Origin of the sequence: Bythopirellula sp., assembly GCF_041737835.1 — a bacterium.
In the GTDB taxonomy this organism is placed as follows: Bacteria; Planctomycetota; Planctomycetia; order Pirellulales; family Lacipirellulaceae; genus Bythopirellula.
In genome coordinates, this window is sequence record NZ_JBGSQY010000002.1 from 1 (window position 1) to 49,800 (window position 49,800).

Consider the following 49,800-nt stretch of genomic DNA (forward strand, 5'->3'; position numbering starts at 1 on the left):
ATCGAAATCTTTTACAATCGTCAGCGGCTCCACCAGTCGCTCGACTACAAAACCCCAGAACAATTCGAAGCCGAAAACGCCCCGGCATTAGCGGCGTAGAAAAACTGGCCCGCCGCTGTCCGAAAGTCCTGGGCTATCGCATGGAGCGGGCAGAGTTTAAAATGTTCTGGAAGTCCCAGGGGACATCTTTCCACACGTTTGATGGGATCGACGGCGTTTAGAACTCTCAGAATTGTTAGGTCGTCAGGGTCAGCTTTCAGAATGATTCCGCCTCCCGCTCCACGCTGGGTTGCTACGATCCCTGCGTCTCTAAGCCGGTTGAGAACTTTACGAAGATAAGGTGCTGGGACCTGAGTGGCCTCCGACATTTCGGGAATGGTGCTGGAAAATTCTGGTCGGGACGCCAAATGCGCCATGGATCGTAGTGCGTATTCAGCTGTCTGTGAAAACAAAAAAACCTCCTAAGGCAGTCAAAGCGCACCTTGACATCCTGTTTGAAACCATTAAAGTCACCTGCGAATTCTTCAATTTAGTCGCTACCACCAAGTGGGCCAAGGAATGTTGTGGGCACTATTTCACCGTGATTTTGCCTCTAAAATAGCCCAAATCCGTTCGGCACCTCCAAGGGATTTGACTGTAGGCGCGAGTCGGCCAGCCTTTTACTTAACTCTAAGTGTTCTGATTCTAGCCAGCCAAGGCTGCCGTAGAGAGTCACCCCCCAGCTTTAAACCTAGCAAGGAAGTGGTCGACCTGACGGCAGACATCGAAGATCCGGAGGAATTGAAGTTATACAAGGACCTGCAAACTCAGGTCCTTCAAAAACTACAGGCGCTTACTGGTACCCCCGATAAGCCGATTCTGGTTGGCTCGCAATTGGACGATGCCCATCTCAAACGCGGTTATGCACTTTACTCGCGTTACTGCAGCCAATGTCACGGTGTCAACGGCGATGGGAACGGTCCCGCCGCCGTGTACTTGAATCCGAAACCTCGTAACTACACGCAAGGCATCTTCAAGTTTACATCAACACCTTACGGCATGAAACCACGCCGAGCTGATCTGGTCCGCACGGTACGCCGGGGTATCACCGGCACATCCATGCCATCGTTCGACCGCTTCAGCGACGAAGACGTAGATGCAGTTGTTGACTATGTCATGGTGCTCACACTACGAGGTCAACTGGAGAAACAGCTTGCCCAAATGGCTTATGACGATGGTGAACTCCCCGATGACGAGCTCACGCAAGAGATCATCGACGAGTTGTTGCTTCCCTGGAAGGAATCTTCAGAGCGCATCGTCATGCCAACTACCCCAATGCCTCCCATGACAGATGAGACTGTAGCCTTAGGTCACAAGCTTTTTCTGCAGCAAGCCTGCAACAAGTGCCACGGTCAGTTCGGGCGAGGTGGATCAATAGAAAAAGTTGAAGTTGGAATGGACTCTTGGGGTCACCAAGCGGCAGCCGCGGATTTGTCATCGGGTATGTTCCGCGGAGGAGGTCGGCCCATAGACATTTATCGACGGATCTCATCAGGCATCAATGGCACTCCGATGCCTGCGTTCGAAAAGGTTTTCCAAGAAAATCCCGAAGCAATTTGGCATCTTGTCCATTTCATTAAAGCAACTGGTGAGCGGCGTCGTGAAGGAAAAGAACCTTTGAGCGCTGCCGATCTACCAACTCAGGCACCTGTTGAGCAAACTCCGAACACCATCGAGCCCACTGACCAACAGGATACGCCTGCGGTAGACGATCAGCCCGCCGCACAGGCTGCTTAACCTACCTCTAAGTTTTAGAGAGTTAAATGGATACAGTCGCTAAAGAATCAGAACTGATCGAACTAAAACGCCGCGTCAACGAACTTGAGTCGCAAATTGCGGCCGAAGTCGATTATGCGCCGTTTCGGCCCTCGGGGTACTACACGGCGTACTACGCGACAACCGGCTTCATGCTAGGCATCTTCGGTGCGATGGCTAGTCTCTTGTTCAATATCGTTGGTTCAGTCCTGACGGGTAGGCATCCACTCGAAATTATTCGTAGCTATCTTACGTTTCCACTTGGTGATCAAGCCTTCAATCTCCCGCCTGAGCAGAATGGTTTAATGCTGGCCATTGGTTGCTGTCTGTACCTCGCCACCGGAATGGTTATGGGCATCCCAGTGTATTTGGCACTCACAAGATGGGGAGCCGGCAAATCGATTGGCGTGAAGTTCTTGATTGCAACCATCGTGTCGCTGTTGATTTGGATTATCAACTTTTATGGGATCTTGTCCTGGCTACAGCCCGAAGTCATCGACATGTCTGAAGAAAACTTGATTGTCAATCGCGTGCCGTGGTGGGTTGCTGCCGCCACTCATCTTGTTTTTGGTTGGACAATGGTACTGGTATATCCCTTGGGTGATTTCGTGCCCTATCGCCGAGTCACGGAGAAAAAATGAGTTCCCCGAGTTCTACTTTTGACGACACCGCAGCAGATCGCCTGGGAGTGCCGCTCGTCGAAGAGCGTCTCGTCTTGTGGTATTTTCTGGCTGCGCTCGGCTATCTCTTTGTGTCTTTGGCAGGCGGCTTGCTGATGGCTCTCCAATTAGTAAATTGGAATCCTCTTGCAGGAAGCGAATACCTCTCGCCAGGCCGCTGGAGAATGGTTCACACAAACGCCATTGCGTATGGATTCATTGCCAATTGCTTTTTAGGGGCACTCCACTGGGCGATTCCGCGGTTGACCCTCAAACCGGTGCTTAGTCGGCCTCTATCATACTTCATTTTTGTTGCCTGGCAGGTTGTTGTCCTTTCGACTGCCATAGGCATTTTGATGGGGCAGGCACAAGGCGTGGAATGGGGCGAAACTCCCGTCTGGATCGACCCTCTCGCATTGGCCGGATTGGCGTTGGTTGCCGTCAATTTCATGGCCCCTATCGTACGTACGACCGGACCACTCTATGTAACGCTATGGTACTTTATGGCGGCGTTTGTTTGGACATTTCTGACCTACGCTATGGGCAATTTCGTGCCCGAATATTTTGTCTCGGGCACGAGTGCGGGTGCCGTTGCCGGCCTTTTCATTCATGACCTGGTAGGATTGTTCGTCACGCCACTGGCGTGGGGGCTCATGTATTATTTTGTTCCCATTTTGCTTAAAAAACCAATCTGGAGTCACGGCCTATCATTGGTCGGGTTCTGGGGCCTCGCTTTTTTCTATCCACTCAACGGAATTCATCACTTTCTATACACCCCGATTCCAGACTTTCTTGAATATGGAGCCATCATCTCAACCATCGCGGTTGAATTTGTGGTCACGACAGTGATCATCAACTTTTTTGGCACCATTTGGGGTTCTGGGCGAGCCATCGTTACCAACCTGCCAATTCGATGGTTTTATACGGGAATGGTTTTGTACTTCGTCACTTGCGCACAGTGTGCGCTGCAGGTGACGCACACGTTTCAAAAGCTGATTCACTTTTCAGATTGGGTAGTTGGCCATGCTCATCTGGTCATGTTTGGTGTATTCAGCATGTGGTTCTTTGGAATGATGACGTACCTCTTCCCTAGGCTCTTAAAGCATTCGTGGTACAGCCGTAATTTGTGTGAATGGCACTATTGGCTTTCCACGGTTGGTATCGTGGTGATGTTTATCGACTTGACGCTCGCAGGAGTGTTCCAAGGATTTTACTGGGGTTCGCTGCAACCTTGGGAAGTATCCGTCGACGCATCATTTCCCTTCTGGGTCACTCGATTGTTCGCGGGACTTGCGATCATCGGTGGGCAAGTCGTATTTATTTACAACCTATGGCAGACTTGGCGGCTAGCCAATCCGTCCGTCGTCACACGCACTGCAACTATGACGGCCTAACAAGGCATGAAATGTTATGTTCGAAAGTAAATCAGGCATCCTCTTGGTCGGTGGCATCGGATTTTTTCTGTTCGCATTTTTGTCGAACGCGCTTGTTCCGATCCTGCTGTACAGGGATCTTCCCGAACAGTCAGTGGCTGAACTGGTCGAGAATCAAAACCTCATCTATCAATTTGAAGATTTGAGCTTGCGCTATCCCGAGCAATTCAGCAAATACTATGGCAAGGCCAATCAAGAGAATCTCGCCAAAGCGTTGCAGTTAGGCCACGATGTCTACGTCGCGGAAGGTTGCTGGCATTGTCACAGCCAGTTTGTCCGTCCCGTTTCCAATGAGAGTATTCGCTGGGGCAAAGTTGCTTCATCACCAGAATACCAGAATCGCTTGCAACGCCCCGTTCTTTGGGGCACTCGTCGCGTTGGTCCCGACCTAAGCCGCGAAGGCGGACGACGCAGCAACGATTGGCACGCTGTTCATTTCTTTGACCCGGCAACGTTGTCTCAGCGATCACCGATGCCTGCTTATACCTGGTTTTTTGATGAGAACGATCCCGACAAGCCCAATGAACGTGGTATCGCGATTATCACTTATGTCCAATGGTTGGGGTCTTGGTTGGAAGAGTACCCGCTCTACGAAAAATATGTACCGTTGGTCGATCAAATGCAAAATCCATTGGAGTAGGTGGCATGTCTCAGGAAACTCAAAACGCTGATAAGCTGCGAAACAGAATCGTTCTGGCGATGGCGGTGGTGATTCTTGGATTTTGTTTCTTCGGGTTCGGTAGCAAATTCATTGAACTGGTGAAGCTGGTCAAAGACTCTGATTCAGCCGCTTCCGAAGGTGTATTTGCGGTTGCACCGCTCATGAACTATTTACTGGCCAGCGCGGGGTTTCTATGCATGTTGGGTTGGGCCGCAGCTCAGGGCATGTTTAACGATATCGAAGGTCCTAAAGTGACAATGTTGGAACACGAAGAACAGTTGGACAGATTTGACAGCGACGCACATTTCAGCGATTCAATCCTCTAGGGCATGGAAGACATCGATCATGAGTGACTATTTAGAAACGCAAGCTGAGGGCATGCCTATAAAGACCACGACTCCGGAAGAAGAAGGGCGATGGCACACATACGTTGGGAACCGCATACCTTGGTATGTTCGACTCATATGGCTGGGGTTTTGGGTATTTGCTGTTTACTACACAATCTCATACCTGTTCCCAGCATTACAGACTGAAATTGCGTCGCCACCGTGAGTACAACTACAACTGACCGCTACTGCGCATTCTGTGGCCTGCCTTTGCCTTCGCAATTGGCATGGGGCAATTCTGCATCTCCAGATTCAATCGAATTCTGCTGTTCTGGCTGCCGATCCGTGGCCAATGTCATGGCAGCCAAGGAAGAACAAGGCGTTTCTGCACAAGCGATGCTTCGACTGGGCTTGGGTGTCTTCTTCACCATGAATGTCATGGTTTTTACAATGGCTTTGTGGAGCGAAGATCTCTATCCCGTCAATTCCTTCACTAATCCTTTGGCCGTAACTCTACGGGGAGTTTTTCGATGGGCAACATTCTTATTCGCACTCCCTGTTCTCTATTTATTGGGTGGCCCTATCGCCCAGGGAGTCGGACAGTCTCTTAAACGCCGCGTCTTGACAACCGATCTGCTCATTCTAGCAGGCATTATCGCCGCATATTGCTATTCGATCGTTTCAGTTCTTCGCGGGACAGGACATGTTTATTTCGAAGTCGGCGCGATGGTCATGGTTTTCGTTTCCATCGGTCGCTGGCTTGAGGCGAAGGGTAAGCATCGCGCAGGTACTTCGCTCGACAAACTCATCCAGTTGCTTCCCGAGAAAGTTCGCAAGAAAGTGCCGTATGGCGAGTTTCAGCAAATCAATCGTAATGAGATACGCACTGGCGATATAGTTCGCGTTCTACCCGGTGAACGGTTCCCGGTTGATGGAATTGTGACCTGCGGCCGTGCCTTGGTAGATGAGCAAATCGTCACAGGTGAAAGCGTACAGGCTGTCAAATCGCCAGGAAGCCCTGTCTATGCAGGTACTTTAAACTTCGATGGCGATATCACCATCGAAGTCACTGCCTCCGATGGCAAAGAGACCCTGTCTCGTATTATCGATATGGTGCGTTTGGCACGCGCTGCCAAGGGTCGGCACGAACGACTTGCGGATCGTGTCGCCTTCTTTTTCATTCCACTTGTCTGCTTTATCGCAGTGACTGCTGGTTGGTGGCATGCCACAGAAAGCGGTATTAATCAAGGAATTCTTACCGCCCTTTCTGTCGTACTTATTGCTTGCCCTTGTGCTTTGGGAATGGCAACGCCCATGGCCGTATGGGCGGCTTTGGGTCGAGCGGCGCAGGCTGGACTCCTTTTTCGCAGCGGAGTCGTGCTCGAAAAAATGGCCGAACTGCAGTTTGCCTGTTTCGATAAGACAGGCACGCTCACCACTGGTGTCCCCAGCAACTGCCACCTCATAATTGCCAGCGGAATCGATCAATCGCAAATTTTGGCAGTTGCCCTAACCTTGACGAGTGGATCAAATCATATCCTATCGCGTGAAATCGCTGGTTTTGTATCCAAACATTCACCAGGACTAACTCAGCTTAGTTCCTCGCCCATTGAAAGCTGGCCCGGGCAAGGCCTCTCGTGTCAAACGGCAGAACTAGGCACAGCGTTCCTAGGTAGCCAAAGTTTTTTTGAAGAGCGTAATTTTGTAACGCATCCAGAACTCGCTTGTCGCTTACAGCATTATCCGTTACATCAGCAAATTTATGTCGGTTGGGACGGGAGCACAAAGGGAGTATTTTTGATGGCCGAACAGTTTAGGCCAGAAGTAGTTCAAGCACTTGAGGAGTGTCGTCGTCTAGGACTCGAAATTCACCTGCTCTCCGGCGATCTTCAACAACGCGTCATACCCATTGGCAATCTCTTGGGCATTCATTCCAGAGGCAGCTTATTACCGGCCGATAAGGCGATTACTCTGGAAAATCTCAAAAAAAGCGGCCGTGTTGCGATGATTGGTGACGGGCTGAATGATGCCCCAGCTTTGGCAACTGCCGATGTTGGTGTTGCTCTCGGATGCGGTGCCGACGTTTCACGCGACGCGGCCGGTGTGTGCCTGCTTTCAGATGACCTGCGTCGCTTTCCTTGGGCCGTTGGACTAGCACGAGATACCTTGAAGGTGGTAAGGCAAAACTTGTTTTGGGCATTCATCTATAACGCTTGCGGTATCGGTCTGGCAGTTTGCGGTCGATTGAACCCGATCTGGGCAGCCCTCGCGATGGCACTCAGCAGTATACTCGTGATCGGCAACTCCTTGCGTTTGGGTCGCTATCCAGATTTACCTGAATTACCTGATGCACCATCAGTCGAAAAAGTTGCTCAAAGCACGACGACAATTGCTAATACTTCGACAAGACCGCGGGCGGAGTTTGCTGGAGTATCACTTTGATTGAGCTTCCTTACATTTTGGTGAGCGGGATCCTAGGCTCGGCTCACTGCCTGGGAATGTGCGGCCCCCTAGCAATATCGCTTTCAGCAGGTGTGACACCTGGCGTTAGTCTATGGCGCAGGCAAATGGCCTTTAGTTTTGGACGAGTCTTTACTTACTGTTTCTGCGGTGGAGTCGCAGGCTTCGCCGGTGCGTGGGTCACCTCCCAAGGAAGCAGCGTCGTACTGTCACAGGCAACACTTGCGATCACTGCCGGCGTGGCTCTTGTGCTTATGGGCTTGATAACCGCCGGTGTTTTATCGCTTCCCGCATTTCGAGTGTTAGGAAGTATACCCTGTGGGGCAGGATCGTGGCTCAAAACCTTCCTACTTGCGCCCGGCATCACCGGCCCACTTGTTGCGGGCGTGTTTACAGGGTTTATTCCTTGCGGTCTAGTTTACGCATTTCTGTTGAAAGCCAGCAGTAGCGGTTCCATGGGAATTGCCATTCTCACCATGTTAGCATTTGGTTTAGGTACAATTCCGATGATGGTCGCTGCGGGATATAGTGGTCAGTTTATTTCGGGAATGAATCGTGCGCGACTTTTCAAGCTTGCCGCGTGGTGCATCGTAGTGACAGGCGTTATCTCAATCGCTCGTGGGGCCGTACAATTTCAATCACAAGAAACCGATAGCGCTCCTCCCTGTCCATTTTGCGAACCCACTACGGCAAGGGTTCACGGATCATAAGAACCGCCGAAGCAACGCCGACACCGATCAGATTACAGATTGCAATCAAGAGCGCTACTCCCCAAAGCGTTCGAGTGCCATTGTCTTGCTTTGGTCCTGAATCTGGACGGCGTTTGCGAGCCCAGCCATTGATGACGCCGCACACCCACGACCAATGCAACATCACATGTAGTAGGATACACGCTGAGAACAAGGCAAGGATCGCAAACTGGATATCAGTCCAAGCCAAATAGTCGAGGCCCCATAATTTCCATCCTTCAGATTTCGTAGCTGGTGGAAAGACGAAACGCAAGATAATCGTTACCCATGCATATACGATAAACAAGAACAGCAAGAAGGTATCAAGCCAAAAATTGATGTCTGTCTTAGAAAACTTGGGCATACCAGGTTCCACAGTTTATTAATGAATGGTGCTGAAGAGCACGATAGTTTTTTGCCAGTATGAGAGTCACTGTGGACACTGGCTCGACCCGTATTTTACCAATAAGATGTGAGACACAAAAGCTCAGGAGTTACGCTCTGTCTGAACGGTTTCTCCGGCATGAACAATTGTCAGCGAGGTCAGGTAGGTCAACATTTGCTGCGATGCTCAAAGGTGGGCAAACAGTAACGTCGAAAATATCGCGGGCGAAATTTCAGCGTGAATTTAGCGGTTGGACGAAGTTGCAACGAGGGCATTTGATGCCATGTGCATAGAAGTTCGCAGCGCTGCATATCATCTCGCATCTGCGTGAACTGGAAGAGGAATTAGCAGCGTAAAAGAGATACCCGAAGCAATCTGATGCGGCATTATTTCGGACTCTCGATCAATTGTTCTTGTAAGAACTTTTTCACTAGCTGTTTATACTTCGGCACCTTAAATGCCTCGCCGCCGTGGGCTCCACCTTTCACGACGTGATAATTTGAGGCAACTCCTGTTGCACGCAGTGCTTTATGTAGTTCGTCGCTCTGATTGACGGGAACTAATGGATCAGCATCTCCGTGAAGAATAAGAAATGGAGGATCCTCGGCAGTGACATAAGTGATAGGATTGGCCTTGATGGCAAGTTCCCGCTTTGTTGAAATAGGTCCTCCTAAGAATTGAGTGACCGCCGAAGCGCCTCTTTCATAGCCAGGAGTCTTTGTAGCTAATAGCAGATCGGTGGGGCCGTATTGGTCGACGACGGCACGAACGTTGCTCGATTGATCGAGGTGTTCACCAATGTCAAACATTTTTGTATCACCGGAAGTTCCTAACAAAGCTGCCAAGTGCCCGCCCGCCGAACCGCCCATCACGGCGATTCGTTCAGGATCGATGCCATACTCGTCTGCGTGAGCTTTCAGCCAGCGAATTGCGGCTTTGCAATCCTCAATCTGTGCTGGGAACGGCGCATGTTGGCTAAACCGATAGTTGATGGCTACGCCGATATAGCCTTGCTTGACGTAATTAGCTGCAGATTGCTGCCCACTTTTATCACCATGCCGCCAGGCTCCGCCATGGATACGAACCACCACTGGTCGTTTTGAGTTGTCGGGTTTCTCGGGCAAATAGAGATCGAGTTTTTGCCTTTCATGCCCATTAGTCACATAGGGAACATCAAGAAATGCGCGCACGCCTGGTGGCAAAGGAGGGCGTACAACTTCTTGCGAGTTGACTTCCATTGATAAGAAAGTTGTCAGCAGTGCGAAAAGTAAGCTCAGTTCTTTGATTGCCATTTGGGTCCAACCAAACTTCGTTCGATGGGAGGGAGGGGAATTGGCTTGGCTTTAATCGTTGCTATACCTTCCACTGGATCAATACCGAGACTCTTGCCGACAAAGTGATTGTCTTGCCAGGTGATGCCAGACAAATCACAGCGTGCCTCTACGAGCTGGCGTTTCGGCGAACTGATGTTGTTTCCTCGGATTGTGCAGTCGATGGGCGCAAGCGTCGCTTTTTTATCATCGCCGAGTCCTATAAGTACCGAGTGTTTACAATCGACCAGGGAGTTGTTTTCTATCCGTGCTCGTTTGACTTGCGTGTAGCGATGAGCGGGAGAGTTGGGAATTCCCATCATCATCGATAGGGCCGATCGACCATCGTCGCCGGTGAGATTTTCCATATAATTCCCGCGTACGACATGGTCTTCACCGATAATGCGAACGCCACCCGTTCTACGGGCCCCCTTGCCAAGAAAGACATTGCTTTCAACAAGACAGCCGTTTCCATGACGCAGTGTAAGTGCGCCGCTCACTTCTAAAAAAGTATTGCTGCGGTAAATGTTGCCGCATGATTTGTTGGAAATACACTCGGCCTCACCGTTGCATTTTTCAAAAAGATTGTTTTCAACAACACACTTGGCATCAAGCATAGACGTCTTGCTATCGCCGACACGGATGGTTTCGCCACCATTTTGGCCGAGATTCTCGCGATGCCCGAAATAGTTGTGATCGATCTGGTGCTTTCCATGACTGTCGTCACCCAGCCAGACAACGCAGGTCGTGCCCTTATTCGATTTTCCTGCGAAGCTGCAGTGATCTACGCGATTCTCGGAACCATATAAGCCTAGCCAACGGCTTTCGCTTGCAGAATTATTGAGCTGAGTCGACGACATGGCACTATTCGTCAGCCGGCAATGATGGGCGAGCTCATCCGAGTCGACGCGAAATTGCACGACGTCACTAACGGTTTGATCTGGCTCACTGAATACAAGGCCATCAACAACAAGGTATTCACCTCCGATCCGGAGAATGCTTTTGCCCGTGACGATGACCTTTCCCGGCGTGGCTGCCCTGACGGTAATCGGTGCTTCTTCCGTTCCTTGGCCGCTTAAAACGATTTTCTGATCACGGTACTCCCCATCAGCAAGCACAACGACATCACCAGGTTGTGCGGCTTCCAGAGCAGCAGGCAAGGCATCGGCATTTCCTACCTCTATCTCTCTTGCTTGGACTAAATCTAGCAAAGCGTAGAATGCCACCGTGCTAAGTACGGCTCTTATGAACATTGAGGCAGAAATTCGCACGCTCAAATTCCTTACTCGGTGACTGGCTTGTGTGTTTTCAGCCACTCTTCGCCTTCTTTGGTGAGAAAGAAATCCATCCACATGTAGTACATTTTTGTACTGGGCTCGGCTTTGACGCCATGCAGCGATCCCAAAGGAATGTGCAGCAAGGAATATTGCTTGAAACGCGCATGAGTTTCGTCCGCAGTGACAACGACATCATTTTCTGCCAACCCCAAAAACATTTGGTCGAGCATCGGATGACGATGGGCACCGACTTCATCTGGACCGGTCGTCTGCACAGTTCCCATGGCCACGCGTGGTATGTATTGATTCGGTAAAACCGTGCGGCTGATCGTCTTGGGACTTTTTATCGCTTCGTGATAGGGCTCACACGCCTCGAACGTGGTGAAATAAATGTCGCGATCCGCACGAGCAGTGAGATTCTTGATGTCGGCAAAATCTTCCTGCGATAGGTCTTTCAAAATACGGACATAATGCAGGACTTCACCCGCGGGAACATCGATCTTTACTTCGCCCTTCGAAATCGGCAGGGCAATTGTTTCAGTCTTGATCTGGTAATCGTTACCATTGAAACGTAGGGTTCCATTGCCTTCGATAAAAAGAAGTATTGTTGCGTGATCATCAGCAGTCTGTTCGGAATGGCTGATAGGTCCCGCGAGGGCCACGTGATCGGAGGTAACCTCGGGGATCTCATTTTCTAGAAGAGCTTCTTCACGGAATTCACCCGCCTTGGGCGCACGCGTATCAAATTCTTGCTGGCGGATTTCCGTGCCGCGCAGCGTTGTCTGTGACAAGAGGACAGCTGCTACTAAGCAATAAGACGGTATTCGTCGCAAAAAGTAACTAATCACAATGCTCACCTTCCTACACGTGTTAGTGGAGTTGCCATCAATGCCGCGACGAATATTAAAAATGAACTAGGTTCGGGAATGGTCTGTGCACCCAGACTCAAAGGGACGGAGTTCCCAAATTGGCGTTGCCAGATCAAGAAATCACGGCCGTCGGTATCGCCGTCCCCGTCCGCGTCACCTAAGGAGCTGGCTCCGTAGGCTTCCTGCCACACGGACAGGTCAAGCGAATTGACCGTGCCGTTATGATCGAAATCGGCTGCGTAGAGAACGACTAAATCGACGCTGGTTGCTCCATAATCAAGATGCCAAGCAAGACCCGCTTCAATTTCTGGAAGTTCAACATCATCGAACGTGTCCACTATGTCCGCAGCGGAAATCAATTCAAATGCATCCCCCACATCAGGTATATAGTCTATGTCTAAGGAAATCTGTAGTGTGCCCGCAAGGCTTGCTGTACCGCCGACGGAAAGACTGCCAGATATGAGATCATCGAGTTCAACGGCTAGAGTGCCCCCCACCGACTGACTGAAGTTTTCGGCAATGTCGAGTGTTGCCGTAGACGCGAGCTGCAAGTTACCTGAGCCTGTGCCACCAAGCGTGAGTTGGCCAATCGATGGCGCAGAAGAGTCGAGGGTGACTGTACCGCCTTGATCGAGGAACACGGCCGTTGAAGAACTATCGTTCCGGGGAGTAGCAACTGTGGCGGCATACAGGGCCCAGTCTAATGCCGTATCGTCGTTGATCTGCACATTGATGCTTCCTGCTTGGAGATTCTCGAGACTACCACCCAGATCAAGCACTCCTACAAACTTTTCCGTACCGGCGAGTTCTGTATCCCAACCCAGTGCCGTAAAGTCGAAGCGATTCTCGGGGTTCATATTGAATAACCGGATAAAGTCACTGCTGGCCGAGTCTCCCGAGCGTTTCATCGCGAGGGCCAATGAACCATGAATAACCTGTTCGCCTGGGTCTAAGGTGTGCTGTATTGTGAAAGCCACATTCTCGTTACCGGAAGTGTCATCGAGCTTGGTGATCGGCAGCGCCGAGGAACCGGCAATTGCTGATTGCCAACTGGTGTCGATGGGAACATTGTCAACGCTCGAGGCCCCATCGTATGTGAAATCGTCGATGTCGCCGACCAAATAGTCGCGCACCGATACCGAGTACGAATCCATGGGCGCAACTTGCTGTTGCCAAAATGCCGGGTCAGACCAGTGACCCGTCGCTCCTTGATCTCGAAATTCTTGAATGACACGCGCGTCGTTCAGTTGGGCTTCGTAAAGGCTGGTCGTTCCCCCAACGGTGACTGGCGTTGCACTGGGACCAGACTGATCGTAGTAGCCAGGCGGTTGTGGCCCGAATTGGGTGTCTTCGACAATTGTGCCTTGAGAACCAATCAACCAGTTTTGAGACGTCGGCGGATTTTGCACGCGGAAACTGTCGGCCGTGGAATTCCAAATCACCATGTTGGAACCGGTCCAACCATGGGAGGTTCCTAAGCTGCCGCGATTGCGGACATTGATGGCATCCCCCTCGACAGTGATATTGTCGAACAGGGTACCCGAGGCCCAGCGTTGATGGGGACCACTATCGTTGTTCGCATTTGTCGCTGTCGAATTATGAAAGACGTTCGGTCCCGAGGGACGCGTGCTGTTATTGACAAAGTCATGGCGACCTTCGTCGGCGTGGCTGTTTGTCACAAACCCGAGATCGCCACTTAAATCAAACGTGTAGCGTCTCTCGCCCGTGATCAAACTGACTGGTTCGCTACTGGTCACATTGTCGACTGTGACCCATTTCGAGCCGGGATTGGCCACCACCGCGGAGTCGCCAAAATGCTGAACCTCGACGTCGCGGACCCAGACATTTTGTGCGCGATTGGAATTTTGGCTGTCGCCGATCGAGATAAATTCCCAAGCATGATCTTCATCCGTGGCTGAGTCGTAGTCGCTATCGCCCCGCAAGTTTTCGATTCCCACATTTTGAATGGCCCCCGCCCAGCTATACTCGCGGATCGTTCCGCCGCCAAATTCCAACTCAAACGAATTGGCCAGGGGTTCATCCAAAAAGATGCGGTTGCCTTCAATACGAGTAATAACGCGGTCATATCGCAAGTTTATTGAACCAGCAGTCCAGGGGGGATCGCCATCCGGCGGATTATCCATGCCGATGGCTTCGATCCATTCAGTCGTGCTCGGGCGCTCCACGCGAACGCTGTCGCCGACGGCAAAACCGGACGTTGAATTGACGCGGAAGCTTGTCGCGCCGGCGGGCACCACCTTATCGATCATATTGCGTGTCGAACCAACGTCGGAGCGACTGCCGTTGCCGTAGACTTGAATCAACGGACGTTGATTAGGATCGGTGCCTCCCGTGAGCGGATTCCGCCCGTGTAGCACTGTTCCACTCGTGCCCGACCCACTGCCACGCAAGACCACGCCACTTGCGCGTATCTCCAATTGATCGGCGATATCATACGTGCCGGGTTGCAGCAGCACAGCCCCGCGAAAGCCATCGGGTCCCAGTGGTAACGACGAAACCTGATTGATTGCCGCTTGAATATGGGCCGTGTCATCGCCACCGGTGGGGCCAATTGTTACAGCGTTCGTGACCGACGTTGGAATGAGTTGGCTGCCCTGCCCTCGATAGCCAACCCCCGAAAAGTCCAGAATTCGATCACCCTGGGCATCGGGAACATAGATCAGGCGCCCAGTCGTTCCCGTTTTGACCCAAGCACTCTCAGCCGCGTGGGAAATTGCTCCGCTCAGGCTCAGCCATGCAAGTGCCTGGCCGGTGAGCCGAAGCCATGTGTTGAGAGTAGATCCAGCCATAAGCAAGCGAAAAACCGGATGAGTGACACACGTCTCCCGAGACGAGTGACGCACGGATTGAGGAAAAGTCAGACAAGATTCTTGTTCACTATGACTCCAAGAACACTTCATAATGTGCCGGAAATGAAGTCGTGGCAACCAGAATGAATGGATCGTGATACCACTTTTTCGACACTCAGCATCTGGTAGGCCTGCAATTTAACCACAAAGACTTTTTTCAAATATCTGGAACAACGTGCGGATTTTTTGGATTACTTGTCAGCTGTCCCCTGCTTAAAATGACCACCACTATTCCGAAAATTTGAACTCGCGTCTTTTCTTTGAGTTCATGTGCTAGTAGGCGAAACATGTTGCACGTTGCGCTATTGGTGGAAACTTCTCGCGAGTATGCGCGAGGCTTGTTGCGAGGTATCGCTCGCTATCATCAAGAGCATGGCCCGTGGTCCATCTTCTTTGAACCCCACGGGCAGAACGATCCTCCGCCGTTTTGGCTGAAAACTTGGCGTGGTGATGGAATTTTGGCGCGCGTCGACGACAAACGGATGGCCAACGCGATTCTGCAAACGGGGATTCCCTCGGTCGATCTGCGGGGCGCGTTTCAAGACCTCGGGTTGCCATTTATTGGTGTCGACAATCGGCCTGTTTCGCAATTGGCATTCAATCATCTCCAGGATTGCGGTTTGCGAAACTTCGCTTTCTGCGGCACGCCGCGTGGTGAGAATCCGAATCAGGATCGCCGCTGCGATTACTTTGTCGAGGCCGTTTGCTCGGCTGGTTATGAATGCGAAATCTATTTAGGTGAATCGCGTAAGGGACGTGCCGTCGATTGGGACAAGCAGCAGCGACAAATCGTGAAATGGCTCAAACAGCTACCTCGTCCGGTTGGAATTATGACATGTCACGATGGCCGCGGGCACGAAGTCCTCGATGCTTGCCGGCGAGCCGATTTGCATGTTCCGGATGACGTGGCGGTAATTGGGGTCGATAATGATCCTCATTTATGCAATCTCTGCACGCCGCCGCTGACGAGCATCGACGTCAATCCCGGCCGGATTGGCTTTGAAGCGGCGCGGGTGCTCCATGAATATATGACGGGCAAAAAAGCTAGTTCCGAGCCTGTTTTGCTGGGCCCGCCACGTGGCGTGGCTGCTCGACAATCGACCGACGTGCTTGCCGTTGCAGATGATGAAGTGACTTCGGCGATACGATTTATCCGGGAAAAAGCCGTCGAAGGCATCCGAGTCAAAGATGTGCTCGATCTCGCGACTCGGTCACCGACGACTCTCGAAAGACGAATCAAGCGCATTTTGGGCCGAACTATTAAGGCGGAAATCACCCGCGTGCGGTTGGCCCGAGCCAAATTGCTGCTGTGCGAAACCGATTTACCTGTGTGGAAAGTCTCGTCGCGCACCGGTTTTAGCGAGTCCAAATACTTTTGCGACGTGTTCCGAGCGAACGAAAAGATGACCCCCTCGGACTATCGAAACAAGTTTCGTGACCAAATGTAACTTACTGTCTAAATTTCAAATATATCAGGGAATCGAGTGTACATCCGGCAACCTCGATTCTCTGAGAAAGTCGAAAAATCGGAGTGTGTGTCTGAGTAATCGGATTGTTCCCCAATTCAATTAGGGGCATCCTACAACTTAGTCAGGTCTCTTCTGTAGCTTTTCTGTTAGTTCCTTCTCGGCGAGTTTGAGGCAAAACTCCCGTTTAGCTTGTCCGTACTCTTTTGCATCCGCAGTGATATTTCTTTGGAAAGGTACATGTCATGGCAGCGGCCCAGGTCAAATCAATTCTTTCTTTGGTGGGGATAGTTGTCCTTAATTCCTGCTTTGTTCCCTCCACCTACGCCGTCGTGAAATTTTTCGATGGCTTTGGTGACGCTGATCGCAATAACGATGGTGTCGTTAACTTTTATGACACCGACATCAATCTCAGTGGCAGTTGGAACGATGCGACTTTGGATGCCGGACTGTCAAGTCGTGGAATCGTGGAAGTCACAGCCGCCACGGACCCCAGCGACACCGGCCTCATCTGGCTGGGGACTCGCAGTTTCGATACCGCCGCAAATCTTACCAAGGCCAATCTCAAGATCATCAATGACGACGTTGCCACTGGCGTTGAAACGGAGTCCGATATTCACAATTCTGGATTGGCATTGAGCGTCGAGCCGCGAGGTGGCGGTGGCTCGTTTATCGGCCGTTTTCCCTCATCCGTTGATTTGGGGCCCGTGGCTGGGGACAAAGTTGTCGTCTCGTTTGACTTTCGTTACTGGCGGGAATCGACGAATCGCATCGAATTTCCTGCTGCTTTTGACACGCTCCGTTGGGGTATTTACGAAGATACTGATAACGAATTAGGCATGACCGCACCCTATGGTAGTGGGACTGTGAGTGCTCCCCCTGGTGCCACCGTTGAGTGGGGCAAGGATGATGGCAATTGGTTTTCGAGTCAGCCAGGGGCAGAAGGCGACAAGGGGATCTATACCCAACTCGAAATGGGTGTCGATGCATTTGCAAGCAATGCCCGTATCAATTGGGAATATAACGTCGCAGGTATCAACGGGACCACTAATAACGGTCGAATTCTGGAAGGGACCGGTGTTTCCAGTGCGCCGGGCACGGGTGGCGACGTTGGCACAGTGGCGACGCCCACCACGGACGGCACTGGTGGAATTATCCACAGTTCAGATCTGTCCCCTAGCACGCTTTCACTGGAAATCATCCGGTTAGAGGATGGTTTGATCCAGGTCGCTACACTCGTCAACGAAGTCGAATTCTTACGCGATGAGATCAAGACGACTGACACCGGTTTCGACGTGCTTGGTCCCCCTGCGTTCTCTTATGACTACATTGCCTTCCGGAATACGGCTGATTTCGATTTTGTGATCGACAATGTGATGGTCGAGATCTTCGGCAGTAATGCTGAAGAAAACACGGCCGACTTCGACGGTGACGGCGACGTCGACGGTCGCGATTTTTTGGCCTGGCAGCGGGGCAGTTCGCCAAACCCATTTAGTCCTGGCGATTTGGCATTATGGCAGGCGGCTTACAACGGTGGCGCTCTCAGCGCAGTCTCGGCTGTGCCCGAGCCAAGTGCGCTATGTCTCGCTCTGTTAGGACTTTCGTTGTTCGTCAAAAGAGGCGCAGGGGCTCGTAACTAAGAGGATACATCCAACCGCAATCTTTTCTTTGGGAGGTGAGTCTAATGAGAATACAAACCCTGGTAAAAGTTCCCAGCGTGCTGGGCCTGATGGGATTGAGTTTGTGCTTGATCCTGGGAGCCAATACCAACGCAGCAATTATCGTGAACGACAGTTGGGCCGATGGCGGACGTAATGACGGTGCCGATCCGCTCGATGCGAATTGGTGGACTTCAGCCGCAGCGGCCGGCATTGAAGTTTCTCCCGGTTCCATGGGATTGGTGACTGGCACGTCAGGCCGAGGTATCCATGCCATCTTTCCTACACAGACACTAGCGAACGTCGGAGACAAATTGATCGCGACATACACGTTCACAACACCAGCAACCATTGGCAGTAATGCGACAGGAGCTTTTCGCGTGGGGCTTTTCGATACGCTGGGACGTGCCGGATTGAATGCGGATATTACAGCATCTTCTGGTACACCTAATGCGGTTTACGGCTGGGGCACAGGGGCTTCTCCAGCCGGACCAGGAACCGCGGGTCTGCCGGGCTACATGATGGATATGGACATGCGCACCGGAGCGGACGACTTGTCATTTCGCACGCACGACACGGGAACGGTTACTCCCACGGGACGGTTGATGGGCACAACAACTGGTTTTGCTCAAGTCTCTCCCACTGGTCCTGACGGCGCTTACACTTTTGCTGCGAACACGACCTATACGGGTTCGTTATCGCTGACGCGAATCAGTGCTACTGAAGTCGAAGTTGCAGGAGCTTTGGGACTCGCCACACACAGTGTGATTGATGTCTTCGATTCGGCCAGTTATGGGATGCTCGCATTCTGGGCGAATTCCAACATCTTCGGATCATCCTCGACGCCGGGGGTTGCGAACAACGGCATCGATTTTTCCAACGTCACGATTGAATTTATTGCCATCCCCGAGCCAAGTTGTCTGGCTCTTTTGGGGCTAGCAGGCTTGGCACTAGCTCGTCGCCAACGAAATTGCAATTAGAGACTTGGGAAATTGTTTGAATGAGTGCCTCGGCATTCTCACGAGGGAATGTCGAGGCGAGTTGAATGATTATTGGCTATTAGGAGTGGACTATGAACGCCCATCCAGCATTCACGACAAATCAACGGAGTTGTGCTCGCGTCGGCTTTACGCTGGTCGAGCTCTTGGTAGTGATCGCGATTATCGGCGTTTTGGTCGCCTTGCTGCTACCAGCGGTCCAGGCCGCGCGGGAGTCGGCACGGCGCATGTCGTGTTCCAATAATCTCAAACAAATCGGTTTAGCGGATTTGAATTTTGAAAGCACGAACGGGCATCTCGTAACGGCTCGGCTCGGACCGGATTCAACTAATGCAAATACTTTTCGGAATTTGAGAACTGCCGAAGAGCGGTCGGGGGCGAGTGGATTCGTGCTATTGCTTCCACACATTGAACTGCAAGCACTATTTGAGCAACTCGACATCTATAAAAATCAAAGTATATGGCCTGCGGCCCAATTCTCTACGCCTGATTGGCGGACCCCAGAAAGATCGCGGGCAATGGCGACAAGCATTGCTGCGTATATTTGCCCATCTGAGGGAAGTGAGCTCTATGTTGAGTTTTCGGGCTTTGGCAATCCAGCACCCGCTACTGCCTCCTATGCATTTGTTGCAGGTCATCGTGGAGTGAGTAGTGGAGTGACCTACAATCTTGTTGATGCTTGCATGGTCAAGCATCGCAATACTGGTCCTCATTTATACCACACGAGAATAAAACTCAAGCAGATCGAAGACGGAACTAGCAGTACGATTTCTGTTGGTGAAGTTATTGAAACATCCGTAGGACGCATGAATGAAGGCCTGCCAACAGTCGCCGACTCGCACAACATTTGGGCAGTCGTTCTCCGCTACCTCGATGGGTTTAGGACGACTTCGGTTGCCCTTAATACTCCTCCATGGATGGAAACAGTTAATGTCGAAGGAGATATCGTGAACGGAGCCTTCGCAAGTCGCCATCCCGGGGGCGCTCAATTCGTCTATGTTGATGGCCATGTGGAGTTTGTTCAAGATTCAATAGATTTAGATACCTATCAAAACATGTCAACTATAGCCGGAGAGCCCTTAACTATGGACCGAATAGACGACAAGACCTCTCCTACTGGAACTTGCTATCGATTTTGATCGGCTTAACAGATTTTTTGTGTTCAAACATGTTTGCTCTTCGCTTGTGGATGTCAGCTTGTTGTTTTTGTTTAGTTTTTGCTATTTGCGGATGCAGCGATCGCTCACCGAGGTATCCAGTATCCGGTAAGGTATTGATCGATGGTGAACCGTTAAGTGTGGGTACAGTTCGATTTGTTCCTACGAATGGTCGAGTTGTGAGCAGCCGAATTATGAAGGATGGCTCTTTTACACTTTCTGAAGTTTCTTTGAATTCATCTCGAATGACTGATGGTGTCTTGCCAGGAAAGTACCGAGTGTGTGTAACCGCCTCTCGAGTGATCGACGAAAATTCGGGAGAAGTGGAGTGGTTGGTTCCTAGTCAATATGCGGACTTTAGGTCGTCAGGTATCGAACATGAAATTTTCGAGTCGCGTGATGACTTGGTCGTCAATCTGACATGGAAAGGCAGTGAGTATCGTGACGAAGACCAAAACTTTTCCGATGTGAAAACTCATGGCTCGCCAGAAGTGAAGGAATCTAAGGTTCGATGACATCCCTACAACGATGGTTCAGTATCTGGCGATTGATTACGTGTTATATCACTGTAATGGTTTTTGCTGGTTGCAGCGATGGTAGGCCTGTTCGAGTGACCGTATCAGGGCAAGTGTTGATCGATGGCCAGCCGCTGACCGTGGGCAACATTAAGTTCGTACCAGAGGGTGCGCGACCTTCGTCGAGCAAAATTGATTCCGAGGGACGATTTACTCTGACTTGCTACGATGGGGACGATGGAGTCGTTCCCGGCAAACATCGTGCTCAAGTCTCCGCGGTTGAGGTGTTAGGTCCTAGTAAAGTCAGGTGGCATGCTCCTCAGAAGTACGCCGACTTTCGCACGTCCGAGTTGGAATATGAAATCACAGAACCTACGGACGATTTGAAGATCGAATTGACTTGGGATGGCGGGGCACCGTTCGTTCAATGAATCGTGTCAAGGATTTAATTAGGAACAGTATGGTAACGAGATTACTAAGCTTTATGCCAGTGATCGCGTTACTCGTGGCAATTAGTGAGAGCCACGCCAGAGCGGCTGAATATATGGTTTCTAATGCATCACAAATTGCTGCTCTACGTACCACAGTGCAACCCGGTGATACGCTCGTCATGGCCGATGGTACTTGGACCAACCAACGGATTAGTTTTGCCGGGTTCGGAAGCTCAGCCAATCCGATCACGCTTCGCCCGCAAACGCCAGGAGGGGTCGTGCTCAATGGCAATTCCAAAATTCAGATTTCTGGCGATTGGCTGGTGGTCGACGGCTTGAAGTTTGAAGGGGGCGCATTGGCCGCAGATGATCATATCGTTGAATTTCGCGGGGTGAACGGCGAAGCCACCAACTCACGTTTCACGAATTCGGCGATCATCGACTATAACCCGGTCAGCGTCGACACACGTTATTTCTGGGTGTCGCTCTATGGCCAAAACAACCGCGTCGATCACAACCGCTTCGAGGGGCAAACGCATTCGGGGGTAACACTCACAGTTTGGCGCGATGAGGGAGTTTCCGATCATCACTTGGTTGACGCCAATCACTTTTTAGACCGCCCGATCCCCGTGAATCCCAGCGACCCGAATGGCTTCGAGACGATTCGTATCGGCACGAGTACCGACTCGTTATCCGACTCCTTTACGGTCGTCGAAAACAACCTGTTTGAACGGCTGGACGGGGAAATCGAGATTATTTCCAACAAGTCGGGACACAACACCTATCGATACAACACGTTCCGCGATTCCCAGGGAACTTTGACGTTGCGGCATGGTAACGACACGCTAGTCGAAGGCAATTTTTTTCTCGGCGAAGACAGGAACAACAGTGGAGCCATTCGCGTCATCGGCGAGCGGCAGACGATCGTCAACAACTACATTGCTAATGTTGACGATCGCGCCGGTGGCGCGATTTCACTATCGGCCGGCGTGGCCAACTCTCCGTTGAGCGGCTATTACCAAGTGAAAGATGCCGTCATAGCTCACAATACTTTGGTCAACACGACCGGTGTGATGCTCACTTTCGACGACGGCTTGGGCAGTAGTGGCCGTACTCTGCTGCCTGAGAATGTCACCGTGGCCAACAACATATTCCGGAGTGGCGGACCAACAATCTTCGAGGGGAACGAGGGAGCCAACTGGACTTGGCAAGGAAACATCGCCTTCGGCGGCAGCTTAGGACCTAAAGCTGGTGATGTCGGTATTGCCAGTATTAATCCTCAATTGGAACTTGATGCGAACAATGTTTGGCGGTTGAGTTCGACAAGCCCCGCGCGAAATGCTGCGGTTGGTGACTACTCTGACCTTGTGGCCGTGGATATGGACGGCCAAGCCCGCATTAGTGTGTTCGATATTGGTGCGGATGAATTTTCCACGGCGACCATCTCGCGTAAACCTTTGCAAAGCGGCGACGTCGGTCCTACTTGGTTGGAAAATCCTCCTGGCGGAGGAGGCAGCGCAGGCTGCGTGATTGCTGGTTGTGCAATTCAGGCTGAAGACTATTCGGCGCTGCTTGATCCCAACGGGAATGGATCGAGTTGGACCGTGGTGACGGATGCTCAAGCGTTAGGGGCTGAATCATTGCGAGCGCCCTCGGGAAATCGTACCGACGTGCCAGGGAATCCCCATGATGCCCTCGCTGTTTATGACGTCACTTTCGAGCAAGCTGGAACCTATCGAGCCTACTATCGTGCCAAGGGTTTGAATGGCAGCTCCGACAGCATGTATGTCCCCGATAGTTTTAATGTCGATCCCGACAATTCGGAAACTCTGACCCAAGACGGCACATATCGCTGGGAGGTTGGCGGCCTGTTCACGGTTACGCAATCGAACGTCGGCGTGCCCCTTGAGTTTCGTATCGGCAAGCGGGAAGAGTCAGCCTACTTTGATGCGTTTGTTTTGAATCTTGATCAGTCGTTAACCGAGGCCGAGTTGGACGCCCTGTTTGCAATTCAATATTCGGCGGCAGATTTCAACCAAGATGGCTTTGTCGATGGTAACGACCTACTGATTTGGCAGACCAATTACGGCGGTAGCCAATCGCTTTTGTCTTCACAAGGCGATGCCGATGGCGACGGCGACGTCGACGGTCGGGATTTCATGATTTGGCAGCGTGAGTACTCACCGCCTGCCGCACTGACGGCAGAGGTTAGCAGTGTGCCGGAACCGTCCGCGATTGCTTTGCTATTTTTCGGCAGCGTCTGGGGCTATCGCTTCCGCTTGCCTACTCGTTCGCATGAGAAAACGGAAAGGGTGTAACAATGGATAATCCGAAGAATAACAAATCTGTCACACGACGAGATGTTTTGAAAAGCTCTTTGGCAGGTGCCGCCCTCGCTGTACCGTACTTTGTGCCATCTCGTGTATTTGGCGCCAATTCGCCGAGCAATCGCGTCACGCTGGCATGCATCGGCGTCGGCAATCAAGGCCTGCCGGTGATGCAACGTTTCTTGAAGTTTCCGGAATGTCAGGTTCTGGCCGTCTGCGACGTGAATAAAGGGAGCGCGGGCTACAAAGAGCCCGGAAAAATTTATGGCCGTGATCCGGCCCGCCAGGAAGTCGAAGCCCACTATGCCAAGCAGAATGGCTCGGACACATACAAAGGCTGTGAAGCTTATAACGACTTTCGTGAGATTCTCAGCCGACCAGATATTGATGCGGTCGTGATTTCGGCGCCTGATCATTGGCACAGCATCATGACAGTGATGGCTGCGGAAGCCGGTAAGGACATCTACTGCGAAAAACCGCTAGGGCTGACCATCGGTGACCAACAGGCCATGGTCGCGGCCGTGCGTAAGCACAAACGAATTCTCCAAACTGGCAGCCACGAACGCTCGAATCCCAATGTCAAGAAGCTCGTTGAGTTGGTGCAAAGCGGCGGCATTGGCCAGGTCAAGCGTGTTATCGCGAATGTGGGGCGGCACAACATGATCGGACCGGGCCCAGGCTGGCAAGAGATGCCCGTACCGGAAGGTTTTGATTACAAACTCTGGTTAGGTCCCGCACCCGACGCCCCATATCACGCGGATCGTTGCTTGTATCGTTTCCGCTTCAACTACGATTATGCCGGCGGCCAAGTCACCAATTTTGGCGCACATTCCTTGGATATGGCGCAATGGGGCTTGGGAATGGACAACTCCGGTCCTGTGAAAGTCGAGCATGTTTATGCTGACTATCTTCCGGAAGGGAGTTTGTTTAATGCCGCGACTTATACGCACTTCCGCTGCACCTATGACAACGGTGTTGTGCTTGATTGCATGACTGGTTCGCCCGACGTGCGGTGTGAATTTGAAGGAACCGATGGCTCGGTTCGCATAGATAATCAGGGGCGTAATTTCGTCACGATTCCCGAAAAGCTGCGTGCCGAGAAGTTCGGCACGGAGATTCCAGACGTCTATCCCAGCAACGACGATCATCAACGTAACTTCATCGAGTGTGTGAAATCTCGCCAGGAACCGGCCGCACCGGTGGAGGTTGGCCATCGTAGCGCTACCATCTGCCACTTGGGCAACATCGCCATGAAGCTCAAAGCGAGCTTGAAATGGGATCCCAACAAAGAAGAGTTTGTGGATAACAACGAAGCGAACGCGCTCCTCAATCGCGACACACGCACAACCTGGAATGTTTAACATTGTCTCTTAGTCTTTGCCTTTATGTCACAACCACTTACACAACAGACGCTTGCTAAGACTCTCGCAGTTGGCAAGTCAACCGACGTCACGATTTCGGGCGTGGAGTTGTACTTTCTTCCTGTGACGACGCGTGTGCCATTGAAGTTTGGGGCCGAAACGCTTAGTTCGGTCACTTGTGCCCGCGCGCGAGTGATGGTGGAAGATCGTTCTGGGCGTAAAGCCGAAGGATGGGGTGAAACTCCGCTCAGTGTCCCCTGGGTATGGCCGAGCACACTACCGCATCGGACACGAGATTTGGCGCTGCGTGATTTTTGCGAACAGCTGGCGGGAGCTTGGAGTGCGATTTCTTCTTATGGCCATCCGTTGGAAATTGGCTATGAGTTTCAAGTCAATAACTTGCCCGCGCTCTTGGCGGGGTTTAATCGCGACTGTGCCCCTGAGGAACGTATTCCTTATTTGGCTGGGCTCGTTGGTTCGTCACCGATTGATATCGCCTTACACGATGCCTATGGCAATCTGCATGGCAAACCTGTGTACGAATGTTACACGGCCGAGTATATGAACCACGACTTGGCTTATTATCTTGAGCCAGCGGAAGGTTCGCAGATTGATTTTCAAGGGCGCTATCCCTGTGATTATTTCGGCACAGACAGTTTGACGCAAATCCCCGTTTGGCATTTGGTGGGAGGGGTGGATCCGCTCAATACCTCGGAATTGAATGGCACACATTCGACGGATGATGTGCCGGTGCTGCTTGAGGATTGGATTCAGCAAGATGGGATTCGTTGCTTCAAAGTCAAGTTACGAGGCAACGATGCCGTTTGGGATTTCAACCGCTTGGTTGAAGTCGGAAATATTGCCAGCCAACATGGCAGTTATACTCTCAGCGCAGATTTTAACTGCACCGTGCGCGAGCCAGAATACGTCAACATGATCTTAGATCGCTTGGCTTTGGAGTACCCGGAAATATTCGACGCAATTCTTTACGTTGAACAACCGTTTCCTTATGACCTGGAAGCCAACAAGATTGATGTTTCAAGTGTCTCGCGGCGCAAGCCGTTGCTGATGGACGAAAGTGCCCATAATTGGCAACTCGTACGGCTAGGGCGAGAGCTTGGTTGGACGGGCGTCGCACTTAAGACATGTAAGACACAAACCGGCGCGATTCTCACGCTCTGCTGGGCCAAGGCCCACGGCATGAGCGTTATGGTTCAAGATCTCACAAATCCCATGCTGGCGCAGATTCCACACGTGGCGTTGGCTGCCCATGCTGACACGATCATGGGGGTGGAATCAAATTCCATGCAGTTTTATCCGCAGGCATCGATTCCGGAAGCGCGCGTTCATCCTGGGCTTTATCAACGCCGTCAGGGTCAACTGGACTTGCGATCCATCAAAGGGGCGGGATTTGGTTATCGAATCGATGAAATTCATCGCCAGCTCGATCCGCCGGTGGCCCAGTTCGGCAGTTTTGTTAAGAACTAGTCTTAGCGGAGATGTGTTTTACCCTCATGTATCGCTTCATACCGTCATTCACTTTGATCGTTGTTTTGCTTTTGGGGCGAGTCGTACTTGCGGAGAATTCCGAGCCTCAGCTTCTGGTCTGGGAGTTGAAACAACTGCAAGCTTCGAAGGCTGCGTTAACAAATCCAACACCCGATTTGTCTCGAGCCGCGGATCAGTTGAAGAGACATGCCGAAAAATCACTGAAGCATCAGTCTTATTCAGTCACTTACAACGACTTTGTTCCGCCCAGCGGTGACAAGCATGATTACGTCAGCTTCGGGGCCTATTGGTGGCCGGATCCCACGAAGCCGGATGGTTTGCCGTATATTCGTCGCGACGGCGAAACAAACCGCGAGCAGCGCAGTCTTGGTGACAAGGATAATCTCAGCGTATTTCTCAAGGACGTTGAAACGCTTTCACTGGCTTATTATCTGTTTGATGACGAGCGGTATGCCCAACATGCGATCCAGCTGCTCAACGACTGGTTTCTTAATCCCGACACCCGCATGAATCCCCACCTCGATTATGCGCAGGCGGTGCTGGGACGTAATCATGGCAAGAGCACGGGGATCATCGACACGCGCGATTTTATCTACGTGCTGGAGTCTTTAGAGTTACTCAAGTCTTCCCCTGCCTATACCCCCGAGTTTGCCGAGGGTATGAGGAACTGGTTTGCCGATTTCTTTCAATGGCTGCAAACGAGCGAACATGGCAAGAAAGAAAGCTCGGCTTTAAATAATCATGGCGCCTGGTATCAGGCCCAAGCCATGAGAATCGCCCTGTATTTGCAGGAGGAAGACTTTGTCCGGCAGATAATGAAACATGTTCAGGACAATCTCATTCCAGCCCAAATTCAAGCGGATGGTACGCAACCCCACGAGCTCGCGCGTACGAATTCGTTTCACTACAGCATATTCAACTTACACGCACTGGGGACGACCGCACGCATGGCCGAATCACTCAATGAAGATCTGTGGCATGAAAAAGGACAGAAAAATCACGGCATGCAAGCTGCCTCGCTCTTTTTGCTACCTTACGTGACTGGCGACGAACCGTGGCCACACAAGCAAATCAGCAAGTACGAAATCTCACCGCGGGTTAACGAGTTTTTGCGTATGCTATCGGTTCGCTATCAAGAACCCCGCTGGCTTGACGTTTCAACCAACTATCGAAAGAAAGCTACTTCGTTTGATTACTCTCCGTTTGTCGCAGCAGGCTATTCCAAGCAGCGCTCTGCGAATGAGTGAACCACAGTTCTTGAATTAACGGAATCAATCCATGTCTAATCATGAATTTTCGATACTACTGACAAGACGGCAATTTGGACGCGGGATAGCGCTTGCTGCCGCGGCCACTACGCTCACAAGCGATTTGTTTGCCGCAGGCGAGCCGACTTCACACCAAAAATTTTGTGCGTTTATCAAATTCCTACGGGGGCTTGATTACGAACAACTGGCAGATGGTATCGCCGCCGCAGGTTTTGACGGTGTTGAAGTGACGGCTCGCGAAGTCGAAGGCTACGTTCATCCCGCTGCTGCTTCGGATGAACTCCCGAAATTGCAGGAAGCCCTTGCCAAGCGTGGATTGCAAATCACGATCCTGACAACGGACATTCTGAGTGCCGACCAGCCACACGCTAAAGAAATGTTGCAGTCCGCAGCGGCGCTCAAGATACCATTTTATCGCTTAGGCTTTTATCGGTACGATCTCAAGAAGCCTATCGTGGCTCAACTTGCCGAGTTGAAGCCAAAGTTTCGAGACATTGCCGAGATGAACCGTGAGATTGGAATTTCCGCGGTCTATCAAAACCACTGCGGCGCGGATTTCTTCAGTGCCACATTGTGGGATTTGCATGAAATGCTCAAGGATATTCCACCAGCGGAAATTGGGTGCGTTTTTGATATTCGCCATGCCGCGGTGGAAGCCGGCGAGGCTTGGCCGCAGTTGTTCAACTTGATGCAACCCAATATCACGGCTGTATCTATCAAAGATTATGTCTGGAACGGCAACAAGTCGCAGCACACTCCCTTGGGACAGGGAAGGCTCGACCAAAAGTTCTTTAAGCTGCTCGCGGACTCCAATTTTTCAGGACCGATCTCGGTGCATGTCGAGTATCTTCCCAAAGCGGATGCCCAAGAAAACCTGCAAGCTCTTAAGACGGATTTGCAGACTCTCAAGGGAATGTTATCCGCATAGATCTTCACGACAGGCTTTGTCATGACGAATGCTACAGAAACTGCTGCCACGGATCGCGGCAAATGGATGGCCCTAACGGCAGCTTTTCTTGGCTGGATGTTTGACGGTTTTGAAATTGGCATGTTCCCCTTGGTCGGGCCGAGCGCGCTCGACGATTTGCTGGGAGGCCAGTTGCTTGACAACCCCACTCTCAAGGCCGAGTGGTTTGGCGTCATCATGTCGGTGTTTCTTGTCGGCGCGGCCACAGGTGGCGTCGTCTTTGGTTGGCTCGGCGATCGTATCGGACGAGTCCGAGCAATGTCATTCAGCATTTTTACTTACGCTTTATTTACCGGTTTGTGTGGCTTCGCGGAGGAAGCTTGGCACATTGCAGTGTTGCGATTTATCGCCTCGCTAGGCATGGGGGGAGAATGGGCCCTTGGCGTTGCGCTTGTGACGGAAATTTGGCCGGATAAATCGCGAGCGATGCTGGCAGGCTTAATCGGTGCGGCCGCGAACGTCGGCATGCTGTTGGTGGGGCTGCTAAGTCTTGTGCTTGTTAATTTCATACAAGGTTTTGGAAATTTCCTCAGTTCGTTGGGTACGCCTCCGAGCACCGTGGAGTATCTGCTGCACAACGACGGTTGGCGATTGATGATGATTGCGGGCGCTTTGCCGGCACTACTTGTCTTCTTTATACGTTTGTTCGTTCCCGAATCGCACAAATGGGAAACTGTGCAGAAGCAAGGGGCCACCTCGCACTGGGCTACAAAAGATCTTCTGGGGGTCGTCGTGGGCGCACTAGGGGCGATTGCCGTGGTCACCGTCTGGTCACCCTTTTTTCATAGCGCTTTTAATGCTGATGCAGAACAAACCACTGCCACAGTGCTACGTATCGGGGTGACTCTTATTGGATTGGTAGTAGCCTTGGTTGGCTATATTTATCCCGTGATGCGCTATTTGCATCGCGCTGAATACGCTGGAACATTATCTTCTGGCGATGCCTCGCGAAATCTGCGTATGATGCTGTTCGCAGCGTGTCTTGCTGGTATCCCACTTTTGGGAACTTGGGGTTCTTTGCAATGGGCGCCAAAATGGGCGATTGCTTTGGCTGCGGAGCTTCCCGCTGACCAAGGGCCTTATCACGCCAAGGAATACACACAGATCGCGTCAGCATCTGGTGCTGTGTTAGGCACAATGGTTGCCGCACTTATGGGAGGATGGCTTGGCAGGAGAATTACTTACGCCTTGCTTTGCATCGGATCGTGTGTGTCGCTCATCTATATGTATCAAGCGAACGATGCCTTCGGCGCAAAGTTGCTGGTGTCGGTCTTTGTAGCAGGTGGGATCACGGCAGCATTTTATGGCTGGTTCCCGCTCTATCTGCCCGAGCTATTTCCAACCCGTATACGAGCGACTTCACAAGGGTTTGCATACAACTTTGGTCGGGTGCTCTCGGCGCTTGGCTCATTGCAGACGGCGACTCTCACGGCCTTTTTTGCGACGGGCATTTCAGCGGATCGAATTGAGATCGAGGCTTTCCCCAAAGCCGGGGCTGCCTTGTCGGCCATCTATCTGATTGGACTGGTCATCATTTGGTTCGGGCCTGAGACCAAAGGCAAGCCCCTGCCTGATTAACGCTGGTTCAGCGTGGAGAGTTTCATAGATGCTCGCTGAACAGACAGTTGGTCTTGCCGACCGGCCAAGGGCGAAAGGAATTCAGCCTCTGCGGATTCGCTGGGTTATGGTTGGCCTCGCCTTCGCGGCGACGGTGATCAATTATCTGGACCGCCAGACCCTCTCGGTCGTTGCTCCGGCCTTGCGCGAAGAGTTCGGCATGAGCAACGAGGATTATGGCTATGTTCTCTCGGCGTTCATGTTGGCCTACACAATTTCCAACGGCCTGTCGGGGGCGATGCTCGACAGGCTTGGTACCCGCTTAGGATATGCACTCTGCATGGCTTGGTGGTCGACCGCGGGAATTTTGCATGCGTTTGCTGTTGGCCCCTGGTCGCTGGGTGGATTTCGCTTTTTATTGGGTATTGGTGAAGCCGGCAACTGGCCAGCAGGAGCAAAGCTGGTTTCAGAATGGTTTCCTGCTCAGGAGCGTGCATTCGCAGCAGGGATTTTCAACAGCGGTGCGGCGATCGGGGCCATCATGGCTCCCCCTTTAGTGACTTGGCTGGTACTCACCTGGGACTGGCAAACGGCATTCATTATCGTGGGACTCGCCGGCTATGCTTGGCTCGTGGCGTGGTGGCTTGTTTACTACACGCCGTCGGCGGTTGAAGCAGCACCTAAACATAAGTCCGTAAGTTCTTGGCAACTGATGCAAACGCGATTTCTAGCCACGCTCACACTCTCGAAAGTCTTTCTCGATCCCGTCTGGTATTTCTATATTTTTTGGTTTCCTCAATATCTTAAAAGCGTCCGTGGCTTCGATCTGGCAGAGATCGGCATGACAGCGTGGATTCCCTTCGTGACGGCCGACCTCGGAAACTTGGTTGGCGGTTGGCTCACGGGACGATTGATTCAACGCGGAGTTCGAGTCTCAACCGCTCGCAAGGCCGTGTTTGGTTTGTTTGCGCTTTTGATGACATCAGCCATTCCCGCCGTGCTTGCTGAGAATTCTTGGGTATCAATTGCCTTGATATCTGTCGCAACGTTTGGCTATACGGGCTGCAATAGCAATGCCATAGCTTTCCCACCCGACGTGGTCCCCCAATCCATGGTGGCTACCGTCTGGGGCTTGGCAAGCATGGGATCCGGATTCGGCGGAATGATCTTTAGTTGGCTCAGCGGTCGGCTTATCGACCAATACGGTTATGTCCCCGTGTTCATGGCCTATGGCATTATGCCGTTGATAGCAGCAGGATTGATAATCTTTGTGATGGGCCCTCTAAGACCGCTGCCACAATTTCGTGAATCGATGGCTCAAGGTGATTAAACCATGCAGCGACTCCAAGGTAAAAAAGCTTTAGTGACTGGAAGTGGACAAGGCCTTGGCCGAGCTATCGCCGAGGAGTTACTGCGGGCGGGATGCGACGTTGCGATTCACTATTGCAAAAGTGCAGACGGCGCAAAAGAGGTAAAGAGCTTAGCCTCCGGAGAATCGCGTGCCGAATGCTTTGCCGCGGATCTTACGATTCCATTGCAAGCTTCGACCATGGTGAATGATGCCATCAAATTCTTGGGCGGTCTCGATATCCTCGTCAATAATTCAGGAGATATTCTAGGCCGAAGGTGGCTTGGTGATATTGACGACGATTTTTGGGACCAAACCCTCGATGTCAATCTTAGTAGTATGATGTATGTGACACGCGCGGCACTCCCCTTCTTGCAGGCTCAGTCCTGTTCGAGCATCGTCAATGTCGCGTCACTAGCAGGTCGGATTGGAGGTCATCCTGGCTCGCTCGCTTATTCGACCGCGAAGGGAGCCGTGCTCGCCTGGACACGCTCTCTTGCCAAAGAACTCGGTCCATCAGGGATTCGCGTGAATGCAGTCGCACCAGGTTTGATTCTGGGAACTTCCTTTCACGCGACGCACACCACGCCTGAATCAGCCGCGGCCACAATCTCTGGCATCCCACTGGGACGTGCCGGTAGCCCCGAAGACGTTGCCAGGGCGGTAGTTTTTTTGGTGAGTGAATACGATGGCTTCATTACCGGCGCAACCCTAGACATCAACGGCGGGGTATACGGCTGTTAAGCGCGTAGTGAAAGTAAGTGCATAGCGGCTACCTTCATGTGATGAACCATGCTCCGTCCCCCACGTTGCTATTCCGCCTTAGTGGATCATGGATTCATCCAATCGGCTCATGGAGACGACCTGATTGGCCATTCATCCTCTCGCGGTTCTCATCTTTCGATAGGATTTGCGTAGTTAGACAGGCCATGCGAAAAGTCAGATCACTCGTTCGCATCTGGCATCTCATAGAGATGCTTGATATCCGTATCAGAGAGAGCGTGATTGAAAATCGCCAGTTCGTCGAGCCGGCCGTCCCACATGTTGAAATCGAGTTCCTCGGGCTTATCACCAAGCAGATTCAATTTCGTGCCGATGCCGAGAGCCTTAATTCGCTTGTCTGCATGGATACCTTGGTATGGCTGCGAGTCAACTTCCTGCCCGTTACGATAAAGGCGCAGTTGATTGCCATCGGCGACGAAGGCGACGTGATGCCAAGTGTTGAGTGGCAGAGGAACTTTGTCGCGAATGACGACTTCTTTGCCATTCGCGTCGATGATGTGAGCCTCAAGCTCGCCACTATCCTGGTATAACCCAAAGTGAAATTGGCCATGATGTTCGTCACCGCCAGCCCAGTTCTTTGCGATACTGGCCCAGCGAGGTCGTGACTTGGCATAAACCCAGGCAGCGACGCTCAGCGTGTCACCCTGGGTTTGAGGATATTGCGTTGCCGATGCAAACGACTGCTGCGCGGGCCCGCCGAGCGTGAGTGCCGCCCCTACTTTGCCGGCAGTCCACACAGGCATATTTCCACGCCCTAGGTGAATGTTGGCATCCGCTCCGTTGATCGAAGAATCAATCAGCCGCGTTCCGTCGCCCATTGGTTCCATGCGATAGTAGACCGCAGGCTCCAGATCCAGAATGGCTTGCGAATACGAACCGGCATCTTCGCGTAAGCTTCGCAAGAATTGTTGGTTATTCAAATCAATGCCCGACGGCATACCGGTGAAAAAATCGACGCGAGCGGCTTCGCCAGTGACAAGCCGCAACATCTCGGCCGTCTTACCTTTGTCACCATGCAAGTCGACGAGGACCTCGCCTTGAAAAACATGGACTTCCGATTCTTTGTCACGCACGGCTTGGACGGCAAAATCCGTCCCCATGTCGATGACCGTCGCGCCCGGTGATTCAATTTTGAAGCCAATGGCTGTCTCGGGGATGTGTGCGGCGATTTGACCGTCTTCGAGGCGAACGCAGCTTTCATCGACGAGATCAAAAGTCGCGGGTGCGCGTAGCACGAGGACGGCCCCCGAACTGTATTCAATTTCAACCAAGCCGGTGAGCAGCGTGTAAACTCCGCGGCGAAGCTTGGCTCCTTCCACCGGTACTGTTTCGCCAGCAATGCCGTATTCGAATTGTGCGCCGACAACCTTACTGAGCACAGCGGTTTCCGCACCGCGCACAGGCGGCGATTGACGATTCAGTGCCACCGCCCCCACGCCAATGGCGACGAACAGCAAACTAACTGCCAGGACCCAACTGAGGAGCGTGCGAACTTGAGCTCGTCGCGACTGGGCCGCCTTCTCTTCTGGTCGATCGGCGGGTGTTGCCAAGGCGGTGAGCAAACCGTGCTCCGACCTTAGCAAGGCATGCATCTGACAGTATTCCAGATAGCGGCGGCGTAAATCGCGATCCGATTCCAGCAGCTGGCTTAAGTATTTACGGTCCAACTCACTGAGGCTGCCATCGGAAAGTTGTCCGAGCAGTCGTTCAAATTCAAAATTTTGGGAGCGGTCGTCCATTACGCGATTTCCGTTTGAGCATCTCTTTGGACGCATTCAATTAACCATTTGCGAGCGCGGAACAAGATCTGATAGACCGCGTTCTCATTTCGATGCATTTTTTCAGCCATTTCAGAGACTCTTGCATCATCCGCATAGCGGAGTTGGATTGCTTCCCGGGATCGGGGCGACATCCGTGCGAGGCATTTCTCCAGTGCGGCGGCCCGTTGTTCGTAGCGTTCGTCCACTTCCTTGGCTTCACAGGCTAGCATCGACAGGAGATCGTCACTGAAGAGGACCTTGTCGCGGATCTTTTTTTGCCGGTAAGCCATGAACTGAAAATGAGCAATACGAAAGGCCCAGGCCTTAAAGTTAGACCCTGGCTCGAACTGGTTCCATTGCTTCCATAACACCATATTTGCTTCCTGCAAAACGTCGTTGGCGGCATCGGGATCACCCGCTAGCGTCAAAATGTACCCATACAAACGCCCCTGATACTGAGTCATGAGCTCGACAAAGTCGCCGGTGACGCCTGGATCAAAAGCTGCCATGTCAATGAATCCTCAATAAGAAAAGAACATTCGACGCGAGAATCTTACGGCGAATCGCAAAGATAAGTATTAAGTGCAAAGATTATCTTCTGACTGCGGTATTCCGCCAAAAACCCACAGAAAGAAAAATCTAGCCACCAACCGTAAGATTCGTGTCGCGACTGCTATACACTAAGGTCAGCAGGTAACGGTCGTCAAGAATTGCGTCCGTACTCCGCAAGCATCTGCTTGCTGAACGAGCAGGCGTCTTCTCTCAGAGGTGGGTTGAGGGCCTTTACTCGTAGCTGCTTGCTTTTTCTATGTCATCTTGTCCAGGGTGCCGCTGGCGGCGGCAATTGTCAGTGACTTTAGGCGGCACTCTATCCGGTGCCTCGTCATGCCGTCTCGGCAAAATTGTTCTGTGATCTGCAACTCTTAGGGGGAGAACGTGTAATGAAGAAATGTTTTAGTACGGCTATTGCCGCGATCTTGGCACTTTCGGTGTCCAATGCTTTTGCCTTGATCTATCAGTTTGATGGGGATTCCGACAACACATTCCTCACTGCGGCCAACTGGAATGAGTTTGTCACCAATGCCGATGGCGTCCCCGGCGCTAGCGACCGTGCCATCATCAATGATGGCTTTGTTGTGAGCTACGGCACTCCCGTCACGACAACCTTGGGCAGCCTGATAGTCGGTGCTGACTGGCCAGTGACCGGTGAAACTGGAACCGACGGCACTCTGAATATGACCGCCGGAAAAATTATTGTGGCCGGCGGCGGCGACAACTTTCAAATCGGCCGTGCCCGTGGACCGATTGTCGGTGATTCCGACGGCGATGGTCTTATTACGCTCACCAACGCTGAATTGGAAATTAGCAGCTCTGACCCAATCGTCGGTGCCCGTGACAATGGTACTCTCGACGTCGGTCTCAACGGCAAGGTTTACAACACACCAGGACGCGACAACTACTGGCGCTTTGGAAATTACGGCCCGAGCATTGACGCCGGTCTCGAAGGAAATGGTCTTTTGAATGTTCACAGCAACGGCACATTCAATGCGCATGTGATCTTTCTCGGCGACAACGACTCGAAGGGCGAAATTCGGGTTTCCGACAGCGGTTCCGTTGTGTTGACCGGTAATTTGGTGCCAAGACCTAGCGGCTTCCAAGCAGGCGGCTCGGCCAAGATTCAGATGAACGGCGCCAATGCCACGCTGAGCGCTTTCAATCTCGAGTCAGAAAGCCAACTTGGCGAGATTCCAACCCTTTACGAATTCAATGCGGATTCCGTTTTGGGTGTCTCGGCTATTACGATGACCGACGCGATCAACATCGGCAACAACCAATTGGTTGTGAACCTCAACGGCCTGCCTTTGGCCAATTTCGATTCGATCCTGTTGTTCGACGGGGATCAATCACTCGTCGGCAATCGAATCTTTGGTGCCTTTGCTTCAAGCACCGTGACTGGCACCGCGTTGGCCCATCGCGTTGTTTACGATCAAGTGAACGGCGATATCCTTGTGCAGCTCATTCCTGAACCTTCGGGAATTTGCCTGCTCGGTTTGGGATTGGTGCTGGCTGGCATGAAGCGCCGGACAGCGTGAATGTAAGTTAGAGAAATGGGCAGACCGGCCAGTCCGATCTTCGGGTTGGCCGGTGGCTCTTTCTCGAATCGGCTGGAACGATTGAAGTCAACAACGCACGCAAGACTTTCGTCGCGGGCATGACGGTCCAGGAGGAAGGCACAGAGATGAATATCTCAACGACTCGGCGAGGTGAAGACAGAAGTCCTCTGTCTCCGAATGCGAAATGCAGACGCTGGGGTTTCACATTGGTCGAATTGCTGGTCGTGATCGCCATTATTGGCGTTCTGGTGGCGTTATTGCTACCGGCCATACAAGCGGCACGCGAAGCAGCACGACGGACGGATTGTAAAAATCGCCTCAAGCAGATGGGGCTGGCTCTGCAAAACCATGCTTCAGCTCTCAGGGTTTTTCCCACGGGTGGATCGGGCACGTATCCTCGCATCGAAGATTATGTCTCGGGCGGCAGGCCCTTTGGCCCCGGCAAGCAGGGACTCAATTGGTGTTATCAATTGCTTCCTTACCTTGAGCAGGGCTCAATTCAAGGCATGATCACACAAGAAGAACTGCAGGCGCAATCGATTGGTTTGTATGTCTGTCCTTCGCGACGGTCACCTTCAGAAGCGAGCGTCATCAATGCCAATCTTGGTGATCAACGCGTGTTTCTGGTGGACTATGCCGCCGCGCACCCCTGCACTGATGACTGCGCCGGCGGGCCAGCTTGTGGCACGGTTGTGAAATATAATCCCGCGGAATCCGTCCCCTTGACTCGAGAAGCCTATCAAAAGAATCAGCTTTCGTTTTGGGGCGGCAAATTAGGTGAAGTTTCCGGCGTGGCCGCGAAAGATGATCAGGTGTACGACGGCGTGATCGTTCGTAGCTCCTGGGACAACTTTAATAAGGTCTTCCGGAACACGCCGCGACCAATAACTTTCGCACAAATCAGCGACGGAACGAGTCATACGTTTGTGCTGGGAGAGAAATACCTGCGGTCGGATCTCGTCGGAGGCGGCAGCAAATCCGACGACAAAGGTTGGATCGACGGTTGGGATCCTGATGCAATCCGCTCGACCTGTTTTCAACCTTATAACGACAGCGATTCCGCGGGGTATTCGTTCACGCCCTTGAACGCCCCTGGCGATCTGTTCGGCATGGATCGCGATGTTTACTATTTTGGTTCTGCACATCCTGGCGCATTCAATGGAATTTTTGCTGACGCCTCAATTCGCAGTATTAATTATGACGTTGATGTCGTGGTCTTAAATTCTTTAAGTACACGTGACCGAGGCGAAATTGTGGACGATTCCGTCGCCAATTAGCTCGCCGCTTACCACAGAGACACGCTCTTCTGGAGTTCAAATGAAGTTCCCATCCTTGATAAACACATTTGTTACGAGTGTTGCCCTACTGCTGGCTCTGTTGATTGCCAATCAGAAAGCTTTGGCAGTTTTTGTTTATTTTGATGGCAGTACCAGCACCGATTTCAACGTCGCCAGCAATTGGACTCCGGCCAACGCACCCGGTACGAATCTCGTGGATATCTACGGTATCGACGATGGCCTCTCCGCAACATTCGACGGCGGCAATGTCCGCATCAACGGCCTGAGGGTCGGCTCAGCGGCCAAAGAGCATCAAGTCAGCCCTTCGCATTTCGGTCGCCTTACGATGACAACGGGCACGCTTGAAATCACCGGCTCGGGAGCGGCAGGCCTGTTTGGTATCGGCCGCGAACGAGAACCGATCATAATGGACGACAACAACAAGGGTGGCGAGCTGATCATGACGGGCGACTCGATCATTCGAGCCAATGGCTTAATTGTCGGTGAACGGACCCACGGACTGCTTTCGATTGGTCCCGAAGCGATTGTCGAGCTGAGAACTTGGGTGACAACGCCAACTCCGGGCTTTGGTGGGACCGAAGATATTCGGATCGGCAACTACGGAAAGCCTTATGACGACTTCGGTGCCGAGCCAAACCTGGACGGCCGAGGACGCGTCGATGTCGAAGGTACGCTCCTTGTGAAAGACATGTATTTCTCCGAACATGGTGCAAAAGGCGAGGTTCGTCTGTTGGGTGGCGACGTCACTTTAAATGGTTCGTTGATTATGGATGTCTGCGAGAACTGTGTCTCCACACCTTCAATCATTGCTCAACGCATGGCCAAGGTCTCAATCGTCGGTTCGACGGGAAGTTTCATCGTCGGTGCCGACCCCGATCCGCTGGTGCTCGATCCCACGCCACCTCCCCGCGATATTTTGGGCGCTTCGTCACAGGCGATCTTTTCGTTCACGACGGATGCTGCGGGTGTGGTGCCAATTACGATGGCTCAGAATCTTAATGAACCCACGGGTAGTGTCGAGATCGAAGGCGCTCAACTTGAGCTTGACCTTGATGCGTTTGCATTCACGCCCACTTCCAAGCTGACGCTCATCGATGGCAACCCTTCCTTGCTATTGGGTCAGTTTGGTTCTGTGACATTCCTCGGGAACACCACGGCCGATTTGAATTACGATCTCGCCAACGGCGATATCTTTCTGGATAACTTCCAAGGCGTTAGCCCGGGCGTGCCTGGGGATTACGATGGCGATGGCGATGTCGACGGCCGTGATTTTCTGGCATGGCAACGCGGCAGTTCTCCTGTGCCATTCAGTTCTACCGATCTGGCAACATGGCAATCCAGCTATAACAATGGAGCCTTGGCCGCGGTCACTTCTGTCCCCGAGCCCGGTTCTGCAGTTCCTGCACTTGTCATGGGCATCCTTGGCTTGAATTTGCAGAGGCGCAAGCGGTAGACCATGTCTTGTCAGAAATTTTTCCCTAGCTACCGCATCAACAATTGTATTGCATTTGACGTGCGGCAGATCGCTTCTGCAATTCTTGGATCAGCGCTCTTGTTGCTGGCAGCGTCGGCGCATGGCCAATCGCAGTTGACGATCCGTGCAATCAACACCCTTCCCGATGCGCCTAGCACATACCAAATGCGCGACTGGCATGAGGTTGCCACGAATTTTGATAATCTCGCTTTCGATACAACCGCGACGGGTCAATTCCTGCCGCTCGTGAAGATCGACAACTCGCCTCAATCACCCCAGTTGCAAACATCGTTTGGTCTCGCAGCCTATGTTGGTGATCCGCGTACTTTCGGCGAGACGGGCGAACCAGTGCATGAAGCCGTGACCTCGCTGGCAGCTGTGCTAGGTGGCACGCTCGTCGGGATCGACAAAACCGCCGGGACACATAACTGGGTGTCGATGACCCGCGAATATTATGTGAATCGCAATAGCCAGTTCGTCGTCCTTAACACGCCATTCTCCGCCTCGGGCGGTTCAGCCTGGTATGACATTTATCCGAACATGCTGTTCTACAGTATTGCCGATCGTTATCAGGATGAAGCCTACTTGGCCCCAATCCAGAATCAAATCGATCAGCGTTTTTATGATGCCGTCAGCGTTATGACAGCGAATGGCGCTAACCCCAACTTTAATTACACGGCCTACAATTTCCGCACGCGCCAACCTGTCTACAACGGCACATGGCGTGAACCCGACATGGGAATGGGCATGGCCTGGATGCAGCATGCCGCGTATTGGCGGAATAAAGATACCAATCCAACTTTAGCGGCTCAGTATCTCACGGCCGTTGATTGGGCTATGAGTTACTACCAGCAATCAACTACTAATCCCGACTACGAGATTATGGCGCCCTTCGGTGCCTACACGGCTGCGCGCATGAATGCGGAACACGGCAGTAACTACGACATTCAAAAGATGGTGAATTGGGTCTTTGACCGCAGCAATGCCCGGCCGACCAAGATCATGATCAGTGGCGAACAATGGGGCGGCCAAGACGTGGGCGGATTGATGGGCTTCACAGTACCCAATGTGAGCGACACTCGCGGGTATGCGTTCTCGATGAATACTTTTGCGACCGCTATGCCGATGGTTCCCCTCGCACGATATGAAGATCGCTACAGTCGTGACATCGGCAAGTGGATGCTTAACGCCGCCAATGCGGCTCGGTTGTTTTATGCGAATGCCCATTCCAACGCGAATCAATCCTCGGAATTCTGGACTGGCGATCCCCAAAGTGCGATTGCCTACGAAGGGCTGCGGCATCACTGGCTGAATGGCCCCTTTGACGACGAAGAACTTTACGCCGCCGGCGATCCCCTCACGTATGGCTGGGGACCTCAAACCGATTTCGCCCTGTATGGTTCGGCCATGGCTGGCGTGTTCGGATCGATCATCAAGCCGACGAACGTCGATAAGGTGTTGCAGCTGGATATGCTCGCCACGGATTTTTACCGGGGCCCGGCAAACGACACTTACCTCTATTACAATCCGCATACGACGACCGCGTCGGTAGCCATCGAACTTGGCAATGACCAGCTGTATGACCTGTACGATGCCGCGGCGAATCGTTTCATCAGTCGTGGTGTGTCCGGGAACACTTACTTTGACGTCGCCGCTGACAATGCGGTGATGCTCGTTAAAATCCCAGCCGGTGGCAAGCAGACCTTTAACGGCCGGCAAATGTTGGTGGATGGTGTTGTTGTCGACTACAACGCGGCCCAGTTGCCGGGCAACCTCGTGCGAAACGCGGACGTTGATACCGCCTCGACGGGCAATTCCAACCGCCCCGGCTTTTGGCATGGCAGTTCCAATGCCAAATGGTCGACGGCCGAAGCCGTCAGTCCCACGCATTCCTTGGAAGTGACGGACACAAGCACTTCCAGTGCCGAAGAATGGCGTTCGTTTGCCAATGAGATCCCCGAGGGAACTAACCGCACGCTGAATCTACGCTGGTTTTGGAAAGCGGATACCGACGACGAATTCGTCGCGCGTTTGCGTCTCTCTGAGGATGAGGTGCTAGGTGTCGATTTAACGAATGCTGTTGAAAGCCACCTCTTCACAATCACCGGTACATTCCAAGATTTCGAAGTCTTTGAAGCGGCGATTCCCATCCCCGATGGGATCAATTCGTTTGATCTCACTTTTATGTCGGGCACTTCAGCAAGTGCTTTGGGCAGCCTGTTTATCGACGACATCTCGGCGTCGATTATGCCGATGAGCGCATTCCTGATGATGGAAAGTGATTTCAACGGTGATGGTTTTGTTGATGGCGCGGATTTCGCCATTTGGCAACAGGGATACGGCACGAACTTCGATGGCAGAGACTTTCTCGCTTGGCAACGCAATTATCGGCCCGCGAGCGAAAGCGTCTCCGCACTGCGGGCTGCTGTTCCCGAACCGTGCACGATTTTCCTCGCTTTTATTACCATGGCGTCATGGATTTGTCTGAGATCACACTACGGTTACCGAGTAAGTGATACTCACTTAGGATAGAAGCGTTTGCACATGGGCGTGAGACTGTCTCATGTTCCAAGTTGAAAGAGACCTGTAAGTTGCTCGAATCAGAAATACGTATTGGCGCGATCGGCTGTGGAGGCTTTGGCCTGTTTGCCCTTCAGCAATATGTCCAGGTTCCGGGCGTGCGGCTGGTGGCAATGGTCGATCCGCGCAGCGAATCGGCGCTTACCATGGCAAAACGGTTCGAAGTAGAAGACGTTCACGGTGTTGACGCACTCTTAACCCGCGACGACATCGACTTGGTGTACATCGCCACGCCTCCGTTTCTACACTACGAGCAGGGTTTACAGGCTGTGCAGGCTGGCAAGCACGTGATCTGTGAAAAGCCGCTGGCCATGAGCATTGTCCAAGCTGAAGAGCTTGTGGGCACGGCTCGCCAGAATGACTGCTTGCTCGTTGCCAACTTGATGCAACGGTACAACCCGTTGTTCGATGCCGTGAAATCACTGATTCACGAAGGGTTACTTGGCGAATTCTTGCACGGCTATTTCGAAAACTATGCAACCGACGAAGGTCTCGGTGCGGACCACTGGTTCTGGGATCGAAAGAAGAGCGGCGGCATCTTTATAGAACACGGCGTCCACTTCTTTGATTTGTTCGCGGGGTGGCTGGGATCAGGCGAAGTTGTCGCGGCGCAGGCGGAAACGCGTGCTGGTTCAAATGTTGAAGATCAAGTCCAAGCCACGGTGCGTTATCCAAGCGGAGCACTTGTCAATTTCTATCACGGATTTCATCAGCCAGGTCGGCTCGATCGGCAGGAATTGCGGTTAGTGTTCGAGCGCGGCGACGTGACGCTGCACGAATGGATCCCTACGCGTTTTCGCATTAACGCCGCAGTGGACGAGCAGCAGACCAAGCGATTGAGCGAGCTCTTCCCCGGGCGACTTCGAGCAACTTCGACATATGGCGGCCGCGAGCGTCAATGTAAAGGGCGATTTAAGGAGTTGGATATCTATCAACTCGTGGAACTCACCGGCGGCGAGGAGCAACTCAAACTTCATCGTTATGGTGATCTCGTGCGGGCCTTGTTCGAGGACCAAGTGGCTTGGATCCGCGATCGCAGCCATGTTCGTCGGCTTACAGAACAGAACGGCCTAGAAACCGTGGTGCTTGCTGAACATGCTGACCGAATGGCCCATGGCCTGGAAAAGTAAACTTTCATGAAAAAATTGTCGGTCAATCTCCGAATTCTCCTCTTGTTCGCCAGCTTGTTGGCCTCTCAGGGCATGAAGCCTGCTTGGGGTATCGAAGCATCATCGCAACCTGCGATTTCGCGCGCTCAGTCGATGCCCAATCTGCCGCAGCCTTTTGTGATGCGGGATTGGTCGCAGGTGACTCGCGACTACATCGATCTCGTCTTTTCCTTTGACCTGCAAGGCCAACACCTTCCTCTCGTGAATTGGCTTTCCGACGAACGCAAAATGGTTTCGTTTCCGTCGTATGTGGGGGGACCTCGCGACGCCGAGGCGATTAATTTTTTAGGAGCCGTGGTGAGCGGTTCGCTCGTCGGGCTCGATATGCAGAATCACCACGGCCAAGATTGGGTGGCGCTGGGTAACAACTTTTACAACACGGATGAAGGTGTCTACATCAACCGCTTGGGTCACGATTCGGGCTCGTCGTTTTGGTATGACCTTTTGCCCAATGTGCTTGCTTACCAAATCAACGACCTCTATCCAGGCGATTCCGCACGCGACCAACAAGCCCATTCCATCGCCAAAGGGTGGCGGAAAGTCTCCGAGGCATTGGGAGGCAAGACCGAACCCCTGTCACTGCCCAACTTCGACCACACGGGATTCAACATCCGGACGATGCAACCGATGGAGAAAGGTTGGATCGAACCGGAAGCAGCCGCGGGAATTGCTTGGCTGGAGTACATGGCGTGGATCAAATTCCAAGATCCAGAATTCTTGGCCACGGCTGATTTGTGTATTCGCGCCTTGGAAGAACGGCCTGCTGAACAAAGCGCGCTCTACGAAGTGCTGTTGCCCTACGGAGCTTTGATTGCGGGGCGGATGAATGCCGAAACAGGCTCTGATTACGACGTCGCCAAATTGGTGAACGACTGTTTCGAAGCGCGAGGCTATCCGCAAGCTCGTCCCGGCTGGGGCGTGATCTCCGACCGTTGGCAAGGGAAGGACGTGCATGGCCTGATAGGCAGCACAACCGACGGCGAGGGTTATGCATTCGCCATGAATTCCTATCAATGGGCCGGCGCGCTCGTGCCACTGGCACGTTACGACACACGCTATGCACACGACATCGGAAAATGGATGCTCAACTTGGCCAATGCATCTCGTTTGTTCTACCCCGATTCCCACGACGCAGCGCATCAGTCGAGTGCTGATTGGACAAACGCCTATGATCCCCATGCGGTGATCGCCTACGAAGGGATTCGCAAATGGAAGCGTGGCTCCGCAACGGCCCGCTCCGACTATAAAACAACGGGTGGCAAGATCGCTCAAGGGAATTTTGAATCAACTCATTACCGACGTGAGTTGCCGGCCGATCTTCAAGTGTTCGAAGAGTCCGCGGGCGACGAAACACCTTTCGAGCACATCTGGGAGTTTGCACTTCCAGAGGAGCAGGATCGATGGCTGGTCGTAGCCGCTGAGCGGGTCGATCGGGGGAATTCGGGGAACGAGTTCCGCTTTTCTTTTTCACAGCATCCTGAAGGTCCTTATACAACGGCGTTTTCTGTGAGCGGCGAGGACCATGCTCAGGTGATGGCGATTCCTGCCTCGTTCAAAGACAAGCTCTATGTGAAGGCAGAAAGCATCAAAAGAGCGAGTAATCCGAGCTGTCAGGATCGACTTGAAGTCGACGCGATGGCGATCACCTACCAAACGAGCATCGGGCCGTTTGCTCAGGGCGACACGGTCGTAAGCTTTGTCAATTTGCTCAACGACGCCACCGTGCCCATTGTGCTCTACCGTCCTGCTTCGTCGACCACCGATTTGGGATTGTACGGCAGTTCGCACGTGGGGATTCTGGGGGGCATCATCGGCCGGACGAATATCCCGGCGATACTACAACTGGATCTGCTCAAGACGGACTTCTTCCACGCGCAAGCCTATCCGACGTATCTCTACTACAATCCTTGTCCGACTTCCAAATCAGTAACCATCGACGTCGGTCCAGAGCCCGTCGATCTGTATGACGCCACAAGCGATCGGTATGTCAAAACGAACGTTAAAGGCAAAACTGAATTCACGCTTGCTTCAGATGTTGCGAGAATTCTCGTTCTCGCTCCAACGGGAGGAAGTATGACTCGTGAAAAAGGGCAAACACTGATCGACGGTGTTATCGTACGTTACGCAAACTAGTTGAGCTTATGCATGGCCGATCTTGCTACTCGTTTTGATGCTAATCCTCTCTTAATTCCTGGCGACATTCTCCCAAGTCTCGCAGGCATGAAAGTCGAGTGCCTGCTCAATCCGGGCGTGTTTCGCTTTGCGGGTAAGACTTGGCTGCTGTTACGTGTGGCCGAGCGGCCCGAGCAGAAACCGGGCAAGACTTCGTTCCCAATTCTGGATGACAACGGCGCGATACAGATACTCGAGTTTGAAAACTCCGACCCCAAGTTGAATCTCGCCGATCCGCGGGTCATCAACTATGACGGCAACGATTATCTCACAACGATGTCGCATCTTCGGTTGGTGAGCAGCACCGATGGAATCCACTTCCAAGAAGATTCGGCCTACCCAGCCATGTTTGGGCATGGAGATCTGGAAAGTTATGGCATCGAGGATTGCCGTGTTTCTCAAATCGGCGAGACTTACTACCTGACCTACACCCAGGTTTCGCCACACGGCGTGGGAGTCGGTTTGCGCAGCACTTCTGACTGGCGTGCGATTCGCGAACATGGCATGATCATCCCGCCACACAATAAAGACTGTGCGATTTTCGATGAGCAGATCGACGGCAAGTATTACGCCCTTCATCGTCCGAGTAGCCAATTTCTTGGGGGCAATTACATTTGGTTGGCTGAATCGCCTGATCTCGTGCATTGGGGGCAGCATCGATGCCTGGCCCACAGTCGGCCCGGCATGTGGGACAGCGCTCGCGTTGGCGCCGGAGCCGCACCGATTCGCACGAATGAAGGTTGGTTAGAAATCTACCACGGCGCCGATGCCAACCATCGCTACTGCTTGGGTGCGTTGCTGCTCGACCTCGACCAACCATGGAAGGTGCTCGCACGTTCCGAAGAACCGATCATGGAGCCTTCGGCTGAATACGAGCGAACCGGCTTCTTTGGCAACGTGATCTTTACCAACGGACATTTGGTCGATGGCGATACACTCACGATTTACTATGGTGCTTCCGATAGCGTGATCTGTGGAGCGAAGTTCTCCATCAATGAAATCCTCCAATCTCTTCACAAAGCCTCGGCATGAACAAACTTCGACACGAGTATCAGCATTTTCTCACTTATCCGCATAACATGCGGATTCTGCTACTCACGAATCTGATCTATGCCTTTGTGCTACCTGTTATCGACATTTTTGTGGGGGCCTACGTCATGCGCAACACGCAAGACGTAACCATGGTCGTCATCTACCAACTTGCCGTTTACACGGGCATTCCCTTCACGTTTTTCATCAATGGTTTTCTGCTGCAGCACATCAATATCAAACGACTCTATTCCGCGGGCATGTTATTAAGCGGCATTTCCATGGCGGTGATGATGTCGCTGGGTAAGCTAGACATGATGGGCGTAGGCTTCGCGGGATTGATGATGGGCATGTCGTTCGGCCTGTTCTGGGCCAATCGCGATTTTCTGGCACTTTCCACGACCAACGACGGGAATCGTAATTACTACTATGGTTTGGAAACCTTTTTTTATACGAACACCTACGTCATCGTCCCCGTGGCGATTGGCTGGTTCATCGAAGGGACCGGTCTGCGAGGTTGGTTTGGCGGTGATCGTAACACCGCTTATCAAATTGTCACGGCCCTCGTATTCCTGCTCACGATTTTTTCCTCAATTCTGATCCATCGCGGAAACTACGAGAATCCGCCGAAATCCGACTTCATTTTCTTTCGATTCCACTGGCTTTGGAATCGCATGCAAATCCTAGCGATCCTAAAAGGTCTGGCACAGGGTTACATTGTCACCGCGCCAGCCATGCTTGTTATGCGGTTAGTTGGTGAAGAAGGTGCGTTGGGAACAATTCAGGCCTTTGGCGGTATTCTGTCAGCGTTCTTACTCTATTTCATTGGCCGCACGGCCAAGCCACAGCATCGAATTGCGATCTTTAGTGTTGGACTGCTGCTGTTTGCCGTTGGCGGATTGGCTAACGCGGTGCTTTTCAATGCCACGGGGGTGCTACTGTTTATGGTTTGCCTTTTGCTGGGCAGGCCGCTGCATGATATCGCCTATTTCCCAATCCAGATGCAGGTGATCGATGCCGTGTCTGCAATCGAGCAGCGCAATAAGTTTGCTTATATCTTCAACCAAGAATTTGGATTTTTCATCGGGCGTTTCACGGGCTGTGGTTTGTTTATCCTGTTAGCCAATAACATCTCCGACACATTCGCTTTACGCTACGCACTGTTGATCATCGGTGTTGTGCAATTGCTCTCAATCTGGATTGCGGCCCGTATCGTTCGAGGTTGTCGCACGCTGGAGTGCTCTGAGACAAGTCCTGCGGTCGAACCGCTCTTCCCCGTTTTGGCGGGTGACTAAACTTTGCTATTGGCCGAGCGAAGCAATCAGTCCTGGCCGCGGAGTGCGATCTGGAAATTCGACTCCAGGCAATCCTGCCGCACGACGCCAGATGCTGAGTTGGCCGATGTGAACGTTTTCGTGGAGCAGCAACAAGTCCGGCAGCATGAATTCGACCGTGGGGTACATTTCTGCCCAGCGAGGCAAACTCGGAGGACGATTTAATTCTGACTCCCGCGCAGAGAGGATCGCCTGTGCGACTTGCTCGTGCCCGTCGCGTAGCCGCTCAAGTTGCGACTCCTTACTGCCATAGACGGTGAGGTCAGATAGCGGACCGCGTCCGCGAAAGCCGAACAATTCATTGTCCGCGGGATCGGCAAAATTTTCCCCGCGCAGGAGTGCCGGGATGATCGGATAGTAGAGGGCCATGTGGCCTAATATCCACGCGGGGTGATTCATGTTTCCCCCAGGCCGCAGCACCATCTGCTCGTCGGTCACATCGCTCAAGAGCGCCAACATATAGCGAAGTCCATTGTCCCAGGCATAGACGATCGATTGTTTAGAAAACATAGCGATTCCTGTTAGCGAGGCCGTCTGATCATGCTCTTGATGCACTCGCCGGACACGGCACCCTAGTGGAAAGTTCGCTTATTGGACTTTGCTCGATTCGGTTGGGTAGGCTGATAGTTGACCGGCCAAAAAGAACTGTGTACATGCGTCCACTCATCGCTATAATCAGCGATTACGAAACGGCATTCACACAACTCAAGCACAGCAATTTTAAAAGGAGCCATCCCCCGACGAGCATTAACAATTCCATCAATGAGCAGCTCAAGGGTCGACATGCGGACTTGGCATTCGTGTGTCGCTCAATGGGTGAGATGCAGAGTTCTCAAAAGGTCGAGAGCAACAGTTCGGGTTGCGCGCGAAAGCGATTTGAAATTTCAACAAGGAACAAACGTGATGAAAAAAGTCTGCCAAGTTGACCAAGTTGGAAGAGTTGACGTTTTTCTCGAGAAAAACGCAGATCAACGTGAGAATCGAACTTGGCAAGGTTGACCAAGTTGGAAAACCTAGAGCCTTTCACTCGGGGAGAGGAGAAAGCCTCACAACCGTCAGCGCATAAAAAAACGCGATTTGAGGTCGCCAGAGGGAGGCAGAAGGGCGTACCTCAAATCGCGGAGGCGGACGGTTGTGCTTCCTGTCAAGGAAGCATTATTTTCATTCAGTGACTCGCTAGGAATTACTCACCCAGAGGCGGTGTGATAACTGTGCCGGGTATAGTCGGAAATATGTTTCCCAGTGAGCCTAGTACGGGTGACTGGGGTTTGGTCGGTGGTTGTGTTTTTTCGTCGCTAAACAGGTTTTGCAAATCGCTATGCAACTCAACGCATTGCAAATAACGCTTGCGGACTTCGTCGTTGGCCATCAATCTGTTGAGTCGCTCGGAATCGACCGCGTCGATGTTTTCGTCGAGCAAACCCCAAATCAAGGCTTCGGCTTCATCCAAGAGCTGCTGGGTGGATTGCTCCAGCGAGCGGTTGTCGGTTGCCATGTTTTGCATCTCACTGTTCGAGGAGAAGGAATCGCAAATGACGTGCCGATGTACAAAAACCGTGTTTTTCCCGCTATAGCAGTTCCGATCGGAAAATCCGTACCCCCGGGCTGCTTAATCTGTTAGCACACAGGCCGCAGGAATTAGGCAGTCAGGCCAGAAAAGGAGGCAACCTAAATAGCCGTGGATTCCAGACACGGAAATAATGGGATTCCAGATACGGAGAATCAGCGCACAGATAGCGTCGGATTTCACACGCCGAGATGGCAGTGGCATAACGCCACCGCTACGGAGAAAGTTGCCACAATGGGGAGAGGCTATTCGTCGTGATCGCAGCCGCAGTCGTCGTCGTCGCAGGAGTGCGAGCCGCTTTGCTCGATCTCTACGTCGGTCGCAGGGCGGACGTCGTGAATCTTCACATCGAAGTGAAGTGTCACACCGGCCAGCGGGTGATTGCCGTCGACCGTAACGACTTCGTCATCGAAATCGACAACCGACACGAGGATTTCCTCTTCGTCTTCGTCGGTGAGACTGAATTGCATGCCGAGTTCGAGATCGTCGGGGCTCTCAAACTCGTCGCGAGGGATTTCCAGGCAGAGCTCTTCGTAGCGCTCGCCGTAGGCGTCGGTGGGATCGACCGTGAGTTGAAAGTGATCTCCCGCGGAGCGACCTTCCAAAGCGCGTTCCAAGCCGGGGATGATTTCCTGCATGCCGTGAACGTAGGTCAACGGACCATCCTCGCCCGAGCTGTCGAGTTCTTCGCCATCGGCGTCCGTGAGGAGGTACTCGATCGCCACAAAACTATGTTTGCCAATTCGCATCGCGAAAATCCTTCAGGACATAAAAAATCCCCTCGCCGACCGAAGCCGACGAGGGGTGATGAAATCTAACTAAGCAGCGGAGACTGTTTTCATCGCCTCATAGCCAGTGGCCGTGAGACTGTAAGCCCCTTTGAAACTTTCCTGAAAAAGAAGATCTCTTTCAGTCATTTGTCGCAAGGAAAGCTTATGTTTTTCCCACAGTGGACCCTGGAAACAAAGCATCTCGCCTTGTCGCATAAGGAACTGACGAAACACTTTGAGAACCGATTGCTCTGCGGTAGACAGCATGATTTCTCCGCGGTTAAGGGACTTTTGAACGCAGCCGAAGCTATGAACCCGACGCTATGAACATAGCCGAGCCAATTGGCTTAGCCGAGGCACACGGCTTAGTAGCGACGACCGCCACCACCACCGCCGCCACCGCGTCCACCGCCGTA

40 protein-coding genes are annotated in these 49,800 nt (G+C 52.4%); 29 read left to right on the forward strand and 11 right to left on the reverse strand.

Translation table 11 applies throughout. The features are described from left to right. Positions 1-44: 44 nt before the first annotated feature. On the reverse strand, positions 45-452 hold the full coding sequence (locus AC6T8Q_RS01230; RefSeq protein WP_500677360.1) for an RrF2 family transcriptional regulator: 408 nt from the start codon (positions 450-452) through the stop codon (positions 45-47). 106 nt (positions 453-558) lie between these two features. Here AC6T8Q_RS01230 and AC6T8Q_RS01235 point away from each other — a divergent pair, with 106 nt between their 5' ends. The 7 genes from AC6T8Q_RS01235 to AC6T8Q_RS01265 all read left to right on the forward strand — a co-directional run bounded on the left by AC6T8Q_RS01235 (position 559) and on the right by AC6T8Q_RS01265 (position 8,043). Next, positions 559-1,776 carry a c-type cytochrome gene (locus AC6T8Q_RS01235; protein WP_500677361.1) on the forward strand — a complete coding sequence of 406 codons (1,218 nt, stop codon included), beginning with the start codon at positions 559-561 and terminating at the stop codon, positions 1,774-1,776. A 26-nt stretch (positions 1,777-1,802) separates the two neighbouring features. Continuing rightward, complete coding sequence (locus AC6T8Q_RS01240; RefSeq protein ID WP_496921282.1) at positions 1,803-2,435, forward strand: hypothetical protein; 633 nt, start codon at positions 1,803-1,805, stop codon at positions 2,433-2,435. Positions 2,436-2,509: 74 nt separating this feature from the next. After that, on the forward strand, positions 2,510-3,847 hold the full coding sequence (locus tag AC6T8Q_RS01245; protein WP_500677362.1) for a cbb3-type cytochrome c oxidase subunit I: 1,338 nt from the start codon (positions 2,510-2,512) through the stop codon (positions 3,845-3,847). 16 nt (positions 3,848-3,863) lie between these two features. Further along, the gene (locus AC6T8Q_RS01250) at positions 3,864-4,526 is read left to right on the forward strand and encodes a cbb3-type cytochrome c oxidase subunit II (RefSeq protein ID WP_500677363.1); all 663 of its coding nucleotides are present in this window, start codon (positions 3,864-3,866) and stop codon (positions 4,524-4,526) included. Between the two features lie 5 nt (positions 4,527-4,531). Beyond that, positions 4,532-4,873, forward strand: coding sequence for a hypothetical protein (locus AC6T8Q_RS01255; RefSeq protein WP_496921279.1), 342 nt, complete (start codon positions 4,532-4,534; stop codon positions 4,871-4,873). A 345-nt stretch (positions 4,874-5,218) separates the two neighbouring features. Then, positions 5,219-7,315: a heavy metal translocating P-type ATPase gene (locus AC6T8Q_RS01260; protein WP_500677364.1), complete on the forward strand. Its 2,097-nt coding sequence runs from the start codon at positions 5,219-5,221 to the stop codon at positions 7,313-7,315. 20 nt (positions 7,316-7,335) lie between these two features. Next, entirely contained in the window at positions 7,336-8,043 is a 708-nt protein-coding gene (locus AC6T8Q_RS01265) for a sulfite exporter TauE/SafE family protein (protein ID WP_500677394.1), read from the forward strand. Here the strand turns inward: AC6T8Q_RS01265 and AC6T8Q_RS01270 are convergent. From AC6T8Q_RS01270 to AC6T8Q_RS01290, 5 genes are all read right to left on the reverse strand, one after another. Next, entirely contained in the window at positions 8,018-8,425 is a 408-nt protein-coding gene (locus AC6T8Q_RS01270; protein ID WP_500677365.1) for a DUF4405 domain-containing protein, read from the reverse strand. The genes AC6T8Q_RS01265 and AC6T8Q_RS01270 overlap by 26 nt on opposite strands. A gap of 407 nt (positions 8,426-8,832) precedes the next feature. Then, on the reverse strand, positions 8,833-9,738 hold the full coding sequence (locus AC6T8Q_RS01275; protein ID WP_500677366.1) for an alpha/beta hydrolase fold domain-containing protein: 906 nt from the start codon (positions 9,736-9,738) through the stop codon (positions 8,833-8,835). Continuing rightward, positions 9,720-11,027 carry a polysaccharide lyase 6 family protein gene (locus AC6T8Q_RS01280; RefSeq protein WP_500677367.1) on the reverse strand — a complete coding sequence of 436 codons (1,308 nt, stop codon included), beginning with the start codon at positions 11,025-11,027 and terminating at the stop codon, positions 9,720-9,722. The genes AC6T8Q_RS01275 and AC6T8Q_RS01280 overlap by 19 nt, the downstream gene beginning before the upstream one ends. 11 nt (positions 11,028-11,038) lie before the next feature. Then, complete coding sequence (locus tag AC6T8Q_RS01285; RefSeq protein WP_500677368.1) at positions 11,039-11,824, reverse strand: cupin domain-containing protein; 786 nt, start codon at positions 11,822-11,824, stop codon at positions 11,039-11,041. A 62-nt stretch (positions 11,825-11,886) separates the two neighbouring features. After that, a complete protein-coding gene (locus tag AC6T8Q_RS01290; RefSeq protein WP_500677369.1) occupies positions 11,887-14,712 on the reverse strand; it encodes a hypothetical protein in 2,826 nt (941 codons plus the stop codon). Positions 14,713-15,059: 347 nt separating this feature from the next. On the opposite strand from AC6T8Q_RS01290, the gene AC6T8Q_RS01295 reads away from it, so the two are divergent. The 14 genes from AC6T8Q_RS01295 (at position 15,060) to AC6T8Q_RS01360 (ending at position 32,078) form a co-directional block, all read left to right on the forward strand. Beyond that, positions 15,060-16,220 (forward strand): XylR family transcriptional regulator, encoded by a 1,161-nt coding sequence (locus tag AC6T8Q_RS01295; RefSeq protein WP_500677370.1) that lies wholly within the window; start codon positions 15,060-15,062, stop codon positions 16,218-16,220. A gap of 263 nt (positions 16,221-16,483) precedes the next feature. After that, positions 16,484-17,878 (forward strand): hypothetical protein, encoded by a 1,395-nt coding sequence (locus AC6T8Q_RS01300; RefSeq protein ID WP_496918775.1) that lies wholly within the window; start codon positions 16,484-16,486, stop codon positions 17,876-17,878. A 44-nt stretch (positions 17,879-17,922) separates the two neighbouring features. Beyond that, a complete protein-coding gene (locus AC6T8Q_RS01305; protein WP_500677371.1) occupies positions 17,923-18,876 on the forward strand; it encodes a PEP-CTERM sorting domain-containing protein in 954 nt (317 codons plus the stop codon). A gap of 92 nt (positions 18,877-18,968) precedes the next feature. After that, positions 18,969-20,033: a DUF1559 family PulG-like putative transporter gene (locus tag AC6T8Q_RS01310; RefSeq protein WP_496918773.1), complete on the forward strand. Its 1,065-nt coding sequence runs from the start codon at positions 18,969-18,971 to the stop codon at positions 20,031-20,033. A gap of 212 nt (positions 20,034-20,245) precedes the next feature. Beyond that, positions 20,246-20,566, forward strand: coding sequence for a hypothetical protein (locus tag AC6T8Q_RS01315; protein ID WP_500677372.1), 321 nt, complete (start codon positions 20,246-20,248; stop codon positions 20,564-20,566). Continuing rightward, positions 20,563-20,997, forward strand: a complete 435-nt coding sequence (locus tag AC6T8Q_RS01320; protein WP_496918771.1) for a hypothetical protein — start codon at positions 20,563-20,565, stop codon at positions 20,995-20,997. Before AC6T8Q_RS01315 ends, AC6T8Q_RS01320 begins: the two co-directional genes overlap by 4 nt. A 113-nt stretch (positions 20,998-21,110) precedes the next feature. Further along, positions 21,111-23,315 carry a polysaccharide lyase 6 family protein gene (locus tag AC6T8Q_RS01325; RefSeq protein WP_500677373.1) on the forward strand — a complete coding sequence of 735 codons (2,205 nt, stop codon included), beginning with the start codon at positions 21,111-21,113 and terminating at the stop codon, positions 23,313-23,315. Between the two features lie 2 nt (positions 23,316-23,317). Beyond that, a complete protein-coding gene (locus AC6T8Q_RS01330; RefSeq protein ID WP_500677374.1) occupies positions 23,318-24,685 on the forward strand; it encodes a Gfo/Idh/MocA family protein in 1,368 nt (455 codons plus the stop codon). 24 nt (positions 24,686-24,709) lie between these two features. Next, entirely contained in the window at positions 24,710-26,173 is a 1,464-nt protein-coding gene (locus AC6T8Q_RS01335; RefSeq protein ID WP_500677375.1) for an enolase C-terminal domain-like protein, read from the forward strand. A gap of 26 nt (positions 26,174-26,199) precedes the next feature. Further along, positions 26,200-27,441 (forward strand): alginate lyase family protein, encoded by a 1,242-nt coding sequence (locus AC6T8Q_RS01340; RefSeq protein ID WP_500677376.1) that lies wholly within the window; start codon positions 26,200-26,202, stop codon positions 27,439-27,441. 31 nt (positions 27,442-27,472) lie between these two features. Beyond that, positions 27,473-28,390, forward strand: coding sequence for a sugar phosphate isomerase/epimerase family protein (locus AC6T8Q_RS01345; RefSeq protein WP_500677377.1), 918 nt, complete (start codon positions 27,473-27,475; stop codon positions 28,388-28,390). Between the two features lie 21 nt (positions 28,391-28,411). Then, complete coding sequence (locus AC6T8Q_RS01350; protein ID WP_500677378.1) at positions 28,412-30,007, forward strand: MFS transporter; 1,596 nt, start codon at positions 28,412-28,414, stop codon at positions 30,005-30,007. 28 nt (positions 30,008-30,035) lie between these two features. After that, positions 30,036-31,316: an MFS transporter gene (locus AC6T8Q_RS01355; protein WP_500677379.1), complete on the forward strand. Its 1,281-nt coding sequence runs from the start codon at positions 30,036-30,038 to the stop codon at positions 31,314-31,316. Between the two features lie 3 nt (positions 31,317-31,319). After that, positions 31,320-32,078 carry an SDR family NAD(P)-dependent oxidoreductase gene (locus AC6T8Q_RS01360; protein ID WP_500677380.1) on the forward strand — a complete coding sequence of 253 codons (759 nt, stop codon included), beginning with the start codon at positions 31,320-31,322 and terminating at the stop codon, positions 32,076-32,078. Positions 32,079-32,278: 200 nt separating this feature from the next. On the opposite strand, the gene AC6T8Q_RS01365 is transcribed toward AC6T8Q_RS01360, so the two are convergent. Both AC6T8Q_RS01365 and AC6T8Q_RS01370 read right to left on the reverse strand, forming a co-directional pair. Then, positions 32,279-33,856: a LamG-like jellyroll fold domain-containing protein gene (locus AC6T8Q_RS01365; protein WP_500677381.1), complete on the reverse strand. Its 1,578-nt coding sequence runs from the start codon at positions 33,854-33,856 to the stop codon at positions 32,279-32,281. Next, complete coding sequence (locus tag AC6T8Q_RS01370) at positions 33,856-34,386, reverse strand: sigma-70 family RNA polymerase sigma factor (protein ID WP_500677382.1); 531 nt, start codon at positions 34,384-34,386, stop codon at positions 33,856-33,858. The genes AC6T8Q_RS01365 and AC6T8Q_RS01370 overlap by 1 nt, the downstream gene beginning before the upstream one ends. Before the next feature lie 432 nt (positions 34,387-34,818). On the opposite strand from AC6T8Q_RS01370, the gene AC6T8Q_RS01375 reads away from it, so the two are divergent. The 8 genes from AC6T8Q_RS01375 (at position 34,819) to AC6T8Q_RS01410 (ending at position 47,008) form a co-directional block, all read left to right on the forward strand. Beyond that, on the forward strand, positions 34,819-35,970 hold the full coding sequence (locus AC6T8Q_RS01375) for a PEP-CTERM sorting domain-containing protein (protein ID WP_500677383.1): 1,152 nt from the start codon (positions 34,819-34,821) through the stop codon (positions 35,968-35,970). 146 nt (positions 35,971-36,116) lie between these two features. Then, entirely contained in the window at positions 36,117-37,268 is a 1,152-nt protein-coding gene (locus tag AC6T8Q_RS01380; protein WP_500677384.1) for a DUF1559 family PulG-like putative transporter, read from the forward strand. A 40-nt stretch (positions 37,269-37,308) separates the two neighbouring features. Beyond that, positions 37,309-38,742: a hypothetical protein gene (locus AC6T8Q_RS01385; RefSeq protein ID WP_500677385.1), complete on the forward strand. Its 1,434-nt coding sequence runs from the start codon at positions 37,309-37,311 to the stop codon at positions 38,740-38,742. A 3-nt stretch (positions 38,743-38,745) separates the two neighbouring features. Further along, complete coding sequence (locus AC6T8Q_RS01390; RefSeq protein ID WP_500677386.1) at positions 38,746-41,295, forward strand: hypothetical protein; 2,550 nt, start codon at positions 38,746-38,748, stop codon at positions 41,293-41,295. Positions 41,296-41,354: 59 nt separating this feature from the next. Continuing rightward, the gene (locus AC6T8Q_RS01395; protein WP_500677387.1) at positions 41,355-42,473 is read left to right on the forward strand and encodes a Gfo/Idh/MocA family protein; all 1,119 of its coding nucleotides are present in this window, start codon (positions 41,355-41,357) and stop codon (positions 42,471-42,473) included. Between the two features lie 6 nt (positions 42,474-42,479). Continuing rightward, positions 42,480-44,645 (forward strand): hypothetical protein, encoded by a 2,166-nt coding sequence (locus AC6T8Q_RS01400; RefSeq protein WP_500677388.1) that lies wholly within the window; start codon positions 42,480-42,482, stop codon positions 44,643-44,645. Positions 44,646-44,657: 12 nt separating this feature from the next. Continuing rightward, positions 44,658-45,716, forward strand: coding sequence for a glycoside hydrolase family 130 protein (locus AC6T8Q_RS01405; RefSeq protein WP_500677389.1), 1,059 nt, complete (start codon positions 44,658-44,660; stop codon positions 45,714-45,716). After that, on the forward strand, positions 45,713-47,008 hold the full coding sequence (locus AC6T8Q_RS01410; RefSeq protein ID WP_500677390.1) for an MFS transporter: 1,296 nt from the start codon (positions 45,713-45,715) through the stop codon (positions 47,006-47,008). The genes AC6T8Q_RS01405 and AC6T8Q_RS01410 overlap by 4 nt, the downstream gene beginning before the upstream one ends. Before the next feature lie 6 nt (positions 47,009-47,014). On the opposite strand, the gene AC6T8Q_RS01415 is transcribed toward AC6T8Q_RS01410, so the two are convergent. The 3 genes from AC6T8Q_RS01415 to AC6T8Q_RS01425 form a co-directional block, all read right to left on the reverse strand. Then, positions 47,015-47,557, reverse strand: coding sequence for a DinB family protein (locus AC6T8Q_RS01415; protein WP_500677391.1), 543 nt, complete (start codon positions 47,555-47,557; stop codon positions 47,015-47,017). A gap of 673 nt (positions 47,558-48,230) precedes the next feature. Beyond that, positions 48,231-48,542: a hypothetical protein gene (locus AC6T8Q_RS01420; protein ID WP_500677392.1), complete on the reverse strand. Its 312-nt coding sequence runs from the start codon at positions 48,540-48,542 to the stop codon at positions 48,231-48,233. 317 nt (positions 48,543-48,859) lie between these two features. After that, positions 48,860-49,363, reverse strand: a complete 504-nt coding sequence (locus AC6T8Q_RS01425; RefSeq protein ID WP_500677393.1) for an FKBP-type peptidyl-prolyl cis-trans isomerase — start codon at positions 49,361-49,363, stop codon at positions 48,860-48,862. Between the last annotated feature and the right edge of the window lie 437 nt (positions 49,364-49,800).

Excerpts from the sequence above, each read along its gene's own strand:
- AC6T8Q_RS01235 (WP_500677361.1), top strand. The coding sequence starts at position 559 with ATGTTGTGGGCACTATTTCACCGTGATTTTGCCTCTAAAATAGCCCAA.
- AC6T8Q_RS01240 (WP_496921282.1), top strand. The coding sequence starts at position 1,803 with ATGGATACAGTCGCTAAAGAATCAGAACTGATCGAACTAAAACGCCGC.
- AC6T8Q_RS01250 (WP_500677363.1), top strand. The coding sequence starts at position 3,864 with ATGTTCGAAAGTAAATCAGGCATCCTCTTGGTCGGTGGCATCGGATTT.
- AC6T8Q_RS01255 (WP_496921279.1), top strand. The coding sequence starts at position 4,532 with ATGTCTCAGGAAACTCAAAACGCTGATAAGCTGCGAAACAGAATCGTT.
- AC6T8Q_RS01270 (WP_500677365.1), bottom strand. The coding sequence starts at position 8,425 with ATGCCCAAGTTTTCTAAGACAGACATCAATTTTTGGCTTGATACCTTC.
- AC6T8Q_RS01275 (WP_500677366.1), bottom strand. The coding sequence starts at position 9,738 with ATGGCAATCAAAGAACTGAGCTTACTTTTCGCACTGCTGACAACTTTC.
- AC6T8Q_RS01290 (WP_500677369.1), bottom strand. The coding sequence starts at position 14,712 with ATGGCTGGATCTACTCTCAACACATGGCTTCGGCTCACCGGCCAGGCA.
- AC6T8Q_RS01295 (WP_500677370.1), top strand. The coding sequence starts at position 15,060 with ATGTTGCACGTTGCGCTATTGGTGGAAACTTCTCGCGAGTATGCGCGA.
- AC6T8Q_RS01300 (WP_496918775.1), top strand. The coding sequence starts at position 16,484 with ATGGCAGCGGCCCAGGTCAAATCAATTCTTTCTTTGGTGGGGATAGTT.
- AC6T8Q_RS01305 (WP_500677371.1), top strand. The coding sequence starts at position 17,923 with ATGAGAATACAAACCCTGGTAAAAGTTCCCAGCGTGCTGGGCCTGATG.
- AC6T8Q_RS01310 (WP_496918773.1), top strand. The coding sequence starts at position 18,969 with ATGAACGCCCATCCAGCATTCACGACAAATCAACGGAGTTGTGCTCGC.
- AC6T8Q_RS01315 (WP_500677372.1), top strand. The coding sequence starts at position 20,246 with ATGAAGGATGGCTCTTTTACACTTTCTGAAGTTTCTTTGAATTCATCT.
- AC6T8Q_RS01320 (WP_496918771.1), top strand. The coding sequence starts at position 20,563 with ATGACATCCCTACAACGATGGTTCAGTATCTGGCGATTGATTACGTGT.
- AC6T8Q_RS01325 (WP_500677373.1), top strand. The coding sequence starts at position 21,111 with ATGGTTTCTAATGCATCACAAATTGCTGCTCTACGTACCACAGTGCAA.
- AC6T8Q_RS01330 (WP_500677374.1), top strand. The coding sequence starts at position 23,318 with ATGGATAATCCGAAGAATAACAAATCTGTCACACGACGAGATGTTTTG.
- AC6T8Q_RS01335 (WP_500677375.1), top strand. The coding sequence starts at position 24,710 with ATGTCACAACCACTTACACAACAGACGCTTGCTAAGACTCTCGCAGTT.
- AC6T8Q_RS01340 (WP_500677376.1), top strand. The coding sequence starts at position 26,200 with ATGTATCGCTTCATACCGTCATTCACTTTGATCGTTGTTTTGCTTTTG.
- AC6T8Q_RS01345 (WP_500677377.1), top strand. The coding sequence starts at position 27,473 with ATGTCTAATCATGAATTTTCGATACTACTGACAAGACGGCAATTTGGA.
- AC6T8Q_RS01350 (WP_500677378.1), top strand. The coding sequence starts at position 28,412 with ATGACGAATGCTACAGAAACTGCTGCCACGGATCGCGGCAAATGGATG.
- AC6T8Q_RS01355 (WP_500677379.1), top strand. The coding sequence starts at position 30,036 with ATGCTCGCTGAACAGACAGTTGGTCTTGCCGACCGGCCAAGGGCGAAA.
- AC6T8Q_RS01360 (WP_500677380.1), top strand. The coding sequence starts at position 31,320 with ATGCAGCGACTCCAAGGTAAAAAAGCTTTAGTGACTGGAAGTGGACAA.
- AC6T8Q_RS01365 (WP_500677381.1), bottom strand. The coding sequence starts at position 33,856 with ATGGACGACCGCTCCCAAAATTTTGAATTTGAACGACTGCTCGGACAA.
- AC6T8Q_RS01370 (WP_500677382.1), bottom strand. The coding sequence starts at position 34,386 with ATGGCAGCTTTTGATCCAGGCGTCACCGGCGACTTTGTCGAGCTCATG.
- AC6T8Q_RS01375 (WP_500677383.1), top strand. The coding sequence starts at position 34,819 with ATGAAGAAATGTTTTAGTACGGCTATTGCCGCGATCTTGGCACTTTCG.
- AC6T8Q_RS01380 (WP_500677384.1), top strand. The coding sequence starts at position 36,117 with ATGAATATCTCAACGACTCGGCGAGGTGAAGACAGAAGTCCTCTGTCT.
- AC6T8Q_RS01385 (WP_500677385.1), top strand. The coding sequence starts at position 37,309 with ATGAAGTTCCCATCCTTGATAAACACATTTGTTACGAGTGTTGCCCTA.
- AC6T8Q_RS01390 (WP_500677386.1), top strand. The coding sequence starts at position 38,746 with ATGTCTTGTCAGAAATTTTTCCCTAGCTACCGCATCAACAATTGTATT.
- AC6T8Q_RS01400 (WP_500677388.1), top strand. The coding sequence starts at position 42,480 with ATGAAAAAATTGTCGGTCAATCTCCGAATTCTCCTCTTGTTCGCCAGC.
- AC6T8Q_RS01405 (WP_500677389.1), top strand. The coding sequence starts at position 44,658 with ATGGCCGATCTTGCTACTCGTTTTGATGCTAATCCTCTCTTAATTCCT.
- AC6T8Q_RS01410 (WP_500677390.1), top strand. The coding sequence starts at position 45,713 with ATGAACAAACTTCGACACGAGTATCAGCATTTTCTCACTTATCCGCAT.
- AC6T8Q_RS01415 (WP_500677391.1), bottom strand. The coding sequence starts at position 47,557 with ATGTTTTCTAAACAATCGATCGTCTATGCCTGGGACAATGGACTTCGC.
- AC6T8Q_RS01420 (WP_500677392.1), bottom strand. The coding sequence starts at position 48,542 with ATGGCAACCGACAACCGCTCGCTGGAGCAATCCACCCAGCAGCTCTTG.
- AC6T8Q_RS01425 (WP_500677393.1), bottom strand. The coding sequence starts at position 49,363 with ATGCGAATTGGCAAACATAGTTTTGTGGCGATCGAGTACCTCCTCACG.